Below are 54,587 nucleotides of genomic sequence, written 5' to 3'. Positions count from 1 at the left end.
GGGGGGGGCGGAGAAGATATTCAAGGGTTTTATTGTTCGACGGATGGAACAATGAATTCGGAATTTTCCTCCTAGTGCATTGCCGATCCGAAAACTACACTTCACTACAAGCAATCGCACTTAACTTTACAAGGAGCATCGCCATGCGCACCACAACAGCTCGTCATAACCGCAGCGTCCCCCAACTTGCCGCCGCCGTCCTTCTGTTCGTCGCCGCCGGCAGCGTTTTTGCGGACAATGCTCCGAAGGAAGCCGACAAAGGCAATCAGGTCAATGCGCAGCAAGCCGTGAGGCAGCCGTCGAAAGCATCGATCAAGCGTCGGGAAATTCTGCAAAAAGTGGCGAACCACGAACCGCTGACTTACGAAGAAACCCTGTATCTGCGTTAATCCGGTTCTGGATGCGCATGCGGCCGATGCGGTTTTGCATTTTCCCGCTGTGTTCCAATAATTCACTACGGCGGCATCGTCACTGGCGTACCGTTGCGCAATTCATCGATGGTCATCATCGTCTGCCTGCCGACGATGCCGGCGCCGCGTCGCGTTACAATGCAGGCCGTTCAACACATCGTGTCCAGCCATGCATTGCCGTTCCCATTCCCTGCGTCAATTATTGCTGAAAAACTTAAGTCGATGCTGGATCGGCAAATTCGTTTTCCAAATCTCGAAGAGGTACACAGATATTAATTTCAGTGCCAACCTGTAACTTCGACTTAATTTGCATTTCCCCTCCCATATCCGTTAGATGAGATTGAACAATCGCCAAACCTAAGCCCAGCCCTTGCGGATTCATGAGACTGCTTTTTCTTCCTCGTGTGAATGGCTGAAGAACTCGGCTGGTCGCTGTCTTGCTCATACCAACACCAGTGTCTGCAATGCGTACAGCCAGAATATTTTCCGCTCGAAGCATGGCATGTATATATACTGCCCCGGCGGGCGTGTACTTTACTGCGTTGCCTACCAAGTTTGTAAGAACTTGCCTCATCCGTATTTCATCAATTTTGATTCTCGTATCCAAACCTTCGAGTTCTATCCTGAAGTCAATACCTTTAGCTAAGGCTTGTTTTTGAAACTGGCTGAGTGTCTTTCTTAAAAAAGTCACGCCGTGCAAAACCCGAAGTCGCAAGCCCGGCGCATTATTCGCTCGCACAAACTCCACAAGATCAGCCGCAATTCCGTTCAATTGCTGGACAGCTTCACGCATTGGAACGATGCAAGTTTCAATTTCATGAGGATATCGCTCCAAAAGATCAAGACTACTCATGATGCTTTGTAATGGCGTCCGCAACTCATGCGATGCAGTAGCCATAAAAACCTTACGTGCAGCAATGGTGAGTTCTTTCTCCGATTTTGCAGCATCCTGGGCTAAACGTACCTGTGCTTCCATCAAAGCATCGTGTTCAGATTTGAGTTGGTTATAAGCAGTTACGTCACGCCCGCTCATCCCTAAAACGAGCTGAGCATCCAGAGGATCAGTGAGTGGCCTACAGTCCAATTCGAAGATGCGCTCGCCTTGTTTCGCAGTGAGCATTTTAAATTCCGCAAAAACGCGTTCATTTTTTGCTATGGCATCGACAATTAATGTGGCGTCTTGCGGGTTGATGAAAGTAGCTCGCAAAGCATCTAAGCAGCGATCATTGCTCAGGCCGTCCCGTGCAGATGTTGCTGCAGGATTCCTAAAAAGCACTGTACCGTCGAGGCGGTAGAGGGCAACGACCGTTGAGGTGTACGAGAGTACTTGAACACCTCGTAGTTGTGAGTCCGGCACTGCTTGGAGATTCGCGGCACAAAAAAGTATGCCAACGCGCCGCGACAATTCATTTGATCGGAATACTTATATCATTTATCTTACGTCATTTTCCGTCACGAACAGTGCCATTTCGATATGCGTGACTAGTTCAGTGAGCCCGTTAAATGTCGGAAATTTTTTGCTAAAAAAGTGGGAGAATGTTTGAAAAAATTATTGTCGACTTGTGCGGATTTTTACTAAAAACAGAGAGGTCTGTGCGCTAATGCCGTCCGCATATCGATTCCGACCAGGTCAAGGTCTCGACTCCTTGGAAGAGTTTTCTCTCATACCTCGAGACATCAAACCGCATGAAGTGCGCGTCGCGGTAAAGAAAGTCTCTCTCAACTACCGAGATGTATTAATTTATCGAGGCGAGTACCCGGCGCCGGCTGATCGGCCGATTGTCCCATGTTCCGATGGCGCCGGTATCGTTCTGGAAGTAGGGAGCGCGGTGAGTGATGTTTTTGCGCTTGGTGATCCGGTCGTTGGCGCCTTTTTTTCTAGATGGCAGGATGGCCCGCCTAGTCGGGAAAAAGTCGAACTATCCGTTGGCTGTAACGTGGACGGTTGGCTGGCGCAAGAAGTTATCGTACCTGCCGATTCGCTTGTTCGTATTCCACTAGGCGTATCGTTTTCTTCAGCGGCTTGCGCTCCTTGCGCTGGGGTCACGGCATGGATTGCCATTGTTGAACTGGCGCGGCTTGTTAGAGGCCAAACGGTATTGATTCAAGGTACGGGCGGTGTTTCGATGTGGGCGGCGCAGCTTGCTAAAGCTATGGGCCTAAAAGTGGTTCTGATCACCTCAAATGAGAGGAAAGCGGAACTGCTGACAAATACCAGCCTGGGAACAATTAATTATCGCAACAACCCTACGTGGTCGCATGAAGTGCAGCGTCTGACAAATGGACACGGCGCGGATCTTGTCTTGGAACTCGGTGGAAATTCAACAATTCGCGAGTCGCTTCGTTCAGTGGCCTTTGGAGGACATGTTGCAGTCATTGGCGGACTTGGGGGCTGGAGTTATGACAACGTAGAATATTTGGAGCTCATCACTAAACTGGTCACCGTTCACGGTATTTACGTAGGCAGCGCTCGTTCTTTGATTGATTTGTTGGATTTTTCTGCCAAGAACTTTCTTGTTCCTTATGTATCAGCCAATTTCACATATCGAGATGCCCAATCTGCTTTTCGTGAGCTTGAAGCTGGTAGCCACGTCGGAAAAATCATCATCAGCGTGAATCCGGATTAATTACCTGCGTCGGCAGGGATTTTCAATTTTCTTAAAGGTTATAGATATGAGTCACCACCCTCCTGTGCAGCCTCTATTACAAGCCCCACTCGGACGTTTTCGTCATTATGGAGGAGGAGAATATGAAGTGATCTGTATGGCACGGCACAGTGAGACAGGGGAGGAGCTCGTGGTATATCGGCAATTAGACAAGGATACGGGTTTCTGGGTACGTCCACATGCCATGTTTTTTGAACAGGTATTGCATGAGGGGGTAAGGAAGTTACGCTTTCAGAAAATCAGTGAATGAGGAGGTGCTGCTAATAGAATGCATCTCGCGCCTATTGATGAAATGAGTTCTGGTTAGGCATCATCCTTCGATGGATGGGCTTGCAAGAGATCGCCAAAAATTGGTTCATTTCAAACAAACAGAAGTGTTTTTTTTTGGGGGGGGGCTCCGCATCATAGGCGCTAAACCGGAACGACCCGCGTGTTGTTCCAGTTTGCAGGCATCGGCGGAGATGTGCGGCGACAGCCGCGAGATGGCAATGCGATATCTGAGCCGTCTGGAACGGCTGACCGCGCCGGACCGGGACATTTCTCCGGCCTGACGCGCGTCGTTTTTTTTTGCTGCGTCGGTGTGTTTACTTCGGCAACGCCTTGGCCGCCGCCACCACCTTGGCGGTATCGAAATTGTTGATCGCCGGGATGAACTGGTTGGTGTACAGGTCTTCCAGTTTGGGGCTGGTCTGGATGACGTTGTTGGCCTTCATGAAGGCGACCATGTTGGCGACGGCGCTGATCGGGATTTCGCCCCATTTGACGCCCGGTTCCAGCTTCAGGAATTCGCCGCGCGTCAGGACGATATGCAGGCCTTGTTTGACGGCGGTCTGTTCATCGAGGCTGGATGGCTTGGTCAACGGGAAAACCTTCCAGTGCACCTTCAGCGCGCCTTCGGGATTGGTCAGCGCGGTGACGGAGCCCATCGCCACGCAGCGCAGGACTTTTTCAATGACGTGAGGACGCTTGGCGATCATGTCGTCGCGCACGAAATAGGAGCCGCCGAAATTGAGCTTGTCGGAAAATGGAGAAGAAAAGCGGCGCAGCTTCAATCCCATGTTCTCCGCCGTGGCGATCTGCGAATCCCAGGTGCCCCAGATATCGACGCGGCCTTTCGATAGCGCTGTCACGGCTTGCGCGCCCGAGCCGGTTTCGACGAAGGTCACGTCCTTGTCTGGATTGAGTCCGGCTTCGCTGAGCATGCCCTTGAAGATCTGCACCATTTGCGAGCCGTACGACAGCACGCCGATAGTCTTGCCTTTGAAGTCGGTGATGGTCTTGATCGGCGAGGAGTCGAGCACCACCGGGAACTGGAAGTTGTGGCGCATATTCAGGTACACCGCCTTGATCGGCGCGCCCTTGGTGCGCGCAATGATGGCAGCGGCGGGACCCATGTTGACCATGTCGGCCTGGCCGGTCAGCACGGCCTGCATGGCGGTGGTGGAATTGGTCGGCTGCAGCGTGACGTCGAGGCCGGCGTTTTCCCAGCATTTGGTGTAGATCGGCAGCGAGGTGTTGTTGACCTGCGAGGCATCGAGCACGTCGGTGCCGATGGCGATGGTGACTTTTTCTCGCCCTTGAGCCATGGCCGGGGCAGTCATCAGGGCGCTGGCGACGACGCCGGCAAGAGCGGCGCAAAGCGGCGAAGCGATGGCGGCGGCAATTTTTTTCATGGTGTTTTCTCCTCGGTGGAAGTCCTGCATGCTAACCGCGTATGCGGATACTTGCAGGTATGGATTTGGGGCTGCTGATAAAACAATGTCGCTAGCCGTGTTTTGTCAGCGGCTCCTAGCGGCCCTGGAATTGCGGCCGTCTTTTTTCCAGGAAGGCGCGACGGCCTTCCGTAAAATCTGCACTTGAAAATAATTGCGACTGGCCATCCATCTCCAGCGCCATGACACTATCCAGGGATCCCGGCAGGCGCGCGAGCGCAGCCTTGGTAAGTCCCACCGACAGGGGCGGCGCGGCGGCGAATCGGGCCGCCAGATCGGCGGCGGTCCGGCGCAGTTCCCCGGACGCCGCCAACTGGTCGGCGAGGCCCAGGCGCAGCGCTTCTTCGCCGTCGACCACGGCGCTGGTGAATAGCAGTCGCCGCACCTGGCCGGCGCTCACGCGTTGCGGCAGCGACCACAGCAAGCCCATGTCCGCCATCAGACCGACGTTGGAAAAGGCGGTGCAAAAACGGGCGTGTTCGCTGCACAGTACGTAGTCGCAGGCCAGCGCCAGCGACATCCCGGCGCCGAACGCGGCGCCGTCGACGATGGCGATCACCGGCTTGGGCATGTCGGTGATCGTGCGCAGCAGGCGATGCGCCAGCGCCATGCGCTGGCGGGTTGCCAGCGTGTCGCCGGCCGGCAGGCTGGCCAGGTCGCCGCCGGCGCAGAAGCCGCGGTCGCCGCCGCACAGGACCACGGCGCGGCAACCTGCGTCGCCGGCCAGACGTTCGAGTATTTCGGTGAGCGCGTCGCGCATCCCGGGCGTCAGCGCGTTACGGCGCTCGGGCTGGTTCATGACGACCCAGGCGACGGCATCGGCGCGTTCTACGGTGACGATCGCTTCCATGCCTGTTCCCTCCCGGTGACGGCGGCGATTTCCGGAACTACTCCCTGACGACGCGCCTGGCCTTGTGCGTGCTGCGCGTCAGCGTCCCGAACGGGAGTACTTCCACGTGCGCGCCCACTTGCAGACGCTGCTTGATGTCTTGTGTCAATTGCGCTGCCAGCTTTTCGGCTTCGGCGGATGGCTCGGTCTGTTCCACGCGCAAGTGAATGGACTTCATGAAACCGGCGGCGTCGAACACGGAGGCGTCGATCACCAACTGGTATTCATCGCCGAGGCCGGCGGTCTTGCGCACCAGTTCTTCGATTGCAGACGGGAAGACATTGACGCCGCGCACCACCAGCATGTCGTCGGCGCGGCCGCGCACGCCGCCGACCAGACGCGCATGCGTGCGCCCGCAACTGCACGGCGTCGAATCGCGCACCACCACGTCGCCGGTCCACCAGCGCACCAGCGGGCCGGCTTGCTTGTCGAGATGGGTCAGCACCAGCACGCCGGGCGTGCCGTCGGGAACGGCGCGGCCGGTGTCGGCGTCGACGATTTCGGCATAAGCGAAATCTTCGGCCAGATGCGGGCCGGCTTGGGCTTCGCAGTCGCCGGCGATGGGCTGGAATTCCAGGCAGCCGTAGGCGTCGTAGGCGCGTGCGCCCCACAGCGCTTCAATGCGGCGGCGGGTGGCGGGAATGCTGGCGCCCGGTTCGCCGCCCATCATGATGCCGCGCACGGTGGAGGCGGCCGGATCGAGGCCGCGTTTGCTGACTTCTTCGGCCAGATGGGTGATGAACGACGGCGTGCCGCACAGCACGGTGGTGCCGTAAGTGAAGATGGTATTGATCTGGCGTTCGGTATCCTGGCTGCCGGCCGGGATCACCATGGCGCCGGCGCGCTGGTAGCCGGCGGTGGCGCCCAGTCCGCCGACGAACCAGGTATAGGTGAACATGCATTGCACGATGTCGCCGGCGCCGATACCTTGTGCATGGGCGTGGCGCGCATACAGTCCGGCCCAGCGGTCGAGGTCGCGCTCGGTCCAGAATTGCGGCGTCGGCGCGGTCGTCGTTCCCGACGAAAAATGCATGCGTCGGACGTCGCTCTGCGGCACCGTCATGAACTTGCCGAACGGCGTTTGCGCACCGATTGAACCGACGTAATCGGATTTATGGGTAAACGGAAGTCTGCTCAGGTCGGCCAGCGAGCGCAGCTCGCCGACGTTCCAGCCAAGCCGCCGGAACAGCGGCGCATAGTGCGCACTGTCTTGGGCGAGCCGCGCCAGTTGCACGCGCAATTTGGCCAACTGGAATTCTTCCAGCGTGGCGCGATCCCAGCTTTCAACGGGATCGAGATGCAAAGGCGCGGCGGCAATGAGCGCACCGGAGCGCATTATTCCGCTCCGAGGCCGCGAATCGCAAAAGTGGAGATGGAGTTGGCGATCGCCAGCTTTTCTTCTTCAGTCTGGTCTGCGCGCGGACGGAACCAGATGGTGGTCCAGTTCAATGCGCCGAAGAAGGCCTTCACTACGATCTGCAGATCCTGATCGGGCGCGTGACCTTCCGCCATGACTTGCTTGATGGTGTCGCGGAACAGGTTTTCGTACTGGTCGCGCAGGACCAGGATTTCCGACAGTACGTCGCGCTGGGCGGCTGTGGTCTCGCCGGCCAGGTGCATCTCCAGGCCTTGCACGGCCACGCGCTGGTATGGCAGGTGTTCCATGATGACGGTGATGTGCGCCAGTGTCATTGCGCGCAGCTTGTCGATGGCTTTGTCATGCGCCAGCGAAGCGGCGCCCTGCACGGCAGCCAAATCCATTTCCATGCCGCGCTTGTGCACATCGAAGAACAGGTCGGCTTTCTTGCGGTAGTGGTGGTAGATCTTGCCCTTGGTGGCGCTGAGGATATCGGCGACATCGTCGATGCTGGTAGCGGCATAACCTTTTGTCATGAATGCCAGAGCGGCGGCATCGAGAATCTCGCTGCGTGGATCAGATTCGCTTCCGGTGTATTCATTCATTGTCGATGTGGGACGTACTGTGTCGACCTTCATTATGCTTGCTCCTCATTGTTGAACTCGGCATGAATCGCCCGTGCGAGCACCAGTCTCTGGATCTCCGAAGTGCCTTCATAAATTTCGGTGGCGCGCTGATCACGGTAAAGACGCTCGACGAGCGAAGGCTTGACGAAACCTTCCCCCCCGAATACTTGTACGCCGATGTCGACGGCATCATGCGCAGCTTCGCTGCAGAACAGCTTGGCCTGCGCGCCGATGAGTGCGACATCCTGACCAGTATCAAAACTGCGGGCGGTCTCGTATGTCAACATTCTACCTGCGGATAGTCGAGTTGCGACATCTGCAAGCTTGAAACCGATGCCTTGATGATCAATCAGGCGTTGTCCGAACGTCGTGCGGACCGACGCCCGGCGTGATGCGGCGTCGAATGCGGCGCGCGCGATGCCGTTCGATTGCGCCGCCACGACGACGCGGCCGACGTTGAGGGCTTCCAGCGCCAGCTTGAGCGCCTTTCCCGGCGGCGCGATCATGCAGTCGTTCGCGACCCAGGTGTTGAGTACGACGGTGCTGTTGACGGTGCCGCGCATGCCCATCTTGTCCTCACGCGCGTCGTCGCGCACGCCGTCGGCATCGGCGGCCACGATGAAGGCAGCAATGCCGAGCCGTCCCCTGCCCGGCTCCGTTTGCGCAAACACGACGTAGTAGGAGCATTCGCCCCCGCCGCCGATCCAGCGCTTCTCGCCGCGCAGGCGCCAGCCGCCGTTTTCCGGGGTGGCGAGGGTTTGCAAGTTGGAAGGATCGGAGCCCGCTTCGCGTTCGCTCAGTGCGAAGGAAATCGTTTTCTGTTCGGTCACCAGGGCGCGGATGTAGGTGTCCTTCTGCTGGCAGGTGCCGGCGCGCAGCAAGGGCAGCGCTCCCAGTTGCAGCGTGGCGACGATGCCGCTGGTGGAGGCGCAGGCTTGCGCCAGTTCTTCGATCACGGTGCAGAAGGCAGTCAGCGAGGCGCCGCCGCCGCCGTATTGCCTGGGCAGAAACATCGTGGCGATGCCGCACTCGTGCAGGAGTTGGACGTTTTCGCGAGGGTAGCGTTGGTCGCGGTCGATATCGGCCGCACGTGGCGTCAGATGATCGCGTGCAATGCGGCGCGCGATGTCGCGCCATTTGCTCGCGTCTTGATCGAGCGGAGGGTCCCAGATAATCACCATCGTCTCTCCATTCCCGCCGAGGGCATCGGCTGCCAGTGTGTTGTAGAGCGGCTATTCTTTTATTGACTTTGATTTAATATACTAAGTAGTATGTTTTGAGTCAAATATATCGCGTCGACTTTTTTAGTACAAGCGTTCGTAATACTTTACACGTTGATTGAACATCGTGCGTTGACCCACCCAAATATGCTTCGGTCAAGGCGAGGAGACGGCTGTGAACGAGAAAGTCTATGTGACCGGTGTGGGTATGGTGCCCTTTGTAAAACCGGGTACGAATGCGTCGTATGTGGACATGGGCGCAAGCGCTGTTCGCGCCGCATTGACCGATGCGGGCCTGCGTTACGAAGCGATCGAACAAGCTTATGCGGGGTATGTCTACGGCGACTCCACCGTCGGCCAGGCGATGCTCTATGAAGTGGGCCTCACCGGCATTCCCATCATCAACGTCAATAACAATTGCGCCACCGGTTCGACTGCGCTATTCCTTGCGCGCCAGGCGATCGTCAGCGGCGCCATCGAATGCGCGTTGGCAGTCGGCGTTGAGCAGATGATGCCCGGTCCGCTCAGGACGATATACTCGGACCGGCCGGCGCCGCTGCAACGCTTCCTCGACGCCATGGCGGCCAATCGCGGCCACGATCCGGGCGTGCCGCGCGCGCCGCAATTCTTCGGCGGCGCCGGGCAGGATTATCTCGATCAGTACGGCATTTCTCCCGACACTTTCGGCCGCATTTCGGTGAAGGCGCGACGCCATGCGGCGAATAATCCGTATGCGGTTTTTCGCACGCAGGTCACGCTGGAAGACGTCATGGCATCGCCGAGCGTTTTCGGTTTGCTGACGCGTCTGCAATGCTGTCCGCCGACTTGCGGCGCAGCGGCGGCAGTACTGTGCTCGAAAAATTTTGCGCACCGGTTCGGTCTCGATACCAGCGTCGCCATTGCGGCGCAAGCGATGACGACCGACCGGCCCGACTCCTTCGACAGCGGCGATATGCGGCGCCTGGTCGGCTACGACATGGCGGCAAGAGCGGCAGATAACGCCTATGCCGAAGCCGGCGTCGGGCCGGAAGATATCCAGGTGGTCGAGCTCCACGACTGTTTCACCGCCAACGAACTGATCAGTTACGAAGCGCTGCGATTGACGCCGCCGGGCACCGCCGAAAAATTCATCCTCGACGGCGACAACACCTACGGCGGCAAGGTGGTCACCAACCCTTCCGGTGGTTTGCTGTCGAAAGGCCATCCGCTTGGCGCCACCGGTCTGGCGCAATGCGCGGAACTGGTGTGGCAGTTGCGCGGGCAAGCGCAGAAGCGCCAGGTCGACGGTGCGCGCTGGGCCTTGCAGCACAACCTCGGGCTGGGCGGCGCCTGCGTCGTGACCGTGTACGAAAAATTGCATTGAGGGCAGCGCCGACTGCGTGTCGAAAACGTCGCGAAGAGGAGACGGCATGAGCAAAAAACTCGAAGGAAAAGTCGCCATCGTCAGCGGATCGGGTCGTGGCATCGGCCGCGAGATCGCGCTCAAGCTGGCGTCCGAGGGCGCCGCCCTGGTCATCAACGATCTCGACGAAACCGTCGCTGCCGCCGTGGTCCGGGAAATCATCGCCGGCGGCGGACGCGCCGTGATCTGCGGCGGCAACGTTACGGCGCCGGACTTCGCCGCGCGCTTCGTCGACACCGCATTGTCGAGTTACGGTCGGCTCGACATCGTGGTCAACAACGCCGGCTATACCTGGGACAATGTGATCCAGAAAATGTCCGACGAACAGTGGGACGCCATCATGGACGTGCATGTGACGGCGCCGTTCCGCATCTTGCGCGCGGCCTCGGAATATTTCCGCCGCGCCGCCAAGGAAGAGGCGGAGCAGGGTGTGGAAGTGTTCCGCAAGGTAGTCAATATTTCGTCGGTGTCGGGTGTGATGGGCAATGCCGGACAGGCCAATTATTCCGCAGCCAAGTCCGCCATCAACGGCCTCACCAAGGCGCTGGCCAAGGAGTGGGGACGCTACAAGGTCAACGTCAACAGCGTTGCCTTCGGCCTCATCAAGACGCGGCTGACCGAAGCGACCGCGGGCGACGATGCCACCATCAACATTTCGGGGCAAGAGATCAAGGTGGGCGTCAACCGGCAACTGATGAAGAACCTGGAAACCATGATCCCGATGGGGCGCGCCGGTACGCCGGCGGAAGCCGCCGGGGCGGTGTACCTGTTCTGCATACCGGAATCGAATTACATCAGCGGGCAGGTCGTCGTATGCGGCGGCGGCAGGCCATGAGTTGTCCGTTGCAACAGGAACGCCGGAATCAAACATGGTCTGCATCCTTTGCCGGATGCAACGCCACTGGGTCGCGGCGTTTGTCGGAGCGACGGAGAGAGGGCCGGGTCAGCGTTTTCCGGCATGTTCCTTGATCATTTGTTTTGCGATCAGCAATTGCTGTATCTGGGATGTACCTTCGTAGATGCGCATCACGCGCACGTCGCGGTAAATCCTCTCGATCGGATACTCGCACATGAAGCCGGCGCCGCCGAAGATTTGCAACACGCGGTCGGCGACTTTTCCCACGGTTTCGGTGGCGAACAATTTGCAGCACGACGCTTCCTTGATCACGGGCAGATTCCGGTCGAAACGCCGCGCCGTGTGTTCGACCATGCATTGCGCGGCCAGCACTTCGGTTTCTGAATCGGCCAGCATCGCCTGCACCAGTTGATGTTGCGCGATGGGGGCGCCGAAAGCCTTGCGCTGCGTCGCGTAGTTCAGCGCCTCGTCGATCAGGCGCCGTGCTGCGCCGATGGCGGCGGCGGCGATGCCGAGGCGGCCGCGGTTGAGCGACGACATCGCCAGCGCGAAGCCGAATCCAAGTTCGCCGATGAGGGCGTCGGCGGGAATGCGGCAGTTGTCGAAGGTCACATCGGCGGTGTGCGAGCCGTGTAGCCCCATCTTGCGGTCGGTCTTGCCGATGCCGAGGCCGGGCGCGCCGCGTTCGACCACGAAGGCCGACAGCCCGCGATGGTCGCTGCTGTCGGGATCGGTGCGCGCGATGACGATGAAGACGTCGGCCGAGGGCGCGTTGGTGATGTAGCGCTTGACGCCGTCGAGCACCCATTCATCGCCGTCCAGGCGCGCGCTGGTGCGCACTGCGGCGGCGTCGGAACCGCAGTCGGGTTCGGTCAGGCAGAACGCGGCGATCAGGTCGCCGCCGGCCAGGCGCGGCAGGTAGCGTTGGCGCTGGGCATCGCTGCCGTAGATCAGCAGTCCGTGTGAACCGACGCCGTTGTTGATGCCGATGGCGGAGCGGAACGACAGGTTGGCGCGGCACAATGCAATCAGCACGGCCACTTCGTCTTCCATGCCGAGGCCGAGGCCGCCCCATCGCTCCGGAATGCTGAGGCCGAACAAGCCCAGCGCCGCCATTTCGCCGAGGATGATGTCCGACACGCGGCCTAGTTCTTCCACCAGCGTTTCGTTCGGCAGCAGGCGCTCGGCGACGAAGCGCTCGACCGCGTTCACGAACTGTTTTCGGGTCTGGTCGTCAAGCGCCATGATGAATGTCCTTGTCGATTTTCGCGTCGGCGTGCGGCGCGATTTCCGCCGTGCCGCAGTTGAGAACCACCACGTCGCGCTGTGGCACGCTGCAACGGAAACCGATGCGTCCGGCATCGATCCGCCAGATTTCAGTGCGCAGCGTTTCGCCGGGAAATACCGGCGCCGAGAAGCGCGCGCCGATGGATTTGATGTCCAGTCTGACGACGGGATCCGGCGGCCAGCACAGTGCTCTGAGGATGGCGTGGGCAGCCATGCCGAAGGTGCACAGGCCGTGCAGGATAGGCCGCGAAAAACCGGCGCGCCGGGCGACTTCTGGATCGGCATGCAAAGGATTGCTGTCGCCGGACAGGCGGTAGATCAGCGCCGCTTGCGGCAGGATGGGCAAGTCGATACAGAAGTCCGCCGTCGTCGTCGGCAGGGGCGCCGATGCCGCGGGAGATGTGTGCGGCGTGGACGGCATGCCCAGCACGCCGCCGTCGCTGCGGCACATCGTCGTCATGCGCAAGGTGCAGACCGGCTCGCCGCTGTCTTCTTCGGTGACCACGCGCTCCTGGTAAATCAGCGCGCCCTTGTCCGGGCCTTTGTCGACGATGTCGACAATGCGCGTGTCGCCGATAAGATGCGCGCAGACGGGCAGCGGCTTGTGCAGGACGACTTGCTGTTCGGCATGCACCACGCGGGTCCAGTCGATGCCGATTTCCGGCAGCTTCATCCAGAAACCGGGATAGGCCAGCACCGTCGCCATGGTCGGCAAGACGCGCAGGTTTTCCTCATAGACGTAGCGGAGTTCGTCGTGATCGAAGGGATCGGCGCCCAGGCCGATGCCGAGTGCATAGAGGATGCAATCCCGCGGTTGTATGTGCTGGCGCGCGACGGGAATCTTCCAGTGCATCAGTTTGCGATAGTCGATCGTCATGCGGCCTCGTCGGTGTGGCGCCTGCGGACATGAACACTACGGCTGCAAAAGCATCAGGGTGACAAATGCGGGGGCCGCCAATGCGGCTAAGGAAATGATGGAATCGTCCTTGACATCAACATACTACTAAGTATATTTAAATGAAGTCAACAAGAAGTGACAAAGGCCGTGCATCGAGGTGTGCGAGCCCGGCGCGTTGCGGGTAAAGTACAGTCCTGAGATGTACAGAACCTGTTTCAGACGCTTCAACAATGGAGACCAGATGCAACATCCAGGGACCTTGATACGCCAGATGCTGGCGCGTGGCGGCGCCGTGCCGGTGCCGGGCTGCTACGACGCGCTGGGTGCGCTGTTGATCGAACAGGCCGGCTTTGAAGCCGCCTACATGACTGGATTTTCGCTCGCCTCCAGCTACGGCAAGCCAGACATCGGCTTGCTGACCATGACCGACATGGTGCAGCAGGCGGCGCGTATTGCCGAGGCCGTGTCGATTCCCGTCATTGTGGATGCCGACACTGGCTACGGCGGCGCCGCCAACATCGTCGAAACCGTGCGTGCCTTTGAGAAAGCAGGCATTGCCGGCCTGCATCTGGAAGACCAGATCATGCCCAAGAAATGCGGCGCCATGGCGGGCAAGAAACTGGTGCCAACCGAGGAAATGGCCTTGCGCCTGAAGGCCGCGCGCGCGGGTCGCAAAAGCGGCGAGAGCAGCGAATTCGTCATCATCGGACGCACCGATGCCATGACCATTTACGGCCTCGAGGAAGTGATCGTGCGCGCCCGGGCGATGGAACGCGCCGGCGCCGACGCCGTCATGGTGCCGTCGCTGAGCACGCCGGCCGAGTTGGAGGCGGTTGCTTCCAGCGTGAAGATTCCGGTGATCTACGTCGCCGCGGAAACGGTACGTCCAAGCTATACGCGCCAGCAACTTGCGGCAGCCGGATTCGCCATGTCGCTGTATCCGCTGTCGCTGATTCAGACCACCTTCAAGGCGCAGCAAAACATGTTGCGCCGCATGTTCGATGCCGGAGACACTGTGCAACTGGTGGACGGCATGGCGCCGTTCGCCGATGTCGGCCGCCTGGTGGGCGTGGAACGCGCCGCCGCCTTCGACGCGCAACTGAACGACGAGAGCTAGCCGACATGGGCGCCACCATGACGCAAAAAATCCTGGCCCGCAGCAGCGGCCGGGAAGCGGTCGGACACGGCGAGATCATCTGGGCCAGCCCCGACCTGGTGACGGCGCCCGAAGTTTCGTTCTCGGCCTACATCAAACGCATCCGCGAAATCGGCGTGACCAGACTGGCGCATCCGGAGCGCGTGGCGGTCGTCATCGACCACGAAGTGCCGGTACACAGCATCGCCGGCGCCGAGCGCAACAAGCTCACGCGCCAGCTTGCGCAGGAGTGGTCGGTCGGCCATTTTTTCGATGGCGTCGGCATCACGCATCCGTTGATGGTGGAGCGGGGCCTGGTCGCGCCGGGCATGTTCGCGGCCGGCGCCGACAGCCATGCGCCCGGCCTGGGCGCGGTCGGCGCCTTGTCGGTGCCGTTCGGTTTTGAAGTGTCCATGGTGCTGGCCACCGGCCAGATCTGGATGAAGGTGCCGGAGACCATCCGCGTGCGCCTGCACGGCGCGTGCCGTCCCGGCGTGGCGGCGCGCGACATCGTGCTGGCGACCATGCAGCAGCTCGACGACGAGGCGACCAGCTATCGCGTCATCGAATACCAGGGCGAGGGATTGTCGACGTTGTCGGTGCCCGAGCGCATGACGATTTGCGGCCTGTGCGTGGACGCCGGCGCGAAGTCGGGGATCGCCGAAGTCGACCGGCGCTGCGCCGACTACCTGCGCGAACATGGCGTGTCCGATCCGCAATTGCTGACCAGCGACGCCGACGCCGAATTCGCGATGACCATCGATCTCGATCTTTCCACATTGACGCCGCGCGTATCGATTCCGCCGTCGCCCAACCATGTGCGCGAAGCGCAGGCCATGTCGGGCATCGCGATCCAGCATGCCTACATCGGTTCCTGCGTGTCCGGCTCGATTGAAGACATCCGTTCCGCCGCCGCCATCTTGCGCGGCCGCAAGGTGCATGCCGGCGTCAACCTGCTGGTGATCCCGGCCACGCAGCAGGTGTTCCGGCAAGCTCTGCAGGAAGGCTTGCTGACCGAACTCGCCGCCGCCGGCGCCAATATCTCGCCATCGACCTGCGGACCGTGCTTCGGCGGCATCGCGCAACTGACTGCCGGCGAGCGCCGCATCAGCACCAGCACGCGCAACGACCCGGGACGCATGGGCAGCAACGAGGCGGAGATTTTTCTTGCCAGCGCGATGACCGTGGCCGCCTCGGCAATCACCGGGCACATCACCGATCCGCGCGCTTATGCCGAGGGAGGTGCGGCATGACGGTCAGCAGCGGACGCGCGTGGAAGTTTTCCAGCGACATTTCCAGCGACCAGTTGATCTCGGCGCGCCACGTCTTCGAATTCGATCCGCGCATGCTGCGCCATCATCTGCTGGCCGAGGTGCGCCCCGAATTCGCCAAGCAGGCGCAGCCCGGCGACGTTATCGTGGCGGGCCGCAATTTCGCCCACGGCAGCAACCACAGCCATCCTTTTCTGGCGATGAAGGCGCTCGGCGTCGGCCTGCTGGTGCGTTCGTTGTCGCGCGGGCCGTTCCGGCTGGCGATCTTCATGGGCGTGCCGGTGCTGATGGCGACGACGGAGGTGCTGGACGCCATCGACGACGGCGACCGGCTCGACATCGATTTCAGCCGCGGCAGCATTCTCAACGTCACGACCGGCAAGCAGATGCAGGTCGAGCCGCTGGCGCCGTTCTTGCAGGACATCGTTAATGCCGGCGGCGGCCTCGAATTTGCGAAGTCGAAGTTGGCTTCATGACCACTCTTATGATGCTTGACCTTCAGGAGTCAACCGGATGCCAGTGATGTCCATCGTGCGCGACACGCCGTTCAGCCAGGATGCAACCAACAACGTAAATCAGCCCGCCGCGATCGTCGTCGAAGCGCTGGAAAAAACCTACGCCACGCACGACGGCGGCAAGGTGCAGGCCCTCGGTCCGATTTCGGTCACCGTGCCGCAGGGCGGCTTCATGACCATCGTCGGTCCGTCGGGCTGCGGCAAGTCGACGCTGCTCAAGCTGTTGTCGGGACTGATTCCGCGTTCGGCGGGATCGATCAAGGTCAACGGCGAGGAAGTGCATGAGCCGCATCGCGATATCGGTATGGTGTTCCAGAGCCCGGTACTGCTGCCGTGGAAAACCGCGATCGACAATGTCCTGCTGCCGGCCAGGGTGCTCGGATTGGACATGGCGGCCAGCCGCGTGCGCGCGCAGGAACTGCTGGAGATGGTCGGCCTGGCAGAATTCGCCAATCGTTATCCGAACGAACTGTCGGGCGGCATGCAGCAGCGCGTCGCCATCGCGCGTTCGCTGATCCACGATCCCTCGATCCTGATGATGGACGAACCGTTCGGCGCGCTCGACGCCATGACGCGCGAAGTGATGAACCTGGAATTGCTGCGCATCTGGCGCCAGGCCGGCAAGACCATCATCTTCGTGACGCATTCGATTCCGGAAGCGATTTTCCTCGGTACCCACGTCATGGTGCTGTCGAACCGTCCCGGTCGCATCGTCGACATGGTGACGGTCGACCTGCCCGCCGAGCGCGGCCTCGACATCATGTCGACCGACGCTTTCGGCGTGTTCAGCAAACGCATTCGCAGCCAGTTCAATACGCAAGGATTCATCTGATGGAAAGCATCCACTCCGGCGCCGCCGCGACGTCCCCGGTTCCGCCCATGTCTTCGCGCCTGGTCCGCACGCTCAGGGCGCGGCCCGAGCTGCTCCTGATTCCCGGCGTGTTCGTCGCCGTCGTGGCGATCTGGGAAACCATCATCCGTCTCTTCGAGATTCCGATCTACATCATGCCGGCGCCTTCGAATATCGCGCTGGCGCTGGTCAATACCGGCTATCTCGACAACGCGCTGTACACGCTCGGCGAAGCCATGCTGGGATTCCTGCTGGCGGCTGCATTCGGCATCGTGCTGGGCGGCCTGATCGCGCAGTTTCCGCTGGCCGAGAAAACCTTGTATCCCTACCTGATCGCCATCCAGACCACACCCAAGGTGGCGGTGGCGCCCTTGTTCATCATGTGGTTCGGCTTCGGCATGACGTCGAAGGTGATCATCGCCGCGACGATCGCCTTCTTCCCGATCCTGGTCAATGTCATCAGCGGCTTGCGCTCGACCGATCCGGCGCGGCTGGAACTGATGCGTTCGCTGCGCGCCACGCGCTGGCAGATTTTCACGATGGTGCGTTTGCCGGGTGCGCTACCGATGATTTTTGCGGGACTCAACATCGCGATCATCTTCAGCATCCTCGGCGCCATCGTCGGCGAGTTCCTCGGCTCCCGCAAGGGCCTCGGCAACGCCATCATGCAGATGAACGTCAACCTCGATACCGCCGGCGTGTTCGCCACGCTGTTCGTGTTGTCGGCGATCGGCGTCTGCCTGCATCTGTTGATGAGTTTCCTGCAACGCAAGGCATTGTTCTGGGCTGACAGTTCGCGTATTCCAACCGTATAGAACGCACAAACAAAAAAGCGGAGACGAACTGATGTAGCCCTTTTTCCGGAGGCGGCATGAGTAGCTTTTCCCTGAAACCGTTGTCCTCCGCACTGGGTGCGGAAGTTGTTGGCCTCGACATGCTCAGGCCGCTCGACGCCGACACCGTGCAGGCATTGACGGAAGCCTGGCATCGCCACGTCATCCTGCTGTTTCGCAACCAGCCGCTGACGTTTGAGGAGCACATCGCTTTCAGCCGTCATTTCGGCGCGCTCGACGATCATGCGGCGATCCCGAAATTCCGTCATCCCGAGCATCCGGAAATCCTGCTGGTGACCAACTACGAAGCCGGAGGAAAACGCCTGGCGGTTGGGCGGCAATGGCATTCCGATTTGTCGACCACCCTGCGCCCGGCCAAGGGCTCGCTGCTGCATTGCGTGGAACTGCCGGAGGTTGGCGGCGATACGATGTTCTGTAACATGTTCAATGCTTGGGAAAGTCTGTCGCCGACCTTGCAGTCGATACTCGACGGCCGCCATGCGTTGCACGACATGAGCGTCGCGCGTGAAACCCGGCTGGCGCGCAGCAGCGAAGAACTGGCCGACATCCGCCGCCGCAATCCGCCGGTGTACCAGCCGATCGCGCGCGTACACGACGGCAGCGGACGCAAGGCCTTGTACGTGAGCGAAATGACCACGCTGTCCATCGAAGGCATGACGGAGGAAGAGAGCCGGCCGATCCTGCAGTACCTGTACGATCGCAGCGTGGTGCCGGAAAACGTCTACCGCCATCGCTGGCAGGTCGGCGATACCATGATGTGGGACAACCGCGGCGCCATGCACATCGCATTGGCCGATTACGATCACAGTCAGCGCCGCATCATGTATCGGACGACCTTGCTGGGCGAACCGTCGGGACGGATTGCCGGTTGAGGCCGGATATCCGCGGCGCGGATCATGTCGAGGGCGTTGCGCGAGGGGCTGCATTTTCGGGGCGAAGTATATTCCATGCGCTTGGCTGAAAATATCTCATCTCTCCACCGCGCAACTGCTGCTATAGTAAAACGCTCAAAAAAACCTGCAACAGACACAACGAGACACACAATGCGCTGGCGCCCCATTGCCCGGCGATCCTGACGGAGGAACAAACAAAATGGCAGCACTGAAGAGAGTCGCATTGGTGACCGGCGCCGGTTCCGGCATCGGCAAACAGATTTCGCTGGCCTTGCTGCGCGAGGGTTATGCCGTCGTGCTGGCGGGCCGCCGCCGGGAACCGTTGGAGGAAACCGCCAAGGCTGCAGGCGAGTCCGGCGTCAACGCACTGGTGGTGCCAGCCGACGTGAGCGATCCGGTTTCGGTGAAGAATCTGTTTGCCAAGGCGAAAGAGAAGTTCGGTCGTCTCGACCTGCTGTTCAACAACGCCGGCATCTTCGCGCCGCCGGTATCGCTGGAAGAGCTGAGCTATGAGCAATGGAAGTCGGCGGTCGACATCAACCTCACCGGCGTGTTCCTGTGTACGCAGGAAGCGTTCAGGATCATGAAGGAGCAGTCGCCGCGCGGTGGCCGCATCATCAACAATGGTTCGATTTCGGCGCATGCGCCGCGGCCGTTCTCGGTGTCGTATACCGCGACCAAGCACGCGATCACCGGGCTGACCAAATCGACTTCGCTCGACGGCCGCCGCTACGACATCGCCTGCGGCCAGATCGACATCGGCAATGCCTCGACCGACATGACCGAGTTGATGAAGAAAGGCACTTTGCAGGCCGACGGTTCGGTGCAGGTCGAGCCGACCATGGACGCCGGCCATGTGGCCAAGGCGATCCTGTATATGGACAGCCTGCCGCTGGACGCCAACGTGCAATTCATGACGGTGATGGCGACCAAGATGCCGTTCATCGGCCGCGGCTGAATTTTCTCAGCACAAAATCAAACGCGCTTGCTGGCAACGGAAGCGCGTTTTTTCATGCAGGCTGGTTTTTGAGGCCGGACCAGCGCGGCGTGAGCGCATGAGGAATGTGGTAAAGGTCGAGTACGCGGCCCAGCGTATGGTCGATCATTTCCTCGATCGATTGCGGACGGTGATAGAAGCCCGGCAGCGGCGGGAAGATGATTCCGCCCATTTCGGTGACGCTGGTCATGTTGCGCAGGTGCGCCAGGTTGAACGGCGTTTCGCGCACCATCAACACCAGCCGGCGGCGCTCCTTGAGGACGACATCGGCGGCGCGCGTGATGAGGTTGTCGGACAGGCCGTTGGCGATGGCGGCCAGCGTTTTCATCGAACAAGGCGCGACGATCATGCCGGACGATGCGAATGAGCCGCTGGCAATGGAGGCGCCGACATCGCGCACCGGATGCACGACATCGGCCAGCGCTTCGACATCCTTGCGACTCATGTCGAGTTCCTGATGCAGGTTCAGCACGCCGGCTTCGGAGACCAGCAGATGCGTTTCGATGCCGGCGTCGCGCAGCACGCGCAACAGACGCACACCGTAGGCGACGCCGGTCGCACCGGTGATGGCGACGATCAGGCGTTGACGGGTCGGCACGGAAGGCGTGGCGGTCGTGGCGGTAGCCAGCGGATCAGCCCTTGAACAGGGTTTGCAGTTCGCCCGATTCGTACATTTCGCTCATGATGTCGGAACCGCCGACGAATTCGCCGTTGACATACAGTTGCGGGATGGTCGGCCAGTTGGAGTATTCCTTGATGCCCTGGCGCACATCGGCGCTTTCCAGCACATTGACGGTGACGATATTCTCGGCCCCGCTGGCTTTGAGCAACTGGATAGCCTTGCCGGAAAAGCCGCATTGCGGGAATTGCGCAGTACCCTTCATGAACAGCACGACAGGGTTTTGGCTCACGGTTTCCTTGATCCAGGATTGGACATCGCTCATGACTACACCTTCAAAAAGTTCTCAATGCCGCCATTATATGAAAAAGCGGGCCGTCGCGTTGGGAGAGTGCGCGATGAATAAAGTGTCCGATTGGCAACTTATCGTTGTATGCGAAGATGATGCGCAGTGATGCCGGAAATGCGTAAATGATTTTCTGTTGTCTTTTCGTCAAGCTAAAAGAAGGCAAGGGGCTTGAAGGCGAGGATCGACAACAAGGACCAAAACAAGAAAGGGCGCTGATGCGCCCTTTTTTCATGGCCGGTCCAATTTGCCGGCTAGTTGGCTATCATCACGTGGCTGCTGCGGGAACAATCTCTTCCGGCAGGCGTTTTGCCTCCGAATGATGATTCTGCAAGCGGTCCTTGTGCTTGATGACCTGGCGGTCCAGTTTGTCGATCAGCATGTCGATGGCGGCATACAGGTCATGTGCAATGCTTTCGACATGCAAATCCTTACCTTTGATGTGAACGTTGATTTCTGCTTTCTGGCGTTTTTCTTTTTCGGTCAGCTTGTCTACGCTGAGAATCACGCTGATGTCGATCACGTGGTCAAAGTGGCGCTTGATGCGCGTCAGCTTGTTTTGCACGTATTCACGGATGGCGGGGGTCAAATCGAGGTGATGGCCACTAATGGTCAGATTCATACAGCACTCCTATCGTGAGATTGCTGGAGGTTCTTTCGCATTGTCCGGCTGTCTGCAGGGCAAAATCAGGCGAAACACCCGAACACGCATGAGAACACAGCAACGATGCTTTGCTACAGAAAAACTTACAGAGATTTGCGGAGATTAACCGGCGGGATCTTGAGCACTTCGCGGTATTTTGCGACGGTTCGTCGCGCCACAACCATGCCCTGTTCCGCCAACATGTCTGCAATCTTGCTATCAGAGAGTGGGTTCTTAGGGTCTTCTGCTCCTATCAATTGTTTGATGAGAGCCCGTATCGCAGTGGAGGATGCTTCACCTCCGGTTTCTGTTGCGACGTGGCTGCCGAAGAAGTATTTCAACTCAAACATGCCATGCGGGGTCAGCATGTACTTCTGAGTCGTCACACGAGAAATAGTACTCTCGTGTAGACCTAGTGTATCAGCTATTTCACGCAACACAAGGGGTCTCATGGCAACCGCGCCATGAGAGAAAAAGTTGCGTTGCCGTTCAACAATTGCCTGAGCAACACGCAAAATCGTGTCGAAGCGTTGCCGCATATTTTTGATCAGCCATTTGGCTTCCTGCAGTTGCGAACCGAGCGATCCGTCGCCTTTGGTCTGCTTGAGCGCATTGGCGTACATGGCGTTGACGCGCAGGCGCGGCATGACGTCGTGATTGAGCAAAACCTGCCAGCCGTCCTTGGTCGCTTTGACAATGACGTCGGGCACGACGTAGTCGGAAGTTTCCGATGCGAAAGCGGCACCCGGATGAGGGTGGCACTGGCGAATGACGGCCTGCGCTTCGCGCAGGTCTTCATCGTCGCAGCCGAGGGCTTTCTTGATCTTGTTGAAATCCCTTTGTGCGAACAGCGCCAGGTAATCTTCCACGATGGTGAGCGCGAGCCGGCGTGTGACAAAGGCAACTTTCGGCAAACGCCTGATCTGCAGCGCCAGGCATTCGGAGGCGCTGCGCGCGCCGATGCCGGCGGGGTCGAAGCTCTGCAATAGCTTTAAGGCAATTGACAGTTCTTCAATCTGGATTTCCAGTTCTTCGGGCAGGCGCGCGTGGATTTCTTCCAGCGATTCTTCCAGGTAGCCGTGTTCGTCAAGCGCGTCGATGAGCAGTTCTACCAGTGCTCGATCGCGCGTGTTGCGCACGGTCAGGCGCGCCTGTTCCAGCAGATGTTCGCGCAGGGTGACGTCATGCGCTTCCAGTTGCGGGCGGGCGTCTTCGTCGTCGGGCGTCTTGCCGGTGCGGGCGACGTCGTCGAAGCTCCATTCGGCATCGCCGCTGACGTTGTCGTCGCCGTTGCCGAGGCTGTCGGTCAGCTCGCTTGTTTCGCCTTCGCTCGGCGCGGCGCTGGGGGCGACGTTCTCGGCCGGATCGGCTTGCGCCGACGGTGTCGGGCTGATGGCGCCGTCGGCCAGCAGGCGCACTGAATTGTCGAGCGCATCGTCGAGACGTTCCAGCAGCGGATTGTCCGACAGAATCTGTTCCAGTTCCTGATGCAGTTCCAGCGTGGACAGTTGCAGCAAACGGATCGACTGCTGCAATTGCGGCGTCAATGCCAGATGCTGGGAAGTGCGTAGCTGGAGGGATTGTTTCATTCAGTTAGCCTGGCGCTACATGCGGAAATGTTCGCCGAGATACACGCGGCGTACGGATTCATTGGCAATGATATCGTCAGGGCTGCCGCTGGCCAGTACGGTGCCCTGGTTGATGATGTAGGCGCGGTCGCAGATGCCCAGCGTTTCGCGCACGTTATGGTCGGTGATCAGCACGCCGATGCCGCGCTCCTTGAGGAAGCGCACGATGCGCTGGATCTCGATCACGGCGATCGGATCGATACCGGCAAACGGCTCGTCCAGCAGCACGAAGCGCGGATCGGTCGCCAGCGCGCGGGCGATTTCGACGCGCCGGCGTTCGCCGCCGGACAGCGACAAAGCCGGACTTTCGCGCAGCTTTTCGATCTGCAATTCGTGCAGCAGGTTGTTCAGGCGGCCTTCGATCTCATCGCGGCTGAGCGGTTTGCCATTTTCCTTGCGCAATTCCAGAACGGCGCGAATGTTGTCTTCGACGGTCAGCTTGCGAAACACCGAAGCTTCCTGCGGCAGGTAGGACAGGCCGAGTTCGGCGCGCTGGTGGATCGGCAGGCGTGAAATGGCGGCGCCGTCCAGGTCGATATCGCCGCCGTCGGACGGCACCAGGCCGACGATCATGTAGAACGAGGTGGTTTTGCCGGCGCCGTTGGGGCCGAGCAGCCCGACCACTTCGCCGCTGGCGACTTCAAGCGAGACGTCATGCACGACCTGGCGCGCGCCGTAACTCTTTTGCAGTCCGCGTACAACCAGAGAACTGATCGCCATCTTATTGACCCTTCGAGGATTCGACGCGCGGCTGGATGATCGCCGTGATGCGGCCGCTGCCGGGTTTGCTTTCGCCGGTGTTGGTGTTGTTGACCGAATAGAATTCGGCACGGCTGTCGTAAGAGATGAACTCGCCGTTGACTTCATCGGTCACGCGCGGACCGTCCATGCGCTGCATATGGGCGCGCGTAAACAGTTTCGAGATTTCGGTTTTTTCGCTGTATTCGATGCGCTCGGCCTGACCTTCGATCCACAGGTTGGGGCCGCCGTCGCGCTTCTGGCGGAAGCTGGCAAGCTGACCGGGCGCGGCGTACAGGATGGCGAATTCATAGCCGGCCGGATCGGTAGTCAGCACGACCTTGCCGGCCTTGATCAGCAGCGTGCCGCGCGTGAGCACGACGTTGCCGGTGAAGGTCTTCACCTGCTTGACGTCGTCGTAGACCATTTGTTCGGCTTCGATGCGCGTCGGTTTTTCGGTGTCGGCGCGTTCGGCGCGCGCGATGCTGACGACGCTCATCAGGAGCAGGGTGAGCAGAGGCAGTAGTGAGGTAGGTTTCATAGGAATCTGCGCAAGTATCTCGCTTGGTTGTGCCGGCTGGCTGTGGCGCTAGCGTGGACGCGGCTGGTAAGTGCCGCGCACATCGTGTAATAACTGGAATTCCTGTATCGCGTTGTTGGCGATCATGCCGGTGCCGGTCATGACGGACTTGCCCATCGTGATTTCGACCGGCTTGTCGGTCCTGGCGACGTCGTCGTCGGGCAGCAGCAGGAGGTATTCGGTCTTCAGATGCATGTCTTCGGTCTTGCCGATTGCGGCGCGATCGGCGTTGACGTCCTCATACATATGGATCTTGCTGTTGTCGTCTTCAATGAAGGCGCGCTTCGAGCGCAGCGTCATCGGTGGTTTTGCCTTGTCCAGACTGGTGATCACGGGTGAGGTCACCTCGAACGAATCGGTGTCCGGGAAGTGCACCATTTTTTCACCGACGATGTCGTAGCGCGGCTGGCCGGTTTCGGACATTTTCACGTAACTGAATTGTTCGACATAGTAATCCGGCTTGCTGCGCGGACGCGCTGCCAGCGTGTCGTCGATGTTGCGGCGCATGACCTGCAGCACCCAGAAGCTGCCCAGCGCCAGCGTCGTCAGGACGACCAGCACGATAATCAACCGGATGCGCTGCGCCGCGCGTTCGCCGCTATGGTTACTCATGCCAGGTAGCCGGCCAGCGCCGTTTCGTAATGACCCTGCACCGTCAGGATGAAATCGCAGATCTCGCGCGCGGCGCCATTGCCGCCGCAGCCTTCTGTGATGTAATCGACGCGCTGCCTGACGTCGTGATGGCCGTTGGCGACGCAGGCGGTGAAGCCGACCTTGGTCATGACCGGCAAGTCGATCACGTCGTCGCCGAGGTAGCCGCACGCGCAAGCCGCGACGCCGGTCTGTTCCAGCAACTGGGCAAAGGCGACGCGCTTGTCATGCACGCCCTGGAACACGTGGGCGATGCCCAGGTCCCGGGCACGGCGCAGTACGATCGGCGACTGGCGGGCGGTGATGATGGCCGTGGCGACGCCGCCGTATTGCTGCAGCATCTTGATGCCGTGGCCGTCCAGCGCGTTGAAGCGTTTTACCGGCTCGCCGTCCGCGCCGTAATACAAGCCGCCGTCGGTGAGCACGCCGTCGACGTCGAAAATCATCAGCCGCACTTGTGCGGCTTTGGCAATCGCGGCGGCGCTGGCCGTGCTGAATCGGTCTGCCATCAGATCACCTTGGCGCGGGTCAGGTCATGGATGTGCAATGCGCCGACCAGCCTGCCTTGGGCATCGGCGACGAGGACCTGGTTGATGCGGAATTCTTCCATCAGTTCGACGGCGTCGACCGCCAACTGGTCGGGATTGATGGTGCGCGGGCCGCGATGCATGACGTCGGCAATCGAAAATTTCATGAAATCGCCGCCGCGTTCCAGCAGGCGGCGCAAGTCGCCGTCGGTGAACACACCGATCGGACGGTTGTCGTCGTCGACCACGGCGGTCATCGCCATGCCCTTGCGCGTGATTTCCATCAGCGCCGTCGACAGCGAGACGTCCGGCCTGACCGCCGGGATGGCGTCGCCGGTGCGCATGACGTCGCGCACGTGGGTCAGCAGGCGGCGACCTAATGCACCGCCAGGGTGCGAACGGGCGAAGTCTTCTTCCATGAAGCCGCGCGCATCCAGCAGCGACACCGCCAACGCATCGCCCATCGCCAGCGTGGCGGTGGTGCTGGCGGTGGGGGCCAGGTTCAGGGTGCAGGCTTCCTTGGCGACGCCGACGTTGAGGTGGATTGCCGACAGCAGCGCCAGGCTGGACTCGTCGTTGCCGGTCATGGCGATCAGGTAGGCGCCCATGCGTTTGATGATCGGCACGATCGCCATCAACTCCGCTGTTTCGCCGGAATTCGAAATGGCGATGAACACATCGTTGGGCGTAACCATGCCGAGGTCGCCATGCGCGGCTTCGGCCGGATGCATGAACAGCGCCGGCGTGCCGGTGGAAGCGAAAGTCGCCGCGATCTTGCGGGCGATGTGGCCGGATTTGCCGATGCCGGAAACCACCACGCGGCCCTTGCATTCCAGCAAGATGCCCACGGCGCGGGCCAGCGGCTCGGACGCGGCGTCGGACATGCGCGCTTTCAGGGCCAGGATGGCGTCGGCTTCGATCTGCAGGGTTTGACGGGCGAGACTCAACGCGCGCTGCGCGCGTTCGGTAGAAAAAGCTTTTGGCAAGATTTTAGGTTCGGTTACACTCATTACCGAAGTATAAACGAATTACGAAAGCAAAAAACTTGCCAGATGTAACCTCGTGTAGCGCCAGGGATGTCCAGCCGCTGATCCGGCCGCGCCGCCGGGGATGTCGGAGCCTTGGGAAACAGTGCCTGCAGCGGCGCCATACCGTCCGGAATCCTTGGCGGCGGGCATGATTCTGGCTTAACAGGCCCTGCGGCCTCCATTTATAAGAATTGCTTCGTTTTCAACTACATGTTTTCAGGACTAGAGCTCACTCTTTTTCTACTTGGCGCCGCGGTACTTGGCGTTGTCGCATTTCGAATGCTGCATTTGCCGCCGATGCTGGGTTATCTGGTGGTCGGCATCATCATCGGTCCGCACGGACTGGGCTTTGCCGAGGACAATGAAACCACGCATGCGCTGGCGGAGTTCGGCGTGGTCTTCCTGATGTTTTCGATCGGGCTGGAATTCTCCCTGCCCAAATTGTCTTCCATGCGCAATATCGTCTTCGGCCTTGGCGTGGCGCAGGTGCTGGGGACGATTGCCGTGGCGATGGTGTTCGGCTGGAGTGCGGCCTACATCCTGCCGCAAATGCACAGCATCAGTTGGCCGGCTGCTTTCGCACTGGGCGGAGCACTGGCGATGTCGTCCACCGCAATCGTTTCCAAACTGCTGACCGAGCGGCTGGAACTGGAAACCGAACACGGCCGCCGCATCCTCGGCATCTTGCTGTTCCAGGACCTGGCGCTGGTGCCGTTGCTGATCGTGGTGCCCGCACTGGCCAAGAATTCCGGCAACCTGGTCGTGACGCTGGCCTGGGCTTCCACCAAAGCGCTGGTGGTGCTGGCCTTGCTGCTGTTCTTCGGCCATAAGCTCATGCGCAGTTGGTTCCAGATCGTCGTCAAGCGACGCTCGCAGGAACTGTTCATGCTGAACCTGCTGATGATCACGCTGGGCGCCGCCTGGATTACCGAAAAAGCCGGCCTGTCGCTGGCGCTGGGCGCCTTCATCGCAGGCATGCTGATTTCCGAGACTGAATACAAGCATCAGGTGGAAGAAGACATCAAGTCCTTCCGCGACGTCCTGCTGGGATTGTTCTTCATCACCATCGGCATGTTGCTCAATGTGCATCTGGTGCTGGAACACTGGTGGCTGGTCCTGTTCCTGCTGATCGGCCCGGTATCGCTGAAGTTCACGTTGATTGCCGCGCTGGCGAAGCTGTTCGGCTCATCCACCGGCGTTGCCCTGCGTACCGGTCTGGCGCTGGCGCAGGCCGGCGAATTCGGCTTCGTGCTGCTGAACCAGGCGGGCGGGCTGCAATTGATGGATCCCATGCTGATACAGGTGATCCTGGCGTCGATGGTGTTGTCGATGCTGGCGGCGCCTTTTATCATCGCCAAATCCGATGCCATCGTCATGAAGCTGTCGTCCAACGAATGGATGCTGCAATCGCTGGCGCTCACGCAACTGGCCACGCGAACCATGTCGAGCCAGAAGCACGTCATCATCGCCGGCTTCGGCCGCAGCGGACAGAGCCTGGCCAAGCTGCTCGACGAAGAAGGCATTCCCTATCACGCGCTGGAACTCGATCCCGAACTGGTGCACGATACCCGCGTCGCCGGCGCCAACGTTTCCTATGGCGACGCTGCCCGCCGCGAAAGTCTGGTGGCCGCAGGCATCCATCGCGCCGCCGCGCTGGTGGTGACCTATGCCAGTACGCCATCGGCGCTGAAGGTGCTGCATCATGCCGGCGAACTGGCGCCGACCTTGCCGGTCATTGTGCGCAGTCACGACGACGCCGACCTTGAGAAACTGCTCGCCGCCGGCGCCACCGAAGTCGTGCCGGAGGCGCTGGAAGGCAGCCTGATGCTGGCGTCGCATGCGTTGGTGATGCTGGGCGTGCCGTTGCGCCGGGTCGTGCATCGCGTGCAAAGTGCGCGCGACGAGCGCTACACCTCCCTGCGTGGTTACTTCCACGGCGCCTCGGATGTGCCTGAAGACAATGACAATCTGAACGTGCGCCTGCAATCGGTCGCGCTTGACGAGAGCGCCGGCGCCATCGGCAAGACGCTGTATCAGGTTGCTCTGGAACAGTTCGATACCGACGTCACCATGCTCAGGCGCGGCAAGCTGCGCATCGACTTCACTCCCGACACGATCCTGCAAGCCGGCGACATTGTGGTCTTGCGGGGGACCGGCGAAAACATACTGCGCGCCGAAAAACGTTTGCTGAAGAAGTAGTCCAAATCATCAGACGCATTAACGGCCTGTCGCCGATGTTGTGCAACAACAGGCGACCTTTCAGGAACCTGACAGAGTGGTGTTCATTAGTGCTCATAGGCAATCTCGCTGCGATGATTCTCCTGCCGTTTGATCCATAGATGGGACCGTGGCCGTCAATTCGTTGAAATGCGACCCCGGCAGGGCTCTATTCCGAGTATCTTCCTGCGACAAATGCTCGGACACTGATCTCCTACGCAACGTGTTTGTCCTGCCATTCGGAAGGAGTTTCCATGTTCAAGAATCTCTCCATCAAGGCGCGCCTGATTTTCGTTGTCAGCTTTCTCTCGGTTCTGCTGGCGCTATTTGGCATCGTCGGTATTGTCAGCCTGCAGCAAACCAATACCGCGATGCAATCGCTCTACGAGGATCGGCTGGTGGCACTGGGACAGTTGTTGCAAGTGACCGATGCCGTCAATGCCGGGCGCTATACGATTTCCAGCGCCATCGTCGGCGATTCGGGAGAGATCGACAAGAGTATGGATAACCTGGTGAAGAAGTTGGCGGACGGAGAAAAAGTTTGGGGGGAATATCTCGCCACTTATCTCACACCCGAGGAAACGAAGCTTGCGGCGCAATTCGGTGCACAAAACAAAAAGTTTGTGGTCGAAGGCGTCAAGCCGGCGATCGAGGCGCTGCGTAACCGGAATCTTCAGGGGGCAACCGACTTGTACAATGGAAAGATGCTGGAATTGTTCAAGCAACTCAACGTCACCATGAGCAAGCTGACCACGTTGCAGCAGGATGTCGGCAAGCAGCTCTATGACGAATCGCAGGCGCGTTACCGGACTTTCCTGACGATGACGATCGCGGCCATTGCGGTTGGCTTGTCGGTGGCGGCGATCATAGGCATCTGGCTGGTGCGTGCTATTTCCGGTCCGCTCAACAAAGCCGTCAAGGTAGCCCGTGGCGTTGCCGACGGTGATCTGACTCAGTCTATCGAAGTGCATTCGCGCGATGAAGCCGGGCAGTTGATGGAAGCCTTGCGGACCATGAACGGCCGTCTCCAGCAAATCGTCGGCGAAGTGCGCGTCAGCACGGACACCATCGCGACGGCCTCAAGTGAAATCGCCTCCGGCAATCTGGATTTGTCGGCGCGCACCGAAAGCCAGGCCGGCTCGCTGGAAGAGACCGCTTCGGCAATGGAAGAACTGACCTCGACCGTGAAGCAAAATGCCGATAACGCCCGCCAGGCCAACCAACTCGCAGCTTCCGCGTCGCAGATCGCAATCGAAGGCGGCGATGTCGTCAGCAAGGTGGTGGTGACGATGAACAACATCAATGATTCGTCGAAGAAAATCGTCGACATCATCAGCGTGATCGACGGCATTGCGTTCCAGACCAACATCCTCGCCCTGAATGCGGCGGTGGAAGCGGCGCGCGCCGGCGAACAGGGCCGCGGTTTCGCAGTCGTGGCGTCGGAAGTGCGCAGCCTTGCGCAACGCAGCGCCGCTGCTGCCAAGGAAATCAAGACACTCATCGACGACTCGGTGCAAAAAGTCGGCGAAGGCAGCAAGCTGGTCGAGCAAGCCGGCGTCACCATGGATGGAGTCGTCTCCAGCGTCAAGCACGTGACCGATGTCGTGGGTGAAATTACGGCTGCCAGCCAGGAGCAGAGTTCGGGCATCGAAGAAGTCAATCGCGCCATCACGCAGATGGACGAAACGACGCAGCAGAATGCGGCGCTGGTGGAGCAAGCCGCCGCCGCCGCACAATCCCTGCAGGACCAGGCCCAGCGTCTGGCGCAGGCGGTCAGCGTGTTCAAGCTCGATGGCAGTCGCCAGGTTGCCGCGGCTCCGGGCAGGACGATGGGCATCACGCCGCGCCCGACGGCCGCGACCGCATCGCCGGCGGTGAAAAAAGCCGCTGCCAAGCAGCCACCCAAACCGGCGGCTGCACCGGCACCTGCATTGGCGGCGAGCGCAGCCGGCAAGCCTGGCGACGACGGCGATTGGGAACAATTCTGATCCGATTGCGCGCAGCGGCGCCGGCATGAAAAAAGGGTATCGCCATCGCTGGCAATACCCTTTTTTATCTTTTGGGGAGTTCCTCAGTCCAGCAGGATGTCGTCCGATGCCGCCGAGCGCGTTCCCGGCGTCGGCGGGTTGCTCTGGCCATGGTAGGCGAATACGACCGAAGCCTTGACCTGGTCGGAGTTGTTCCTGCCGGCGGCGTGGAACAGGCCGCTGTGGAACAGCACCACGTCGCCTTTGTCCAGCGGCAGCGAAATGCCCTGCGCAAACAATGCCTGATTGGCCGGCATTTCCGGGCGCAGGAAATCGAGTTCGTCCATCTGTTCCGGCTGTAATTGCAGCCGCTGCGAACCGGGGATGAATTGCAGGCCGCCATTGTCGACATGTTCCGGACCCAGCGCCAGCCAGACCGAAATCAGTTCATTGCGCGGAAACGACCAGTAGCGGATGTCGCGATGCCAGCCGGTGGCAGTGCCGAAGGTCGGATGTTTGGTCATCACGCAATTGTGATGCGCCAGCGTGACGCAGACCGGCTCGGCAAACAACTGGTGCAGCGCCGCCACCAGCCGAGGATCGGACGCCCAGGCGCGAAAATGCGCGTCGCGCTGCCATGCCGCGCGCAAACGCCGCGCCGTGCGGCCGCCCGGCGCGTCCAGCGAAGCCGGCGCGCCCTCGTAGCCGACTTCGGCTTCATATTCGAGCGGCGCGACGGCCTGCTGCACATGTTCGCGCGCGACGGCCAGCATGTCGTCGCAAGCCGCCGCGGGAACGAAGCCTTTGAGCAGCAGGTAGCCATCGTGCCGGAAGGCGGCAATCTGGGCTGAGGAAAGTTGGTTTTCCATGGCGCTTTCTTATTCCTTCTTTCCTATTTTTTCTTCTTGAGCAATGGCGCCAGATACTGGCCGGTGATGCTGGCGGGATTCTTGGCCACGTCTTCCGGCGAACCGGTGGCGATGATCTGGCCGCCGCCGGCGCCGCCTTCAGGACCGAGGTCGATGACCCAGTCGGCGGTCTTGATGACGTCGAGGTTGTGCTCGATGATGGTCACCGTATTGCCTTGGTCGCGTAGCCGATGGATCACTTTCAGAAGCAGGTCGATATCGTGGAAGTGCAGGCCGGTGGTCGGTTCGTCCAATATGTACAGGGTACGCCCGGTATCGCGTTTGGACAACTCCAGCGACAGCTTGACGCGTTGCGCTTCGCCGCCGGACAGCGTGGTCGCGCTCTGGCCCAGCTTGATGTAGCCGAGGCCGACGTCGAGCAGGGTTTGCAGCTTGCGCGCGATCAGCGGCACCGGCAGGAAGAATTCATGCGCGTCTTCCACCGTCATCTCAAGGATTTCGGTGATGTTCTTGCCCTTGTATTGCACTTCCAGCGTTTCGCGGTTGTAGCGTTTGCCGTGGCAGACGTCGCACGGCACGTAGACGTCCGGCAGGAAGTGCATCTCGACCTTGATCACGCCGTCGCCCTGGCAGGCTTCGCAGCGGCCGCCCTTGACGTTGAACGAGAAGCGTCCGGCGCTGTAGCCGCGCTCTTTGGCCATCGGCACCGTCGCGAACAGATCGCGGATCGGCGTGAACAAACCGGTGTAGGTCGCCGGATTGGAACGCGGCGTGCGGCCAATCGGCGCCTGGTCGACCGAGATCACCTTGTCGAAGTGTTCCAGGCCGCTGATCGACTCATGCTCCGCCGGCTCGGTCTGCGAACCGTAGAGGTGGCGTGAGGCGGCCAGGTACAGCGTATCGTTGACCAGCGTCGACTTGCCGGAACCCGATACGCCGGTGACGCAGGTCAGCAGGCCGACCGGCAGGTCGAAGCTGACGTTCTTCAGGTTGTTGCCGGTGGCGCCGGTGATGGTCAACTGGCGCTCCGGATCGGCTTGCACGCGCTTTTTCGGCACGGTGATTTCGAGCGAGCCGTTGAGGTATTTCGCGGTCAGCGATTTCTTGCTCTTGAGGATGTCGGCCAGCGTGCCCTGTGCGATCACTTCGCCGCCGTGCACGCCTGCGCCGAGGCCCATGTCGACCACGTAATCGGCGGTGCGGATGGCGTCTTCGTCATGCTCGACCACCAGCACGCTGTTGCCGATGTCGCGCAAGTGCTTGAGCGTGCCGATCAGGCGGTCGTTGTCGCGCTGGTGCAGGCCGATCGACGGCTCGTCCAGCACGTACATGACGCCGGTCAGGCCGGAACCGATCTGCGAAGCCAGGCGAATGCGCTGCGCTTCGCCGCCCGACAACGTGTCGGCGCTGCGTTCGAGAGACAAGTAATCGAGGCCGACATTGTTGAGGAATTTCAGGCGCGAGACGATTTCCTTGATGATGCGGTCGGCGATTTCCTTCTTGGCGCCGGTCAGCTTCAGGTTCTCGAAAAACGACAATGTCTCGCGCAGCGGCGTCGCCGCCACTTCATAGATCGCGCGCTGCTGGCGGCCCGAACCGACCTTGACGAAACGCGCTTCCACGCGCAGGCGCGCGCCGTGGCAGGACGGGCATTCTTTTTCGTTGATGAACTTGGCCAGTTCTTCCTTGACCGCCATCGAATCGGTTTCGCGGTAGCGGCGCTGCAGGTTGGTGACCACGCCCTCGAAAGTGTGCTCGCGGATCACGGTGCGGCCGCGCTCGTTCACGTAGGTGAACGGGATGGTCTGGCGGCCGGAACCGTACAGGATCACTTGCTGCGCTTTTTCCGGCAACTGCTCGAACGGGATGTCGATGTCGAACTCGTAGAACGCCGCCAGGTTCGACAGCATCTGGAAGTAGAACTGGTTGCGCCGATCCCAACCCTTGATCGCGCCGCTGGCCAGCGACAGGTTGGGGAAGGCGACGATGCGTTTCGGATCGAAGAACTCGATGTGGCCAAGGCCGTCGCATTCCGGACAGGCGCCCATCGGATTGTTGAACGAGAACAGGCGCGGCTCCAGCTCCTGCAACGAGTAGCCGCAGATCGGGCAGGCGAATTTGTTGGAGTAAAGATGTTCCTTGTCGGTATCCATTTCCAGCGCGATCGCGCGGCCTTCCGCGAGGCGCAGCGCGGTCTCGAAGCTTTCCGCCAGGCGTTGCTTGATGTCGGCCTTGACCTTGATGCGGTCGATGACGACGTCGATGGTGTGCTTCTCGGTTTTCTTCAGTTTGGGCAGGTCGTCGATTTCATATACCTTGGCCGTGCCGGTGCCGCTCTGGATGCGGAAACGCACAAAGCCCTGCGCCTGCATCTGTTCAAACAGGTCGACATGTTCGCCCTTGCGGTTGGCCACCACCGGCGCCAAAATCATCAGCTTGGTGTCTTCCGGCATGGCCAGCACGGCGTCGACCATCTGCGATACCGATTGGGCCGCCAGCGGATTTTCCGGATGATCGGGGCAATACGGCGTGCCGACGCGCGCGTACAGCAGGCGCAGGTAATCGTGGATTTCGGTGACGGTGCCGACGGTCGAGCGCGGATTGTGCGAGGTCGCCTTCTGCTCGATCGAGATCGCCGGCGACAGGCCTTCGATCATGTCGACGTCGGGTTTTTCCATCAGTTGCAGGAACTGGCGCGCATAGGAAGACAGCGATTCGACATAGCGTCGCTGGCCTTCCGCATACAGCGTATCGAAAGCCAGCGACGACTTGCCCGAGCCGGATAAACCTGTGATGATGATGAGCTTGTTGCGCGGCAGGTCGAGGCTGATGTTCTTCAGATTGTGCGTGCGTGCGCCGCGAATGCGAATTTCTTCCATGGATGCCTTCAGCGTAAGTTTTCCATCAGAGGTTCATATGAACATCGAATGGAGGATCAACCTATTACTATATCAGGAGTCACCATTTGCGGCTGAGCCGGCGGCGGCCGGCGCGCTGCGCTCGTAGACGGTGAATGTCTGTTTGTCGTCGCCGTCACGCGAACCTGTCCAGAAGGGCTTCCAGCCGCCTGCAGGCAAACCGGTGCCGAACGGCGACTGCACGATCACCCAGCGGCAATCGGTATTCTGCGCAGCGTTCACCGGCTGGTGCAGGATGCCCGTGTAGTAGTACAAGGTGGGCGCTTCCGATTCCCCCAGCCCGATGCTGGCCATGCAATCGCCCTCGCGCCATGCAGGAAGCAGCTCGGCCGACAGGCGTTCGTAGACGAATTCATAACTCTTGGCGTGGTCGGCCCACGGCAGCAATAGTGTGTAAGCAACGCCCCACGTCATCGTGATGCCGGCAAACCAGCTACCGGCGCCGCGCCATTTTCCGAATTGCTTCAGGCGCGGCAGGCACAGCAGCCAGCTCAGCGTCAGCAGGGCGGCCGTCGTCAACGCCAGCGGCTGCAAGGGCGAGACATAGTCGATCGGCAGCCATTTCGCAAGAGGCGAAAGAAGATCATGTTGTTCGACAGGACCGGTGGAAATGGCGTATGCCATCCAGATAAACGCAGTTGCCGCACCAAAAAACAAACGCGCCAACCAATCCCAGCCGGCGTGCAGAGAGTCCGGCAGGCGATCGATCGCACGAGAGCCCAGCATGCATAAAGGCAGGATCAGCGGCAGCAGGTACAACTGGCGCGCCGTGGCCGACACCAGCAGGAGGACTACGCAAATCAGCGTGAACGACAGAGGCACGGCAATGCGCGGCCGGTTCATCTTGCGCCAGTCGCCGGTCACGATCGCGAACGCCGCCAGCGGCGCGCCAGGCAAGGCGAAACCCGATAGGGCGCGGAAAATGACGGCATGATCATTGCCCGAACCCAGTTTTTTCACGGAAAAACCGAAGAAACGTCCGACGTTGTTGTCCCAGAACCATTCCATGAACAGCGGCAGCGAGTGTTGCGCCAGCAGCAGCGGCCAGATCACGAAGAACGGCAGCGACACCAAGATGGCCGCACCGATCATATACAGATAGGATCGCGAGCGGCACGCTGGCACCATGGCGGCGACGCAGAGAGCGGTTGCGGCGTAAATGATGGGAACAAACAAGCCCTTGGACATCTCGGCAATGCCGACGCCCAAGCCGAACCATATCGCGGCCGCCAGCTTCGGCGTCTTGTTCTGTTCGTTCTGCGCGATTTGCAGCAAGCCATACATGGCGATCGATCCGCCGCACACCAGGGCGACATCGGTGAACATGTCATGCGCATGTTTGACCATGCCGACCGTGCCGGCGAACAGGGCCAGCGTGCCGAGCACGCGCGCGTTCAGGAAACCGTCCTCGTTCCACGCCGCGCGCGCAATCCGCGCGATGAACAGCAGGGCGACCAGCATGAAGAACACCGAGGTCGCGCGCGCGCCGTCGGCATAACTGAGCCAAGGATGCAGCGCCTTGGCGAACAAGAGGGCGGTCCAATAGTACAGCGGCGGCTTTTCCATGAAGGGGACGCCGGCGTTGGTCGGCACCAGATATTCGCCGCTCGTCAGCATGTGATGGATCATGCCGAAGCTGTAGGCTTCGTCCTGTTTCCACGGACCATGTCCGAAGATGCCAGGCAGCAAGTATGCGCACGCGACGGCCGCCAATGTCAGCCACGCCATCCTCGCTGTAAGGTGCTGCTGGAAGGTGGTCAGGTAGGGAGCGCGAACGGGGGAAAGCATAAGGTTGAATGCAATCAATGGGCCGGATTGGGTAACCGCCCATTGTTACATAATTGCCGCCTCAGAAACATTGCGTTACAAAACGAAACATGAAGTCCTGGCGAATTCGGGGGGAGGCGGCATTGTCGCCTGAACATACCTGAAAAAAGCGATCGCCGTTTTGATTGCTGCTAACATACCGGGTTTGGATACCCGCCGGCGCTGCTCGACAGCGCGCTTAGCCACGCTATCTTACCCATGAACGCTATCTCCCCCGAATCCGCAGCCAAAGCCGGCATGACCGGCACCGAAATCCGCGCCAGCGCATCGCTGGCATCGATTTTTGCCCTGCGCATGCTGGGACTGTTCCTGATCCTGCCGGTATTTGCCGTGCACGCCAAAGGCTTATCGGGCGGAGAAAATGTCGCCATGGTCGGCCTGGCCATGGGCATCTACGGCCTGGCGCAATCGTTCGGCCAGATTCCGTTCGGCATTGCTTCCGATAAATATGGCCGCAAGCGCGTGATCGTCATCGGATTGATTTTGTTCGCGCTGGGCTCCTTCGTTGCTGCCGCGGCCCATGACATCACCTGGGTGATCGTCGGACGGGCGATTCAGGGTGCCGGCGCCATTTCGGCGGCAGTGACCGCCTTCATCGCCGACTCGACGCGCGAGGAACACCGCACCAAAGCGATGGCGATGGTCGGCGCCTCCATCGGCCTGACCTTTGCCGTGTCTCTGGTGGCGTCGCCGGTGCTCTACCGGCTGATCGGCATGGACGGGATTTTTTCGCTGACCGGCGTACTGGCGCTGGCAGCCATCATCGTCGTCCTGTTTGTGGTGCCGGATGCGCCGATGGTCAAGGCCAGGCGCGTGCCGTGGGGCGAGGTGCTGCGCCATGGCGAGTTGATGCGCCTGAATTTCGGCGTGTTCGCCTTGCACATGACGCAGATGGCGATGTTTGTGGTCTTGCCGGCTGCGCTGGTCCAATATGCCGGCCTGCCGGTTGCCGAGCACTGGAAAATTTACCTGCCGGTGGTGCTGGCATCGTTCGTCTTCATGTTGCCGCCCGTATTCATCGGCGAAAAGCGCGGCATGATGAAACAAGTCTTCGTCGCCGCCATTTCCTTGTTGCTGGTCGTGCAGATCGGCATGTGGGTGACCTTGTCGCATTTCGCGGCGCACTGGTGGGCGCTGGTATGCCTGCTGTTCGCCTTCTTCATCGCGTTCAATATCCTCGAAGCCTGCCAGCCGTCGCTGGTGTCGCGGATCGCCCCGGCAGCGGCCAAAGGCACGGCGCTGGGCGTCTACAATACTCTGCAGGCGCTGGGTTTGTTCTGCGGCGGCGCGCTCGGCGGCTGGCTGAAACAATACGCCGGCGCGCCCTCGGTATTCTTAATGTGTGCTGTGGCAACACTGACCTGGCTTATAATCGCGTCTAACATGAAAAACCTGCCTCGCCGTGGCATTCAGCCCGCAAGCGCAACCGCTTGATTTGAAAATTAGTTGAAAATTAGTGAAATTCAGGAGAAATAATGGCATCGGTCAATAAAGTCATCATCGTCGGCAATCTCGGACGTGACCCGGAAACGCGTTACATGCCCAATGGCGAAGCCGTCACCAACGTCGCCGTCGCCACGACCGAAAGCTGGAAAGACAAGAACAGCGGTGAAAAGAAAGAACTCACCGAATGGCATCGGATCACCTTCTACCGCAAGCTGGCTGAAATCGCCGGCCAATATTTGAAGAAGGGATCGCAAGTCTACGTCGAAGGCCGCCTGCAGACGCGCAAGTGGACCGACAAGGACGGCGTGGAAAAGTACACCACCGAAATCATCGCCGACACCATGCAAATGCTGGGCAGCCGCCAGGGCATGGGCGGCGGTTCATCGATGGATGAGGCCGGCGGCGGTTACGGCGGCGGCGCTGCTCCTGCACGTCAGAATACCGGCGGCGCTGCCGCGGGAGCCGCGCGCGCACCGGCAGCAGCGCGTCCGGCACCGAATTTTTCGGATATGGATGACGACATTCCGTTCTGAATTTGATAAGACTTTCTGTGTAAAGAAGAATAATCTTCAATATTCCATAAGCCTTTGTTCTTAAATTAATATTTTCTGAAGAATGCCTCCAAGTTTCGTAAAGAGCTTGGAGTTTTTTTTGTCTTGTATCAACGTAATGATAAAGTTCTTCGCATAAGACGATGAGCAAGATAAAAATCTTTGCATAGAAGCGACGACGTGTGCTCTCACTCTTCTAGAATGCATTTCATCAATAGGCGTGAGATGCGTTTTCCCCGGAAAGGGCGCTGGCAAGACGCGTGATGAGTCGCGTAGCGGTGCCGAATGTGCAATGCGGGAGGGAGCACCTTGCAGTCCATCCCAAACAGGACTTGCTCGCACTCAGGCCTATTGATGAAATGAGTTCTGGTATGCATGACTACGAATCACGGAAAGTGAGAATCACCAAAATCTCACACCCCCTCAGGGGATAGGTTGCCGGTTCTATTGCATGACGAAGACATGCTCGTCGTCATTGCCAATAAAGTTGTCTTGGCTCATAGCCTTTTGAATTTGAATACTCCCCTATCGGAACCTTCGCGAGTTATCTATTTTTTCGAGGGGATGGGGCGCACCGCAGGAAATTCATCAAGATCCCCAAAACGTATGGGTAATATTCGGGATCTGATCTTGCATAGCCGTTCAGTCGGATAACGGTACTGAACTCGTTGCCATCGCTTTGCGGCAATGACTTGCCGGAATTGGCATGAAAATGGCCTATATCGGTTCTGTAATCGCGAAGATAAGTAGTATGAAGAGCAATAAGCTAAGGCTCGTACCAACGAAGATGGTATTTAATATCTTGGCAATCATTTGTATTCCCCTCATAGGTTATTGTCAAAATGATGTCAATCATTCTATCTATGAGTAATACCTTGTTCCGTCAAAAAAAGTAAATAAAAGACAACATGCGTAAAGAAGATTTATCAATTTCGCGCCATTCAAAACCAATGGCTCTCCTGAGTTCCTCAAGCAAGTCTGACTCCGAATAAAAACTGGCCCGCTCATTCCAATCGAGACACTATCGCAGCAATCCAGGATATAGATTTTTCAAAAAGCCTGTTCGGTATCTTGTCAATCCTTGCCACGGTCATTCTTCTTGAAACCGAGGGTGTCGAACATGCTGCGAAACGGTAATGTGATGCTGGAGCATTGCTCCATGTATGGAGCTGATCGTATCGAAAGCAGATTTCTGAGCATTGTTCTCTCAAATTCTTCCACGGTGTTATTTGATATAGATCAGTGTTGCCAAATGACGTCAAAGGCAAAGTGGTCCGCAGGACATCGGTGCCAAATATTCTTTTCGGCCATGAAGCCGTGTCAGGTGCGTATATCAAGCAACTTGCTGATTAGCGTTGCGGCGGACAATTCTGATGTGAAGCCTAAGAAAGCCAGGAATGTTGCGATTCCAAATCGCAGAAGCGGCGCCTCATGAGCAAGCGTCGGCTGCAGCGCACGCTCAAACATCAACTGAAGCTAAGGAAATATGTCATGACAAGCTCGCCAGGAATCGTTGATCAAACCGTATTGAAATTGACTCCGCCTCTTCCCGTTGCATCAGACGTTGCGGCATCGGATCTGAAAAATCATCTGACGCAGATATTGAAACTGAGAAAATCGAATCGCGACTTCAGCGATCGGGACATCAGTGTTGAAACGCTATCCCGACTTCTGTGGTCCGCCTTCGGCATCAACCGCCCGGAGGGTTCGCATCGTACTGCACCATCTGCGAAAAATTGGCAAGAAATTGACATTTATGTTGCCAGATCGGATGGACTCTATCTGTTTGACCCGCATGCATTTGTTCTGTCTCTTGTCCGAAAAGAAGATCTTCGCGGGGCCACAGGCTGGCAAGATTTTGTGCCGCATGTTCCGATCAATCTTGTATACGTCGCCAATCTGGAAAAGATGGGGGATGCTCCTCGTACAGAGAAAAAATTCTATGCAGCGCTCGATGTCGGGTTCATCAGTCAGAACGTCTATCTCTTCTGTGCTGCGGAAGGGCTCGGCACTGTCGTGCGAGGTTGGGTCGATCGTCCGAAGCTCGCCAAGATGATGGGGCTGAGCGTTGCCCAACGCATTATCGTTGTCCAGTCGGTAGGGTACTCACGATAACGACGTGCTTTTCGGGGCGACGTTCGCTTCATGAATCCGGATTGTTCTCATCTAATCATCTGGCACACATCTTTTGGATCGGACCGCCTGCTGATGACGTCGTATTGTGCCGTCGTATCCGATACTGCAGACGTCGAAAGGGAAAATCCGATGCGATCCTAGAGGCCAACCGGAAAGGTCTCGGGCGCTTCTCCAGTCTCCCAATGACTGCTTAACTCAAGCGGCTTGACAGCGTGCGTTTCATCGAAATGTAATATGGCGTCGAATTGCTGCGGCATGTTTGCATGAAAATAGTGACTTTGCCGCTCGGTTTCCGGCAGATAAATCACGCCGATGGCGCGTTCCAGGTATGGCTGAGATAGCTCGTCTTTTAACGAATCATTTCCGCGCAGAGGCAACATGAAGCGTTCAATTCCGGTCTGATGAAACAACTCTTCGTAGCTTCCTGTCAGTGCCGGCCGCACGCGCTTGCGTTGTGCAGGGGCATCCCAATCGGACGCGGCAGTCACGGTTCCCCGATAGGTCGTAAAGCCGATCAAAGCAACTTGTTCTCCATATGACTGGCGCGCCAATTGACCTACGTTCCATTCGCCAAGACGTCCGATATCCGTGGCGCGCGCATCGCCAAGGTGAGAGTTGTGTGCCCAGACCACGATCTTCGCCGGTTCGGATAACGAATGCTGAAGGTGTTGCGCAAGCGCGTCAAGCGTTTCCATCATATGCTGGTCGCGCAAATTCCAGGAAGATACACGTTTGGAAAACATGGTGCGGTAATATTGCTCGGCGTCCGCGATGAGACGAGCATTTTGCTGCGCATAGAAAAATGCGTCAGTCGCATCCGCCCCGTCATGCTGCAAATATTTTCCAGCCTGTACACGCAGATCTTGCAGTTGAGTCACAACAGCCTCCTCGCAAGAGGCGGACATGCCGAGGCCAACGGCGTAACCATATGTCTGACTGTCCTTCTGAAAGTGATCGAAGCAGGCATAACGCTCCCTGGCGCGGCGCGCGGCTTGCGGATCGACATTGTCGAGATAACGCAGTACCTCCTCGATTGAAGTGAACAGGCTATAAAGGTCTAGACCATACAAACCGACATCCGGGCGCTGCCGCATGAATGTGCCGTTGTAGTCGCGCAGCCAGTCCACAAAATCAAGCATCTCCGCATTGCGCCACATCCAGGTAGGAAAACGTTTGAAGCCTCCCAGCGCTTGCTCGGCATTTTTATCCTCGCTCCGATGGCGGACATAACGATTGACCCGATAAGCATCCGGCCAGTCGCCCTCGATTGCAACAGCCGTAAAATTTCGTTCGGTAATGAGTCGTTGCGTAATGCGCGCGCGTTCCCGGTAGAACTCCTGCGTGCCGTGACTTGCCTCACCCAGCAAAACGAATCGCGCTTCGCCGATTAACGCCAGCAAGGAGTCGTAATCAGTATCGGCGCCTGTGAGAATGCTTGCAGATGACCGGATGGCACTACTAATGGATTCTGATTTCACGAGATACCCTTTCTGGTTTGTGGCAGGTCAAGTAGCGTCCGATCCGATCAAATGCCGGGTAAACCACGCTGATGCCAGTACAGAAACAGCTTCCAGGGTGCCGGGCTCTTCAAACAGATGCGTTGCATGAGGAATGATTTCCAATCGTTTTTCGCAACTCAGCGTGGCATAGGCTTTGCGATTCAATTCAATGACGGTGAAGTCGCGTCCGCCGACGATCAATAGCGTTGGGGCGCGGACCTTGCGAAGTGCATGATTGCCAGCGAGATCGGGGCGGCCGCCGCGCGAGACAACCGCCGCGATATCGGAACTATGCGTAGCAGCCACTTGCAATGCTGCGGCCGCGCCGGTACTGGCGCCGAACAATCCCAATGGATGTCCTGCTGTGCCTTCATTCTGCTGCAGCCAATCGCAGGCTGCGCTCAGGCGTTGTGTGAGCAAGGCGATATTAAAGCGGGTCGCGGCGTTCTGGTCTTCGTTCGGCGTCAGTAGGTCGACCAGCAATGTGCCAAGACGGGTCTGCCGCAGTCGTTCCGCCACGAAGTTGTTGCGCGGGCTAAAGCGACTGCTGCCGCTGCCGTGAGCGAACAGGACTGTGCCGATGGAATTTCGCGGCAGATCCAGCATTCCTTCCAAGCGGACCCCGCCAACCTTGATGCAGATCAGCTCTCTTTGCATTGCTCGCATCGCCAATATCTCCTCATGGTTTTCTTGGCCATCACATTTACGTAGAACTCATTTCATCGATAGGCGTGAGATGCGTTCTTCCCAGAAAATGCACTCGCAAGGCCTGCGACGCGGCCAGCGCCCTTTCTGGGAAGAACCCAAACAGGGCAAGCTCGCACTCACGCCTATTGATGAAATGAATTCCAGCGACGACATCGGCCGCCGACTTGCAAGTCCCTGATGCAGTTTTCGGGGATCAGGCACGACCGGGCTGCGTCAGACCCGCGTGCAGAAAGATGTCAAGCAGAAATATCCTTCCCTGGTTTGATTTGCGCCTGTCGTTTGGCAGCTTTATCAAGGAATGCAACCACCTCGTCATCACTGGTCTGACCGAAGTCGTCATACCACATGCCGACTGCATAAAAGGGTTCTGGAGCCATCAGGAAAATGGTCTCATCCACTTGCGACTCAATCTGACGGATTGCATCCGGCGCGGCAACCGGAACTGCAATAACAAGACGCGCCGCTCCGGCCTTGCGTACCGCTTTGATGGCCGCAAGCATGGTGGATCCAGTCGCCAGGCCGTCGTCGACAATGATCGCGGTTCGACCTTCCAACTGAAGAGCGGGGCGGTCGGCCCGATACAGCTTTTCACGCTGAGCCAGCTCTTTGAGTTTGCGCTGCGCTGTTGCCTCGACTATCTTTGCGGAAATATCAAAGTTCCTCAATACATCAGATTGCAGTACATAGACGCCATCGCTGGTAATGGCTCCCATTGCAAACTCTTCGTTTCCAGGAACGCCCAGCTTTCGCACCAGCAAGACGTCAAGCGGTACGTCCAATGCCTGGGCAATCGCAAAGCCGACCGGTACACCGCCACGCGGCAGCGCCAGCACAATCACATCAGGACGCCGGGCATAAGCGCCGAGCCGTTCCGCCAATTTCGCTCCGCCTTCGGTGCGATCTTTGATGCGTTCTGTTTCATGCATATATTCTCCGGTCCTTTAGGCGAATCTGAAATGCCTGGTAGATAAAACGGGGCACGTAACCAGAAACGAATCCCACGGCATTCATTTTTACGCTAAATTTTTTGGATGTTAGACGCTTGCTTTCCTTTGGGGCCTTGTACGATCTCGAAACTGACCTTCTGTCCTTCCGTCAACGTTTTGAATCCATCCATCGTAACGGAGGAAAAATGTGCAAACAAATCTTCACCGCCACTATCCGGCGTGATAAATCCAAAACCCTTGCTGTCGTTAAACCACTTTACGATACCGGTTGGCATAATTTGTCCTTCATGAGGTAAATCGTGAGCAATCTGTGAAATTAGACTGGCAACCCTGTTTCTCGGTTGTTTTGCCATGCTAAGAGCGGAAGAACCATCGCATTCTGATCTGCATCAAAATTGCGGGATTCCCATGATGTCGTTTTTTGCCGAGAATTGCCGACATAGGCCGCATCTACGGACTGCAAGGATTTCCGACGTCGCCGACGCGCATTTTTCCGAAAAAGAAAGCTATCGAATGCGCGACGTATTTTTTCTTCTGCACAGATGCCGCCCGGCGCCGCCACTCAAAATGAGAATGGATCAATCCCCAGTCCTGCGATTGATCCAGATCAATGTTTATCATCCGTTTACTGCTTAGGATGAAAAATCAGAGTGCATTTCATAAATAGCTGCGAGTGCGAGCATCTCCGCGGACGGTCATTCAAGACGGCAGCGTAACAATTCACAAGAAAGTGGTTGATTCTCGATGGCCTTGATGCCATCGGCAGCGCTGTGCGATATATCACATGCCTATTAACGGCGCATTGGACAATAAATTTCTCAAAAATATTTGTTCTTGGTATTAGATTCTGGTTCACGAACGCAAGGAGCGCATGATGAGTAATGTCGGAAGCATTGATCGAGGGATACGTATCGTTGTCGGCGCAGGATTGGTGTTGGCAGCACTGTCGGGCTATGTCGGACTATGGGGGTATATCGGCGTCATCCCTTTATTGACGGGTGTTTTCGGTTATTGCCCCGCCTACAGATTATTTGGTTGGTCGACTTGTCCAATAAAAAAATGAGGTAAAGCAGGATCATCCTCATCTTTCTGCAAGGTTCGCAGAAAATGAGAACCGCTGATTGCACGCAGGACCAGGGCGCGCGGTCGCAGTTGTGCTGGTTATTTGCGCGCTTGCCGATCGCAATGGAAAAAGCGATTTTGCTTCTTTATTAGAACGCATCTCACGCCTATCTATGAAATGAGTTCCACATATCTTCCGGGCTTTTCAGTTTCAGGATTTATTCTATGGTGAGGAGACTGCCATGTCGGTCAAACTACTGTTGTTTCATGATGCCGCCCGAACCAAATTGTGTTTGGGGCTGAATACGCTTGCGAACGCTGTAAAAGTCACGCTCGGCCCAAAAGGCAGGACCGTCGTTCTGGGAAAACCGTACGGTTCGCCATTGATTATCAATTCCGGAGTGGTGGTCGCGAAGGAAATTGAGTTGCAGGATAATTTTGAGAATCTCGGTGCGCAATTGGTGCGCGAGGTTGCGACACATACTTCCGAGATGGCAGGCGATGGCACCACCACTGCCACGGTACTGGCGCAGGCTATCGTCCAACAAGGCATGAAGTTCGTCGCTGCAGGATTCGATCCGATGGATTTGAAACGCGGTATAGATATGGCAGTCGACGCCATTGTCGCAAGGCTGCAAGAAAATTCAAGAAAGGTCAGTTCGAATCAGGAAATAATGCAGGTGGGTACCATATCGGCAAACGGCGACATGGCGATCGGCGAGATGATCGCGCAAGCTCTGGAGCGTGTCGGCGGGGACGGCGTGGTCAAATCCGAGGATGGCAGGGGCATGAAGAACGAACTGGAGATTGTCGAAGGACTGCAGTTCGATCGAGGTTATCTGTCTCCCTACTTCATCAACGAATCCGACAAGGATCGCGTGACGTTGGAAAACCCTTTGATTCTGCTTTCTCAAAAGCCGATCTCATCGATTGAAACACTATTGCCGCTTCTCGAGAAAGCGATAAAAACCGGCCAGCCGTTGTTCATCCTTGCCGAGGATATCGGCGGGGACGTACTCACAACGCTGGTGATCAATTCTTTGCGCGGCACGTTAAGAGTTTGCGCTGTAAAGGCCCCTGGATTTGGCGAGCATCGCAAAGCTCAACTTGAGGATATCGCCATCGTTACCGGAGCGCATGTAGTCTCTGAAGAGGCCGGCTTGGATCTGGAAAAACTGGAACTACAAGATCTTGGTCGCGCCTCGCGTATTGAAATCGACAAAGACAATACGACCCTGATCGGCGGCGCCGGCGATGCCGAGAAAATCAAGAATCGCATAAGCCAGATTCGAAAAGAGATTGATCGCACCGAAAGCGATTATGAAAAAAAGCAACTGCAGGAGCGCGCCGCCAAGCTAAGTGGGGGCGTCGCGCTGATCAAGGTTGGCGCTTCTACCGAGATCGAGATGAAAGAAAAGCGATCCAGGGTTGAAGACGCGATACATGCTACTCGCGCAGCGACGGAGGAAGGCGTCGGCGCCGGTGGCGGAGTGGCTTTGCTGCGTGCGCGCGCGGCGTTGACGGACATAAAAACCGGCAATATGGCGCAGGAGTCGGGCGTGAAAATAATTCATCGTGCATTGGAAGGGCCACTGCGCCAGATTGTCTGCAATGCCGGCGGCGAACCGGATGTCATCATTGAAAAAGTGCTCGATGGGACCGGCGATTTTGGATACAACGCAGCCACCGATGAATACGGCAGCATGATAAAGATGGGGATCATCGATCCTACAAAAGTGACACGGCTGGCCCTGCAAAATGCTGCGTCGATCGCCAGCTTGATTTTAACAACCGATTGCATTGTCGTGGATCGATCCGATTTGGCAACACGAGAGGAAACGCCAGGAATGCAGTAAGGAAGGTGCAACACAATCCACGTCGGCGATTCGCCATACCGATTACATGATCCGTCAAATAGTCTGCTTGCCATCGACCTGCCTATCTTGCCTGGATCCGATGTGCGTCAGATGTCGGTTTCGGCTGTCGCCACGCGCATGCCGCCGATTTCGCTCTTCGCCTTCGCACCACCCGCTATATTCCAGGCAAGCGTCCTTCACTTCCACTCCAATTGTTACGCTTCACCAATGAAAACTTGACGCATATCAATCCGGGCGTGAAGCATTGCTACTAGAGTGGTGACAAATAGCAGGTAAAAGAGGAAGAGGGATGTCATGAACAATACGATAGTCGGCTTGGCGGATATTGCAACGCTGGGGCAGTTGTTTGACTGGCGGCTTGAGCAGACGCCCCATAACGAGGCATATCGCCATTTCAATCCGATAACGGGACAATGGCATTCCCATAACTGGGAACAAATCGGCGAGCGCGTCAGGAGTTGGACCAGCGCGCTGGCAGCCTTGGGCTTTCCGCAGGGGGCGCGGATTGCAATCTTGTTGCCCAACGGCATCGATGCGGTCTGCCTTGATCAAGCCTGCCTGGCGCTGGGATTGGTGCCGGTGCCTATGCATGCGCTCGATAACCCGGCCAGCATTGCATATATCCTCGCCGATTGCGAAGCGACAATGCTGGCCGTGTCGACGCGCGAGCAATGGGATGCGATCGTTGGCGTCGGCGAGGCCATGCCGTCATTGAAATCGGTACTGGTGACCGATGACGGCGACTTCACCGAGCATTACTCGGCGCGTCATGACCAGATATTGGTGATCGCCTTGCCCGCCTGGCTGGCCGGCGGCGTCTTGCCGGACGGGCACCATAAGCCTTCAATGTCGGGCGACGCCCTGGCGGCGATCGTCTATACCTCGGGAACCACAGGTCGACCCAAGGGGGTCATGCTGACGCACCGTAATATCTTGTCGAACATTCGCGCGGTGATGGCAATAGTGAACGTCGAGTCGGAGGATGTATTCTTGTCGATCCTGCCGCTATCGCATACGTTTGAACGCACTGTCGGATATTACCTGGCGATTGCCGCCGGCAGTTGCGTCGCCTATGTCAGATCGGTCGCCCAGATTGCCGAAGATTTGAGCGTGATCCGGCCTACGGTGCTGGTCTCTGTGCCGCGCATCTACGAACGCACCCACGCGAAATTACTCGAGCAACTGGCTGCTTCCGGCGTGCTGGCGCAACGCTTGTTCGCGCTGGCGCAAACAATCGGCTGGCGGCGCTTTTGCCGTAATCAGCAGTTGCCGAGCACTGATGCTTCCCGGCACTGGCTTGATCCTTTGCTGTTTGCTGTCCTGCAGCCATTGGTGGCGCGCAAGCTGTTGGACCGCTTCGGTGGGCGGTTGCGTATCGCCGTATGCGGCGGTGCGCCTTTGCCGCACACGGTTGCCGAATGTTTTCTTGGCTTGGGGTTACCCTTGGTGCAAGGCTACGGCATGACTGAAACATCGCCGGTGGTGGCCTGCAATACACCGACCGACAATTGGCCTGCCACTGTCGGCAGGCCGCTGGCAGGGGTGGCTGTGCGCATCGGTGAGAACCAGGAACTGCAGGTGCGTGGCGATGGCGTGATGACCGGCTATTGGAAACGCCCTGAAGAAAGCGCCAGGGCAATGACGCCGGACGGTTGGCTGCATACCGGGGACCAGGCGGTCTTGGAGGACGGACGCATCCGCATTATCGGCCGGATCAAGGAGATCATTGTGACTTCGACCGGGGAGAAGTTGGCGCCGGCAGACCTGGAGCTGGCAATCACTGCAGATCCCTTGTTTGAACAGGTATTTGTGGTTGGCGATAACAGGCCATTCATTGCCGCTTTTGTGGTGCTGAGCCAAGTCGGACTGGCTCAATTGTTGCGTGAGTTGTCGCTGGCGGCAGGGGAGACCGCTTTGGACTCGCCAATACTAAGAGAGGCCGTGCTGCGTAAGGTCAAGCAGGCCAGCATGCATTTTCCCGTCTATGCGGTCCCGCGCATGGTTTGGTTGACGACGCAGCCATGGTCACTGGAAAACGGCTTGATGACGCCGACCTTGAAATTAAAACGTCATGTATTGCTGCAGCATTTTCATGCAGAGATCGATGAGATCTACGCGCCGCATACACCCGGGCAGGGAATGCAAGCAGCAGCCGTCAGCTAAGCGCGAAGAATGATAAAACATACGCCGCCGCCGCTGCAAGCCATCGGCGAAATTGCTTAAAAACGCGTCACGGGTAAAGCGACGGTGAGCGGGCGATTTGCCCAGGCAATGGGTGTTGCCATCAATTCCAAGCGACGGGCGAAGGACGATTGAATATGTGCGGCCGGCCGACGATGAGCAGTCGTCGAACCGGCACTCACCATCGAGAGACTATCGCAGGCGGTCTGCGCGACGGAAATACTTGCGGGCATATTCAAGTATTTGAGCGTCTGTCGGATGGTCGACAGTCTCTACACTCAGCACTTTTTCAGCCACTGCACTTTGATGCTTCAGCAAGTGCTTCATCAAATTCAGTTTTTCAAATCCCGGTCCGACAATGAGGATTTCAAGAGAGTCCTTGATGGCGTTCGCGACATCGTTGAAAAAGGAAACGTTTTCGGCGGCATGCCCTGAACCCTGTATGCCTGATTTCACATGTAGATGCGGATGTGTCGAATGACTATGGACGATTTCATTCTCCGCAGCTTCCGGCGTGAAGTGGATGACATGTGCTTCCTTGTGATCGATCCAGACGACGACATGGGTGGTCGACATAAAATATCTCCTCAAAATGTGGGTTTTTAGAAAAAAGATGAAACGGGGGAGCGTATTCGATACTTCGCTTGATCGTTATCACATACGCACAGTTTAAATAGCGCAGCCAAGAATGCGTTGATCTACGTCAAACAGTCGCCTGCCGTCACATGCTGTCGATGTCGGCGCACTGATTGGCTCTGCACAGTAACGGCGATCCCGGTTCAGCCGACTCCGCGATATGCACTTCATGCCTGATGATCTTGCGGTAATAGACGTCGAGGACCATGCACCAATAAAGTTGGAACGCATCTCACGCCTATCTATGAAATGAGTTCTAAGTTAACGCGACAACCATCCTGACATAGGGGATTTGCCGAGATGGCGCGAGGTGTGTTTGAGAACGTTTTGCGGCCTCGCTGAAGTCATCCCCATCAATGTCATATCAATCGCTGGAAACTCTTCCCCTATCTGATTGCCGGGATGGAATTGTGTCGTGAATATGGGCCAATTTTTAGTGCAAATTCCCAATGTTTTCAAAGGGCATTACTCAAGAGGGCTGCCACGCAGGCGGAAACCCGGTAACCGTGGACTATTCGCAAAAAAATACTCATGCCAGGTATATTTGTGTTGTCAATAAAACCATTTCTACTGTAAATTGACTTCAGCTTCATCCTTTTACCGAACGGTGTCCCCTCCCCCCAATTCATTCGTCGGTAGTTGAGAGCGTCACGGAAAGCGTTGCCTGTCATACCGGCTCGCGCAGTCTTTCTCTCTCTCATTGACGGAAGCTCGTCTTGCCATCAGGTCTATTTCCTTGGCTTGCCGCAGCTACCGTATATCAATTCTTTCGACGAACGTCCCATCTGCTCAGTACAGCTTCCTCGTTGTTTGGGGATGCATTGATTTTGAAATTGATATTTCTTCTTGCGACCCAGAGCCCGATGTCATGTGGAGGCTCATTTGCGAAAAGTCATTTGTTCATCGTTTCCGAAAGGGCAAAGGCGTCGGCATGTATTCCTCACTACGAAGAAGATTTTCTGTTTGCAATCTTCCCGAGGCTTGGCTAAAAGCGCCATCCATGGCGTCTTTCGCTGACAAGGTTTTGTCGCAAACGAATTTAACAAGCGTCCTAATATCAACTCAACCAAACAAGCATATGCAGCAAGCGATGGCGCCGACGAGATAGTTTTCAAAAGAGAGAGCAGCGATTGCAGCGTGGCTTGTATTGGCGAATGGCGGCACAGGACCTTTTTAATAAGTCCGTTTTGTGAAGCATCCAACGTCCTTTCAGGAGAAGTAAAAATGAAAAAGCAAACCATCGCAGCAATCGTAGCCACATTGTTCGTCGTACCGGCTATCGCCCATCAAGGCCCTAGCCAACAGCAAGCGTCGAATTCGACACGCATCAATACCGTTGTCGCCTCAACCGGCGGTAACGGCGGTGCTGGCGGCAATGCTGCATCGGGCAATGCAACAGGCGGCGCTACTACCGGTGCAGCAGCGACCGGCGGCGGTGCGGTCCAGGGCAACTATGGCGGCGTCGCAAATACAGGGGGCAATCGCACAGTGACCGGCGGCGTCAATGCAGCAGGCGGCAATACCACTGCCGGACGTACTTCCGGCAGCGGCACACCGAGCGGTTTCCATCCGGCGGCAAGCACCACCTCCGGCAACACGCAAACGGCTAACGGCAATGCCGTAGCAATCGGCGGCAAGACTTTTTCGTCGACCGGTTCGGCAGACGCATCGGCAAGCGGCAACAGCAACAACGGCGGCTCGGCGCTTTCCGTGACCAAGGGCGGTAATGTCATGAGCGGTCCGGCGACAGCGGGTAACGGCGGTAACGGTGGCAACTCTGCCGCTACAGCGTTCATTCACTGATCCAGTTCCAATGTGACGCAATAGAGAAAGCAGGAGGGCCCAAAGGCTCTCCCGCCGCGAAACAAGAAAATACAAGGGAGTGGACCGTGAAAAACAAGTTAGCGGGGATGTTGGCAGCCTCGATATTTGCTCTGCCAACAGCATGGGCCGGATCGGGAGATGGCGGAGGCAATGGCGGTAATGGAGGAGGTTCGTCGCCTTCGTCCAGTTCGTCATCGACTGCGAACGGCGGAGCAGGCGGAGCAGGCGGATCGGCAAGCGGTGGCGCAGCCACCGGGGGCTCCGCCACTGGCGGGGCGGCGACCGGAGGCAGTGCATCCGGAAACACGTCCACCGTCACCGTATCGCTGACTTCCGGGACGACAGGTACGGGCGCTGGTTCTGCCGCCGACGTTGGCGCCGGTGCCGCCAGCACAAAGGCGACAGTCGACTACGGCGGCAGCTATACCGTTCGCTCAGCGCCTGCGATGGCGGCACCTTCGCTGACGTCGACGTTTTCCGATACGTGTATGGGATCGTCTTCGTTCGGACTGTCGGTTGTCGGATTCGGCGCTACCGGCGGCACCACGATGGTTGATGAAGCTTGCGTTCGGCGCCTGGACTCCAGGGAGTTTCGCGCCATGGGACTCAATGATGTGGCGCTGGCCTTGCTCTGCCAGAGTGCGGCAAATCGCAAAGCAGTTGAAGCTACCGGTCGTTCCTGTCCGTCGGCGGCGCCTCCTTCAATTGCGACCACCAGTCTGAATCAGTCACGGGAGCAATACACCGATCCATTTGTCCGTCGCCGCCTCGGCGTCGAACCTCTTGAGGCAGCGCCAGCGACAGTGGCACCAGCCACGGCACCAGTTCCGGCAGATGCCAATGTGGCGGTTGCAGCCGTCACGCATGACGAGCCGGAGGCGAAACCGATCACGGATGCCGTTGCTGAAGGCAAGTAATTTGCCGGAGTCCTTGTGCTTCCCTGTTTCACTGACACCAAGAAGAGAGGCTATGGAATGAAGCGGAACGCCACAAGAGAGCAAATCGCAGCAGCACTCAAACAAGAAGAATTGGGCATACCGTTGGCGGATGTTCTTCAGCAGACAGGCGTTTCACAGAAGACCTTTCTAAGCTGGAAAAAGCAATACGGAGCGCATCCCGAGTATTCGAACGATTTGAAAGTGCTGCAAGAAGAGAACAGCAGACTAAAACAGCTAGTGGCCGAACTGACTTTGGATATCGGGCGGCTCAAAGATGACATTGCACACAAATAACGAAGCTGTTGGAGGAGACCGCAGCAAGTGGCAATGCAATGATTTAAAAAGGGGTGGGAGCCGGATTTTCATGAAGTGCCGGCAGGGGCGGAGAGCGGATCGTTGTGTTGTATTCGCTGTTCGCAATGCTGTTAATTAAAAACATGTTTCGAGTCGTTTTATTTAACGAACAGCAGTAGAAAAATTCCACAAAAGATGGACCTGTCGGAAAACGGCGGGTGCGAAAGAATCGTCAGTTATCTGGAGAGATTCGTAAAAATGGAAAGTTTTCAAACAATACAGTCGGCTGAAGATCGTACAGCCATCAGGCATATCGGCATCATCGTCTCAGATGGCGTTATCCTGGCCGACATCGTCGGTGCCGCGGAGGTTTTTGTCGTGGGCGACAAGCTGATTTCTTCGGTATTTTCGGGGTCGACAGGCTACAGGCTGTCGCTGCTGTCGCCATCGGGAGGAATGATCATGTCGTCGTCGTCGGTGGCGGTGATGACAAGTCCGTTGCCGCCCGCCGACGCGCATAATTTGGACAGTTTGATCATTGCCAGCGGCAGCGGAAATTTCGATGCCTATCGCGATCCCAGGTTGATCCAATGGCTGCAAGATACGCACTCCAGCATACGTCGCACCGCTGCGTTATGCACGGGTGTCTTCGTACTCGGAGCGACCGGTCTGCTCAATAATCGACGAGCAACGACACACTGGGCTTTGCGGGATAAATTGCAGCAGGAGTTTCCATTGATTGTTGTGGAGCGCGATACCCTGATTTTCCAGGACGGCAACATTTTCACTTCCAGCGATGCCGGTACCGGCGCAGATATTGCACTACGCTTGCTCGAGGAAGATCTGGGTTCCACGCTTGCGAAGCGCGTGGCGCAAAGCCTGGTCACTTATCAGCGCCAACGCGAAAATCCTCACCCTCATCCGCAGACCACGCATCGCGTCGATGAATCGCTCAGGAACGGCCGGATCCACAAAGCACTGCGTTGGCTCGAGGAGCATATGGCGTCGTCGATCAGCATAGTTGACGTGGCCAATTTCGTCTCCATGAGCGAGCGCAACTTCCAGCGCCAGTTCAAGCGCGAGACGGGACAGACGCCGCATAGCTTTCTTATGAAGATTCGTCTGGAGGCCGTACGCCAGCATTTACGGGAAACCGATCTGCCGGTCGACAAGATTGCGCGACGCTGCGGATTCTTCAGCGGTGAGCACGTCGCCAAGCTGTTTCGCAAGCACCTCGACACCTCGCCATGCGAGTACCGACGCAGCGAAAGGGCATTGCAACCGCGGCAGCTATTACGCGCAAGCGAACCGGTGGAGCTGGCGTACAGCAAGAGCGGAAGATGAGATGGGAAGCGCATTGTTTCATCAACGCTCGGCTACCCGCGCGGTAGCGGACTTGCGCTGTCGCCGGCTACCGCCTTTTGTTCCATCCCGATCATAGAAGGGAACGACCATGAATCAATCATCAGATGATGCCATCGAGTCTTTGCTGGTCCTGAATAACGCCCTCAATGATTTGCTGTCGGAAATGCATCACTTGCTGCTCCTGCTGTGCGACGAACGAGCCAAGCTGGACGGCACGGCGATTGCCGCCGTCCGGTTGCTGGCCAACGATGTGATTGCGCGCGCCAAGAGAGGCTATTGACTTGCGTGTTCCTGTTCCGCACGCCTCGTTCTGGCAGAAGCAATCAAAGATCATGAGGCAATTTCAACCATCACAATACGGTCATGATATGAAACTCGACGATTTTTTCAGATTCTATAGCGTGTATCGCCGCTGCGGAAATCCGGTCTGGGCGTCAATCCGTCTGGCTCGATATCGCATTTCGGACTCTTATCAATAACCTGGGTAGAGGATTTTTCCTCGCCAGTGTTGTTCGATAAATCGTGCTTTCAGAACTTTGGCGATATCCGCCGGGCGCGCGGCTCAATTCACTGCCTGCCGCGCTCTCATCGCGGCTTTGTGCATGGCGGCGATGCGCTCCATCTCCGCCGGCTGCCAGTAGACCGCCGAAAACCAGGCAATCGATCGCACTTCCGGAAACATCTTCCGGATATCGATCAGAATGCCGATGTTCTGTTTCTCCGTTCC

Annotated in this window: 52 protein-coding genes (1 of these 52 cut by a window edge); 25 read left to right on the top strand and 27 right to left on the bottom strand. The window is 58.1% G+C overall.

The features are described 5' to 3' along the window. The first annotated feature begins 143 nt into the window (after positions 1-143). The gene (locus RV1423_RS10305; protein ID WP_034296044.1) at positions 144-389 is read left to right on the top strand and encodes a hypothetical protein; all 246 of its coding nucleotides are present in this window, start codon (positions 144-146) and stop codon (positions 387-389) included. 235 nt (positions 390-624) lie between these two features. Here RV1423_RS10305 and RV1423_RS10300 read toward each other — a convergent pair whose 3' ends face one another. Then, positions 625-1,767 (bottom strand): sensor histidine kinase KdpD, encoded by a 1,143-nt coding sequence (locus RV1423_RS10300; RefSeq protein ID WP_155835073.1) that lies wholly within the window; start codon positions 1,765-1,767, stop codon positions 625-627. Between the two features lie 289 nt (positions 1,768-2,056). Here RV1423_RS10300 and RV1423_RS29025 point away from each other — a divergent pair, with 289 nt between their 5' ends. Together RV1423_RS29025 and RV1423_RS30825 are read left to right on the top strand one after the other, a co-directional pair. Beyond that, a complete protein-coding gene (locus RV1423_RS29025) occupies positions 2,057-3,037 on the top strand; it encodes an NAD(P)-dependent alcohol dehydrogenase (protein WP_197034915.1) in 981 nt (326 codons plus the stop codon). 46 nt (positions 3,038-3,083) lie between these two features. Then, a complete protein-coding gene (locus tag RV1423_RS30825) occupies positions 3,084-3,326 on the top strand; it encodes a DUF1653 domain-containing protein (protein WP_034296039.1) in 243 nt (80 codons plus the stop codon). 334 nt (positions 3,327-3,660) lie between these two features. Here RV1423_RS30825 and RV1423_RS10280 read toward each other — a convergent pair whose 3' ends face one another. From RV1423_RS10280 to RV1423_RS10260, 5 genes are all read right to left on the bottom strand, one after another. After that, positions 3,661-4,749 carry an ABC transporter substrate-binding protein gene (locus RV1423_RS10280; RefSeq protein ID WP_034296035.1) on the bottom strand — a complete coding sequence of 363 codons (1,089 nt, stop codon included), beginning with the start codon at positions 4,747-4,749 and terminating at the stop codon, positions 3,661-3,663. 115 nt (positions 4,750-4,864) lie between these two features. Beyond that, entirely contained in the window at positions 4,865-5,638 is a 774-nt protein-coding gene (locus tag RV1423_RS10275; RefSeq protein WP_034296033.1) for an enoyl-CoA hydratase/isomerase family protein, read from the bottom strand. Positions 5,639-5,675: 37 nt separating this feature from the next. Continuing rightward, on the bottom strand, positions 5,676-7,013 hold the full coding sequence (locus RV1423_RS10270) for a phenylacetate--CoA ligase family protein (RefSeq protein ID WP_051516610.1): 1,338 nt from the start codon (positions 7,011-7,013) through the stop codon (positions 5,676-5,678). After that, entirely contained in the window at positions 7,013-7,672 is a 660-nt protein-coding gene (locus tag RV1423_RS10265) for a TetR/AcrR family transcriptional regulator (protein WP_051516609.1), read from the bottom strand. The genes RV1423_RS10270 and RV1423_RS10265 overlap by 1 nt, the downstream gene beginning before the upstream one ends. Then, on the bottom strand, positions 7,672-8,841 hold the full coding sequence (locus RV1423_RS10260; protein WP_034296027.1) for an acyl-CoA dehydrogenase family protein: 1,170 nt from the start codon (positions 8,839-8,841) through the stop codon (positions 7,672-7,674). The genes RV1423_RS10265 and RV1423_RS10260 overlap by 1 nt, the downstream gene beginning before the upstream one ends. Positions 8,842-9,055: 214 nt before the next feature. Between RV1423_RS10260 and RV1423_RS10255 the strand changes: the two genes are divergently transcribed. Continuing rightward, on the top strand, positions 9,056-10,243 hold the full coding sequence (locus RV1423_RS10255; RefSeq protein WP_034296025.1) for a lipid-transfer protein: 1,188 nt from the start codon (positions 9,056-9,058) through the stop codon (positions 10,241-10,243). A 46-nt stretch (positions 10,244-10,289) separates the two neighbouring features. Then, positions 10,290-11,117, top strand: coding sequence for an SDR family NAD(P)-dependent oxidoreductase (locus RV1423_RS10250; protein WP_034296024.1), 828 nt, complete (start codon positions 10,290-10,292; stop codon positions 11,115-11,117). A gap of 108 nt (positions 11,118-11,225) precedes the next feature. Here RV1423_RS10250 and RV1423_RS10245 read toward each other — a convergent pair whose 3' ends face one another. Both RV1423_RS10245 and RV1423_RS10240 read right to left on the bottom strand, forming a co-directional pair. Then, positions 11,226-12,383 carry an acyl-CoA dehydrogenase family protein gene (locus RV1423_RS10245; protein ID WP_034296022.1) on the bottom strand — a complete coding sequence of 386 codons (1,158 nt, stop codon included), beginning with the start codon at positions 12,381-12,383 and terminating at the stop codon, positions 11,226-11,228. Continuing rightward, entirely contained in the window at positions 12,373-13,302 is a 930-nt protein-coding gene (locus RV1423_RS10240; protein ID WP_051516608.1) for a MaoC/PaaZ C-terminal domain-containing protein, read from the bottom strand. Before RV1423_RS10240 ends, RV1423_RS10245 begins: the two co-directional genes overlap by 11 nt. 262 nt (positions 13,303-13,564) lie before the next feature. Here RV1423_RS10240 and RV1423_RS10235 point away from each other — a divergent pair, with 262 nt between their 5' ends. The 7 genes from RV1423_RS10235 to RV1423_RS10205 all read left to right on the top strand — a co-directional run bounded on the left by RV1423_RS10235 (position 13,565) and on the right by RV1423_RS10205 (position 19,799). Further along, a complete protein-coding gene (locus RV1423_RS10235; protein ID WP_034296021.1) occupies positions 13,565-14,440 on the top strand; it encodes an oxaloacetate decarboxylase in 876 nt (291 codons plus the stop codon). Between the two features lie 17 nt (positions 14,441-14,457). Continuing rightward, on the top strand, positions 14,458-15,711 hold the full coding sequence (locus RV1423_RS10230) for an aconitase/3-isopropylmalate dehydratase large subunit family protein (RefSeq protein WP_231502156.1): 1,254 nt from the start codon (positions 14,458-14,460) through the stop codon (positions 15,709-15,711). Then, on the top strand, positions 15,708-16,205 hold the full coding sequence (locus RV1423_RS10225) for a 3-isopropylmalate dehydratase (protein WP_034296018.1): 498 nt from the start codon (positions 15,708-15,710) through the stop codon (positions 16,203-16,205). The genes RV1423_RS10230 and RV1423_RS10225 overlap by 4 nt, the downstream gene beginning before the upstream one ends. 37 nt (positions 16,206-16,242) lie before the next feature. Continuing rightward, positions 16,243-17,076, top strand: a complete 834-nt coding sequence (locus tag RV1423_RS10220) for an ABC transporter ATP-binding protein (RefSeq protein ID WP_155835072.1) — start codon at positions 16,243-16,245, stop codon at positions 17,074-17,076. Then, positions 17,076-17,909 carry an ABC transporter permease gene (locus RV1423_RS10215; protein ID WP_034296017.1) on the top strand — a complete coding sequence of 278 codons (834 nt, stop codon included), beginning with the start codon at positions 17,076-17,078 and terminating at the stop codon, positions 17,907-17,909. Before RV1423_RS10220 ends, RV1423_RS10215 begins: the two co-directional genes overlap by 1 nt. Positions 17,910-17,965: 56 nt before the next feature. Further along, a complete protein-coding gene (locus tag RV1423_RS10210; RefSeq protein WP_034296016.1) occupies positions 17,966-18,820 on the top strand; it encodes a TauD/TfdA family dioxygenase in 855 nt (284 codons plus the stop codon). 220 nt (positions 18,821-19,040) lie between these two features. Next, on the top strand, positions 19,041-19,799 hold the full coding sequence (locus tag RV1423_RS10205; protein ID WP_034296014.1) for an SDR family oxidoreductase: 759 nt from the start codon (positions 19,041-19,043) through the stop codon (positions 19,797-19,799). A gap of 52 nt (positions 19,800-19,851) precedes the next feature. Here the strand turns inward: RV1423_RS10205 and RV1423_RS10200 are convergent, their stop codons facing one another. The 10 genes from RV1423_RS10200 to RV1423_RS10160 all read right to left on the bottom strand — a co-directional run bounded on the left by RV1423_RS10200 (position 19,852) and on the right by RV1423_RS10160 (position 26,580). Next, on the bottom strand, positions 19,852-20,436 hold the full coding sequence (locus RV1423_RS10200) for a UbiX family flavin prenyltransferase (RefSeq protein ID WP_034296012.1): 585 nt from the start codon (positions 20,434-20,436) through the stop codon (positions 19,852-19,854). Between the two features lie 34 nt (positions 20,437-20,470). Continuing rightward, positions 20,471-20,782: a Grx4 family monothiol glutaredoxin gene (grxD, locus tag RV1423_RS10195; RefSeq protein WP_034296010.1), complete on the bottom strand. Its 312-nt coding sequence runs from the start codon at positions 20,780-20,782 to the stop codon at positions 20,471-20,473. A gap of 10 nt (positions 20,783-20,792) precedes the next feature. Then, on the bottom strand, positions 20,793-21,038 hold the full coding sequence (locus tag RV1423_RS30370) for a hypothetical protein (RefSeq protein WP_197034914.1): 246 nt from the start codon (positions 21,036-21,038) through the stop codon (positions 20,793-20,795). Between the two features lie 33 nt (positions 21,039-21,071). Next, complete coding sequence (gene hpf, locus RV1423_RS10190) at positions 21,072-21,425, bottom strand: ribosome hibernation-promoting factor, HPF/YfiA family (protein ID WP_034296008.1); 354 nt, start codon at positions 21,423-21,425, stop codon at positions 21,072-21,074. Positions 21,426-21,550: 125 nt separating this feature from the next. Further along, the gene (locus tag RV1423_RS10185; RefSeq protein WP_034296007.1) at positions 21,551-23,035 is read right to left on the bottom strand and encodes an RNA polymerase factor sigma-54; all 1,485 of its coding nucleotides are present in this window, start codon (positions 23,033-23,035) and stop codon (positions 21,551-21,553) included. Between the two features lie 15 nt (positions 23,036-23,050). Further along, positions 23,051-23,794 carry an LPS export ABC transporter ATP-binding protein gene (gene lptB / locus RV1423_RS10180; protein WP_034296005.1) on the bottom strand — a complete coding sequence of 248 codons (744 nt, stop codon included), beginning with the start codon at positions 23,792-23,794 and terminating at the stop codon, positions 23,051-23,053. 1 nt (position 23,795) lies between these two features. After that, positions 23,796-24,353: a lipopolysaccharide transport periplasmic protein LptA gene (gene lptA / locus RV1423_RS10175; protein ID WP_034296003.1), complete on the bottom strand. Its 558-nt coding sequence runs from the start codon at positions 24,351-24,353 to the stop codon at positions 23,796-23,798. A gap of 48 nt (positions 24,354-24,401) precedes the next feature. Then, on the bottom strand, positions 24,402-25,004 hold the full coding sequence (lptC, locus tag RV1423_RS10170; protein WP_034296002.1) for an LPS export ABC transporter periplasmic protein LptC: 603 nt from the start codon (positions 25,002-25,004) through the stop codon (positions 24,402-24,404). Next, on the bottom strand, positions 25,001-25,552 hold the full coding sequence (locus RV1423_RS10165) for an HAD family hydrolase (protein ID WP_034296000.1): 552 nt from the start codon (positions 25,550-25,552) through the stop codon (positions 25,001-25,003). Before RV1423_RS10165 ends, lptC begins: the two co-directional genes overlap by 4 nt. Continuing rightward, positions 25,552-26,580: an SIS domain-containing protein gene (locus RV1423_RS10160; protein ID WP_034295998.1), complete on the bottom strand. Its 1,029-nt coding sequence runs from the start codon at positions 26,578-26,580 to the stop codon at positions 25,552-25,554. Before RV1423_RS10160 ends, RV1423_RS10165 begins: the two co-directional genes overlap by 1 nt. Before the next feature lie 228 nt (positions 26,581-26,808). Here RV1423_RS10160 and RV1423_RS10155 point away from each other — a divergent pair, with 228 nt between their 5' ends. Together RV1423_RS10155 and RV1423_RS10150 are read left to right on the top strand one after the other, a co-directional pair. After that, positions 26,809-28,797, top strand: coding sequence for a cation:proton antiporter (locus tag RV1423_RS10155; protein WP_034295996.1), 1,989 nt, complete (start codon positions 26,809-26,811; stop codon positions 28,795-28,797). A gap of 272 nt (positions 28,798-29,069) precedes the next feature. Beyond that, entirely contained in the window at positions 29,070-30,803 is a 1,734-nt protein-coding gene (locus RV1423_RS10150) for a methyl-accepting chemotaxis protein (RefSeq protein ID WP_034295995.1), read from the top strand. A gap of 83 nt (positions 30,804-30,886) precedes the next feature. Here RV1423_RS10150 and RV1423_RS10145 read toward each other — a convergent pair whose 3' ends face one another. The 3 genes from RV1423_RS10145 to RV1423_RS10135 all read right to left on the bottom strand — a co-directional run bounded on the left by RV1423_RS10145 (position 30,887) and on the right by RV1423_RS10135 (position 36,357). After that, the gene (locus RV1423_RS10145; RefSeq protein ID WP_034295994.1) at positions 30,887-31,651 is read right to left on the bottom strand and encodes a phytanoyl-CoA dioxygenase family protein; all 765 of its coding nucleotides are present in this window, start codon (positions 31,649-31,651) and stop codon (positions 30,887-30,889) included. Positions 31,652-31,674: 23 nt separating this feature from the next. Then, on the bottom strand, positions 31,675-34,530 hold the full coding sequence (uvrA, locus tag RV1423_RS10140; RefSeq protein ID WP_034295992.1) for an excinuclease ABC subunit UvrA: 2,856 nt from the start codon (positions 34,528-34,530) through the stop codon (positions 31,675-31,677). Positions 34,531-34,602: 72 nt separating this feature from the next. After that, a complete protein-coding gene (locus RV1423_RS10135; protein ID WP_034295990.1) occupies positions 34,603-36,357 on the bottom strand; it encodes a glycosyltransferase family 39 protein in 1,755 nt (584 codons plus the stop codon). Positions 36,358-36,633: 276 nt separating this feature from the next. On the opposite strand from RV1423_RS10135, the gene RV1423_RS10130 reads away from it, so the two are divergent. From RV1423_RS10130 to RV1423_RS10120, 3 genes are all read left to right on the top strand, one after another. Next, on the top strand, positions 36,634-37,830 hold the full coding sequence (locus tag RV1423_RS10130) for an MFS transporter (protein ID WP_034295989.1): 1,197 nt from the start codon (positions 36,634-36,636) through the stop codon (positions 37,828-37,830). 41 nt (positions 37,831-37,871) lie between these two features. Continuing rightward, positions 37,872-38,375 carry a single-stranded DNA-binding protein gene (gene ssb, locus RV1423_RS10125; protein ID WP_034295988.1) on the top strand — a complete coding sequence of 168 codons (504 nt, stop codon included), beginning with the start codon at positions 37,872-37,874 and terminating at the stop codon, positions 38,373-38,375. A 1,449-nt stretch (positions 38,376-39,824) separates the two neighbouring features. Then, positions 39,825-40,508 carry a nitroreductase family protein gene (locus RV1423_RS10120; RefSeq protein WP_231502155.1) on the top strand — a complete coding sequence of 228 codons (684 nt, stop codon included), beginning with the start codon at positions 39,825-39,827 and terminating at the stop codon, positions 40,506-40,508. A gap of 158 nt (positions 40,509-40,666) precedes the next feature. Here the strand turns inward: RV1423_RS10120 and RV1423_RS10115 are convergent, their stop codons facing one another. From RV1423_RS10115 to RV1423_RS10100, 4 genes are all read right to left on the bottom strand, one after another. Then, positions 40,667-42,007: an erythromycin esterase family protein gene (locus RV1423_RS10115; RefSeq protein ID WP_034295987.1), complete on the bottom strand. Its 1,341-nt coding sequence runs from the start codon at positions 42,005-42,007 to the stop codon at positions 40,667-40,669. 27 nt (positions 42,008-42,034) lie between these two features. Beyond that, a complete protein-coding gene (locus tag RV1423_RS10110) occupies positions 42,035-42,694 on the bottom strand; it encodes a dienelactone hydrolase family protein (RefSeq protein WP_034295986.1) in 660 nt (219 codons plus the stop codon). Between the two features lie 278 nt (positions 42,695-42,972). Beyond that, a complete protein-coding gene (locus RV1423_RS10105) occupies positions 42,973-43,662 on the bottom strand; it encodes a phosphoribosyltransferase (RefSeq protein ID WP_034295985.1) in 690 nt (229 codons plus the stop codon). Positions 43,663-43,754: 92 nt separating this feature from the next. Then, on the bottom strand, positions 43,755-43,958 hold the full coding sequence (locus RV1423_RS10100; RefSeq protein ID WP_034295984.1) for a cold-shock protein: 204 nt from the start codon (positions 43,956-43,958) through the stop codon (positions 43,755-43,757). A 596-nt stretch (positions 43,959-44,554) separates the two neighbouring features. On the opposite strand from RV1423_RS10100, the gene RV1423_RS29015 reads away from it, so the two are divergent. The 3 genes from RV1423_RS29015 (at position 44,555) to RV1423_RS10090 (ending at position 48,785) form a co-directional block, all read left to right on the top strand. Then, on the top strand, positions 44,555-44,746 hold the full coding sequence (locus tag RV1423_RS29015) for a DUF2892 domain-containing protein (protein ID WP_081768773.1): 192 nt from the start codon (positions 44,555-44,557) through the stop codon (positions 44,744-44,746). A gap of 241 nt (positions 44,747-44,987) precedes the next feature. Further along, entirely contained in the window at positions 44,988-46,601 is a 1,614-nt protein-coding gene (groL, locus tag RV1423_RS10095; RefSeq protein WP_034295982.1) for a chaperonin GroEL, read from the top strand. 315 nt (positions 46,602-46,916) lie between these two features. Further along, positions 46,917-48,785, top strand: a complete 1,869-nt coding sequence (locus RV1423_RS10090) for a long-chain fatty acid--CoA ligase (RefSeq protein WP_034295980.1) — start codon at positions 46,917-46,919, stop codon at positions 48,783-48,785. 210 nt (positions 48,786-48,995) lie between these two features. Here the strand turns inward: RV1423_RS10090 and RV1423_RS10085 are convergent, their stop codons facing one another. Next, complete coding sequence (locus tag RV1423_RS10085) at positions 48,996-49,379, bottom strand: translational machinery protein (RefSeq protein WP_034295978.1); 384 nt, start codon at positions 49,377-49,379, stop codon at positions 48,996-48,998. Between the two features lie 1,284 nt (positions 49,380-50,663). On the opposite strand from RV1423_RS10085, the gene RV1423_RS10075 reads away from it, so the two are divergent. From RV1423_RS10075 to RV1423_RS10055, 5 genes are all read left to right on the top strand, one after another. Further along, a complete protein-coding gene (locus tag RV1423_RS10075; protein WP_034295976.1) occupies positions 50,664-51,242 on the top strand; it encodes a hypothetical protein in 579 nt (192 codons plus the stop codon). Positions 51,243-51,328: 86 nt separating this feature from the next. Beyond that, complete coding sequence (locus RV1423_RS10070) at positions 51,329-52,180, top strand: histidine kinase (protein WP_231502152.1); 852 nt, start codon at positions 51,329-51,331, stop codon at positions 52,178-52,180. 57 nt (positions 52,181-52,237) lie between these two features. Further along, a complete protein-coding gene (locus tag RV1423_RS10065; RefSeq protein ID WP_034295973.1) occupies positions 52,238-52,495 on the top strand; it encodes a transposase in 258 nt (85 codons plus the stop codon). Positions 52,496-52,753: 258 nt separating this feature from the next. After that, positions 52,754-53,839, top strand: a complete 1,086-nt coding sequence (locus RV1423_RS10060) for a GlxA family transcriptional regulator (protein ID WP_034296116.1) — start codon at positions 52,754-52,756, stop codon at positions 53,837-53,839. A 109-nt stretch (positions 53,840-53,948) separates the two neighbouring features. Then, entirely contained in the window at positions 53,949-54,140 is a 192-nt protein-coding gene (locus RV1423_RS10055) for a hypothetical protein (RefSeq protein WP_034295970.1), read from the top strand. Positions 54,141-54,422: 282 nt separating this feature from the next. Here the strand turns inward: RV1423_RS10055 and RV1423_RS10050 are convergent, their stop codons facing one another. Then, positions 54,423-54,587: the 3' portion of a family 10 glycosylhydrolase gene (locus RV1423_RS10050; protein WP_034295967.1), read on the bottom strand. 1,008 nt of this gene lie beyond the right edge of the window; the window shows 165 of its 1,173 coding nt (coding positions 1,009-1,173); its start codon lies beyond the right edge, outside the window — the gene reads right to left on this strand; it ends in the stop codon at positions 54,423-54,425.

The sequence above is a fragment of the Herbaspirillum sp. RV1423 genome (genome assembly GCF_000577615.1).
In the GTDB taxonomy this organism is placed as follows: domain Bacteria; phylum Pseudomonadota; class Gammaproteobacteria; order Burkholderiales; family Burkholderiaceae_D; genus Herbaspirillum.
The sequence above is the reverse complement of the archived record's forward strand: the minus strand, read 5'-3'. Positions and strand labels throughout refer to the sequence as shown.

Coding starts and splice junctions, on each gene's coding strand:
- RV1423_RS10305 (WP_034296044.1), top strand. CDS start 144: ATGCGCACCACAACAGCTCGTCATAACCGCAGCGTCCCCCAACTTGCC.
- RV1423_RS30825 (WP_034296039.1), top strand. CDS start 3,084: ATGAGTCACCACCCTCCTGTGCAGCCTCTATTACAAGCCCCACTCGGA.
- RV1423_RS10280 (WP_034296035.1), bottom strand. CDS start 4,749: ATGAAAAAAATTGCCGCCGCCATCGCTTCGCCGCTTTGCGCCGCTCTT.
- RV1423_RS10275 (WP_034296033.1), bottom strand. CDS start 5,638: ATGGAAGCGATCGTCACCGTAGAACGCGCCGATGCCGTCGCCTGGGTC.
- RV1423_RS10270 (WP_051516610.1), bottom strand. CDS start 7,013: ATGCGCTCCGGTGCGCTCATTGCCGCCGCGCCTTTGCATCTCGATCCC.
- RV1423_RS10265 (WP_051516609.1), bottom strand. CDS start 7,672: ATGAAGGTCGACACAGTACGTCCCACATCGACAATGAATGAATACACC.
- RV1423_RS10260 (WP_034296027.1), bottom strand. CDS start 8,841: ATGGTGATTATCTGGGACCCTCCGCTCGATCAAGACGCGAGCAAATGG.
- RV1423_RS10250 (WP_034296024.1), top strand. CDS start 10,290: ATGAGCAAAAAACTCGAAGGAAAAGTCGCCATCGTCAGCGGATCGGGT.
- RV1423_RS10245 (WP_034296022.1), bottom strand. CDS start 12,383: ATGGCGCTTGACGACCAGACCCGAAAACAGTTCGTGAACGCGGTCGAG.
- RV1423_RS10240 (WP_051516608.1), bottom strand. CDS start 13,302: ATGACGATCGACTATCGCAAACTGATGCACTGGAAGATTCCCGTCGCG.
- RV1423_RS10235 (WP_034296021.1), top strand. CDS start 13,565: ATGCAACATCCAGGGACCTTGATACGCCAGATGCTGGCGCGTGGCGGC.
- RV1423_RS10230 (WP_231502156.1), top strand. CDS start 14,458: ATGACGCAAAAAATCCTGGCCCGCAGCAGCGGCCGGGAAGCGGTCGGA.
- RV1423_RS10225 (WP_034296018.1), top strand. CDS start 15,708: ATGACGGTCAGCAGCGGACGCGCGTGGAAGTTTTCCAGCGACATTTCC.
- RV1423_RS10220 (WP_155835072.1), top strand. CDS start 16,243: ATGCCAGTGATGTCCATCGTGCGCGACACGCCGTTCAGCCAGGATGCA.
- RV1423_RS10215 (WP_034296017.1), top strand. CDS start 17,076: ATGGAAAGCATCCACTCCGGCGCCGCCGCGACGTCCCCGGTTCCGCCC.
- RV1423_RS10210 (WP_034296016.1), top strand. CDS start 17,966: ATGAGTAGCTTTTCCCTGAAACCGTTGTCCTCCGCACTGGGTGCGGAA.
- RV1423_RS10205 (WP_034296014.1), top strand. CDS start 19,041: ATGGCAGCACTGAAGAGAGTCGCATTGGTGACCGGCGCCGGTTCCGGC.
- grxD (WP_034296010.1), bottom strand. CDS start 20,782: ATGAGCGATGTCCAATCCTGGATCAAGGAAACCGTGAGCCAAAACCCT.
- RV1423_RS30370 (WP_197034914.1), bottom strand. CDS start 21,038: ATGAAAAAAGGGCGCATCAGCGCCCTTTCTTGTTTTGGTCCTTGTTGT.
- hpf (WP_034296008.1), bottom strand. CDS start 21,425: ATGAATCTGACCATTAGTGGCCATCACCTCGATTTGACCCCCGCCATC.
- RV1423_RS10185 (WP_034296007.1), bottom strand. CDS start 23,035: ATGAAACAATCCCTCCAGCTACGCACTTCCCAGCATCTGGCATTGACG.
- lptB (WP_034296005.1), bottom strand. CDS start 23,794: ATGGCGATCAGTTCTCTGGTTGTACGCGGACTGCAAAAGAGTTACGGC.
- lptA (WP_034296003.1), bottom strand. CDS start 24,353: ATGAAACCTACCTCACTACTGCCTCTGCTCACCCTGCTCCTGATGAGC.
- lptC (WP_034296002.1), bottom strand. CDS start 25,004: ATGAGTAACCATAGCGGCGAACGCGCGGCGCAGCGCATCCGGTTGATT.
- RV1423_RS10165 (WP_034296000.1), bottom strand. CDS start 25,552: ATGGCAGACCGATTCAGCACGGCCAGCGCCGCCGCGATTGCCAAAGCC.
- RV1423_RS10160 (WP_034295998.1), bottom strand. CDS start 26,580: ATGAGTGTAACCGAACCTAAAATCTTGCCAAAAGCTTTTTCTACCGAA.
- RV1423_RS10155 (WP_034295996.1), top strand. CDS start 26,809: ATGTTTTCAGGACTAGAGCTCACTCTTTTTCTACTTGGCGCCGCGGTA.
- RV1423_RS10150 (WP_034295995.1), top strand. CDS start 29,070: ATGTTCAAGAATCTCTCCATCAAGGCGCGCCTGATTTTCGTTGTCAGC.
- RV1423_RS10145 (WP_034295994.1), bottom strand. CDS start 31,651: ATGGAAAACCAACTTTCCTCAGCCCAGATTGCCGCCTTCCGGCACGAT.
- uvrA (WP_034295992.1), bottom strand. CDS start 34,530: ATGGAAGAAATTCGCATTCGCGGCGCACGCACGCACAATCTGAAGAAC.
- RV1423_RS10135 (WP_034295990.1), bottom strand. CDS start 36,357: ATGCTTTCCCCCGTTCGCGCTCCCTACCTGACCACCTTCCAGCAGCAC.
- RV1423_RS10130 (WP_034295989.1), top strand. CDS start 36,634: ATGACCGGCACCGAAATCCGCGCCAGCGCATCGCTGGCATCGATTTTT.
- ssb (WP_034295988.1), top strand. CDS start 37,872: ATGGCATCGGTCAATAAAGTCATCATCGTCGGCAATCTCGGACGTGAC.
- RV1423_RS10120 (WP_231502155.1), top strand. CDS start 39,825: ATGAGCAAGCGTCGGCTGCAGCGCACGCTCAAACATCAACTGAAGCTA.
- RV1423_RS10110 (WP_034295986.1), bottom strand. CDS start 42,694: ATGCGAGCAATGCAAAGAGAGCTGATCTGCATCAAGGTTGGCGGGGTC.
- RV1423_RS10105 (WP_034295985.1), bottom strand. CDS start 43,662: ATGCATGAAACAGAACGCATCAAAGATCGCACCGAAGGCGGAGCGAAA.
- RV1423_RS10100 (WP_034295984.1), bottom strand. CDS start 43,958: ATGCCAACCGGTATCGTAAAGTGGTTTAACGACAGCAAGGGTTTTGGA.
- RV1423_RS29015 (WP_081768773.1), top strand. CDS start 44,555: ATGATGAGTAATGTCGGAAGCATTGATCGAGGGATACGTATCGTTGTC.
- groL (WP_034295982.1), top strand. CDS start 44,988: ATGTCGGTCAAACTACTGTTGTTTCATGATGCCGCCCGAACCAAATTG.
- RV1423_RS10090 (WP_034295980.1), top strand. CDS start 46,917: ATGAACAATACGATAGTCGGCTTGGCGGATATTGCAACGCTGGGGCAG.
- RV1423_RS10085 (WP_034295978.1), bottom strand. CDS start 49,379: ATGTCGACCACCCATGTCGTCGTCTGGATCGATCACAAGGAAGCACAT.
- RV1423_RS10075 (WP_034295976.1), top strand. CDS start 50,664: ATGAAAAAGCAAACCATCGCAGCAATCGTAGCCACATTGTTCGTCGTA.
- RV1423_RS10065 (WP_034295973.1), top strand. CDS start 52,238: ATGAAGCGGAACGCCACAAGAGAGCAAATCGCAGCAGCACTCAAACAA.
- RV1423_RS10060 (WP_034296116.1), top strand. CDS start 52,754: ATGGAAAGTTTTCAAACAATACAGTCGGCTGAAGATCGTACAGCCATC.
- RV1423_RS10055 (WP_034295970.1), top strand. CDS start 53,949: ATGAATCAATCATCAGATGATGCCATCGAGTCTTTGCTGGTCCTGAAT.